51 protein-coding genes (1 of these 51 only partly in view) are annotated in these 57,169 nt (G+C 64.0%); 28 read left to right on the top strand and 23 right to left on the bottom strand.

Going from position 1 to position 57,169, the window contains the following annotated elements:
* Positions 1–35: 35 nt before the first annotated feature.
* The gene (locus tag ACFTOW_RS12300; RefSeq protein WP_379916101.1) at positions 36–815 is read right to left on the bottom strand and encodes a hydroxypyruvate isomerase family protein; all 780 of its coding nucleotides are present in this window, start codon (positions 813–815) and stop codon (positions 36–38) included.
* A gap of 99 nt (positions 816–914) precedes the next feature.
* Here ACFTOW_RS12300 and ilvD point away from each other — a divergent pair, with 99 nt between their 5' ends.
* From ilvD to ACFTOW_RS12350, 10 genes are all read left to right on the top strand, one after another.
* Positions 915–2,681, top strand: coding sequence for a dihydroxy-acid dehydratase (ilvD, locus tag ACFTOW_RS12305; RefSeq protein WP_379916103.1), 1,767 nt, complete (start codon positions 915–917; stop codon positions 2,679–2,681).
* Positions 2,678–3,565, top strand: a complete 888-nt coding sequence (locus ACFTOW_RS12310; protein ID WP_379916105.1) for an NAD(P)-dependent oxidoreductase — start codon at positions 2,678–2,680, stop codon at positions 3,563–3,565. The genes ilvD and ACFTOW_RS12310 overlap by 4 nt, the downstream gene beginning before the upstream one ends.
* Before the next feature lie 31 nt (positions 3,566–3,596).
* Entirely contained in the window at positions 3,597–4,643 is a 1,047-nt protein-coding gene (locus tag ACFTOW_RS12315; protein ID WP_379916107.1) for a TRAP transporter substrate-binding protein, read from the top strand.
* Between the two features lie 52 nt (positions 4,644–4,695).
* Positions 4,696–5,208, top strand: coding sequence for a TRAP transporter small permease (locus ACFTOW_RS12320; protein ID WP_379916109.1), 513 nt, complete (start codon positions 4,696–4,698; stop codon positions 5,206–5,208).
* A complete protein-coding gene (locus ACFTOW_RS12325; RefSeq protein ID WP_379916111.1) occupies positions 5,208–6,509 on the top strand; it encodes a TRAP transporter large permease in 1,302 nt (433 codons plus the stop codon). Before ACFTOW_RS12320 ends, ACFTOW_RS12325 begins: the two co-directional genes overlap by 1 nt.
* Positions 6,510–6,517: 8 nt before the next feature.
* Positions 6,518–7,024, top strand: a complete 507-nt coding sequence (locus ACFTOW_RS12330) for a MarR family winged helix-turn-helix transcriptional regulator (RefSeq protein WP_379916113.1) — start codon at positions 6,518–6,520, stop codon at positions 7,022–7,024.
* Between the two features lie 69 nt (positions 7,025–7,093).
* Positions 7,094–9,607 (top strand): cation:proton antiporter, encoded by a 2,514-nt coding sequence (locus ACFTOW_RS12335; RefSeq protein ID WP_379916115.1) that lies wholly within the window; start codon positions 7,094–7,096, stop codon positions 9,605–9,607.
* Between the two features lie 156 nt (positions 9,608–9,763).
* The gene (gene ubiG, locus ACFTOW_RS12340) at positions 9,764–10,477 is read left to right on the top strand and encodes a bifunctional 2-polyprenyl-6-hydroxyphenol methylase/3-demethylubiquinol 3-O-methyltransferase UbiG (RefSeq protein WP_379916117.1); all 714 of its coding nucleotides are present in this window, start codon (positions 9,764–9,766) and stop codon (positions 10,475–10,477) included.
* A complete protein-coding gene (locus ACFTOW_RS12345) occupies positions 10,477–10,998 on the top strand; it encodes a DUF427 domain-containing protein (protein WP_379916119.1) in 522 nt (173 codons plus the stop codon). Before ubiG ends, ACFTOW_RS12345 begins: the two co-directional genes overlap by 1 nt.
* A gap of 88 nt (positions 10,999–11,086) precedes the next feature.
* The gene (locus ACFTOW_RS12350) at positions 11,087–12,109 is read left to right on the top strand and encodes an ABC transporter ATP-binding protein (protein WP_379916121.1); all 1,023 of its coding nucleotides are present in this window, start codon (positions 11,087–11,089) and stop codon (positions 12,107–12,109) included.
* A 4-nt stretch (positions 12,110–12,113) separates the two neighbouring features.
* Here the strand turns inward: ACFTOW_RS12350 and ACFTOW_RS12355 are convergent, their stop codons facing one another.
* Together ACFTOW_RS12355 and ACFTOW_RS12360 are read right to left on the bottom strand one after the other, a co-directional pair.
* Positions 12,114–13,787 carry an ABC transporter permease gene (locus ACFTOW_RS12355; protein WP_379916123.1) on the bottom strand — a complete coding sequence of 558 codons (1,674 nt, stop codon included), beginning with the start codon at positions 13,785–13,787 and terminating at the stop codon, positions 12,114–12,116.
* A 42-nt stretch (positions 13,788–13,829) separates the two neighbouring features.
* The gene (locus tag ACFTOW_RS12360) at positions 13,830–14,816 is read right to left on the bottom strand and encodes an ABC transporter substrate-binding protein (protein ID WP_379916125.1); all 987 of its coding nucleotides are present in this window, start codon (positions 14,814–14,816) and stop codon (positions 13,830–13,832) included.
* A gap of 499 nt (positions 14,817–15,315) precedes the next feature.
* On the opposite strand from ACFTOW_RS12360, the gene urtA reads away from it, so the two are divergent.
* From urtA to urtE, 5 genes are all read left to right on the top strand, one after another.
* Positions 15,316–16,596, top strand: coding sequence for an urea ABC transporter substrate-binding protein (gene urtA, locus ACFTOW_RS12365; RefSeq protein WP_379916127.1), 1,281 nt, complete (start codon positions 15,316–15,318; stop codon positions 16,594–16,596).
* Positions 16,597–16,654: 58 nt separating this feature from the next.
* The gene (gene urtB / locus ACFTOW_RS12370; RefSeq protein WP_379916129.1) at positions 16,655–18,574 is read left to right on the top strand and encodes an urea ABC transporter permease subunit UrtB; all 1,920 of its coding nucleotides are present in this window, start codon (positions 16,655–16,657) and stop codon (positions 18,572–18,574) included.
* Between the two features lie 4 nt (positions 18,575–18,578).
* A complete protein-coding gene (urtC, locus tag ACFTOW_RS12375; protein WP_379916131.1) occupies positions 18,579–19,811 on the top strand; it encodes an urea ABC transporter permease subunit UrtC in 1,233 nt (410 codons plus the stop codon).
* Entirely contained in the window at positions 19,808–20,548 is a 741-nt protein-coding gene (gene urtD, locus ACFTOW_RS12380; RefSeq protein ID WP_379916133.1) for an urea ABC transporter ATP-binding protein UrtD, read from the top strand. The genes urtC and urtD overlap by 4 nt, the downstream gene beginning before the upstream one ends.
* A gap of 4 nt (positions 20,549–20,552) precedes the next feature.
* Positions 20,553–21,248 carry an urea ABC transporter ATP-binding subunit UrtE gene (gene urtE, locus ACFTOW_RS12385; RefSeq protein ID WP_379916468.1) on the top strand — a complete coding sequence of 232 codons (696 nt, stop codon included), beginning with the start codon at positions 20,553–20,555 and terminating at the stop codon, positions 21,246–21,248.
* Between the two features lie 125 nt (positions 21,249–21,373).
* On the opposite strand, the gene ACFTOW_RS12390 is transcribed toward urtE, so the two are convergent.
* The 8 genes from ACFTOW_RS12390 to ACFTOW_RS12425 form a co-directional block, all read right to left on the bottom strand.
* Entirely contained in the window at positions 21,374–23,035 is a 1,662-nt protein-coding gene (locus ACFTOW_RS12390) for an amidohydrolase (protein ID WP_379916135.1), read from the bottom strand.
* Positions 23,036–23,089: 54 nt separating this feature from the next.
* Positions 23,090–24,118 (bottom strand): extracellular solute-binding protein, encoded by a 1,029-nt coding sequence (locus tag ACFTOW_RS12395; protein ID WP_379916137.1) that lies wholly within the window; start codon positions 24,116–24,118, stop codon positions 23,090–23,092.
* Positions 24,119–24,143: 25 nt separating this feature from the next.
* Positions 24,144–24,944 (bottom strand): ABC transporter permease, encoded by an 801-nt coding sequence (locus ACFTOW_RS12400; protein WP_379916139.1) that lies wholly within the window; start codon positions 24,942–24,944, stop codon positions 24,144–24,146.
* Entirely contained in the window at positions 24,937–25,839 is a 903-nt protein-coding gene (locus tag ACFTOW_RS12405) for an ABC transporter permease (RefSeq protein WP_379916141.1), read from the bottom strand. The genes ACFTOW_RS12400 and ACFTOW_RS12405 overlap by 8 nt, the downstream gene beginning before the upstream one ends.
* A gap of 4 nt (positions 25,840–25,843) precedes the next feature.
* Positions 25,844–26,917: an ABC transporter ATP-binding protein gene (locus ACFTOW_RS12410; protein WP_379916143.1), complete on the bottom strand. Its 1,074-nt coding sequence runs from the start codon at positions 26,915–26,917 to the stop codon at positions 25,844–25,846.
* Positions 26,918–27,059: 142 nt separating this feature from the next.
* The gene (locus tag ACFTOW_RS12415) at positions 27,060–28,610 is read right to left on the bottom strand and encodes an indolepyruvate oxidoreductase subunit beta family protein (protein WP_379916145.1); all 1,551 of its coding nucleotides are present in this window, start codon (positions 28,608–28,610) and stop codon (positions 27,060–27,062) included.
* Positions 28,607–30,757 carry a thiamine pyrophosphate-dependent enzyme gene (locus ACFTOW_RS12420; RefSeq protein WP_379916147.1) on the bottom strand — a complete coding sequence of 717 codons (2,151 nt, stop codon included), beginning with the start codon at positions 30,755–30,757 and terminating at the stop codon, positions 28,607–28,609. The genes ACFTOW_RS12415 and ACFTOW_RS12420 overlap by 4 nt, the downstream gene beginning before the upstream one ends.
* A 9-nt stretch (positions 30,758–30,766) precedes the next feature.
* The gene (locus ACFTOW_RS12425) at positions 30,767–31,240 is read right to left on the bottom strand and encodes a MarR family winged helix-turn-helix transcriptional regulator (protein ID WP_379916149.1); all 474 of its coding nucleotides are present in this window, start codon (positions 31,238–31,240) and stop codon (positions 30,767–30,769) included.
* Between the two features lie 116 nt (positions 31,241–31,356).
* Between ACFTOW_RS12425 and mnmH the strand changes: the two genes are divergently transcribed.
* Entirely contained in the window at positions 31,357–32,394 is a 1,038-nt protein-coding gene (gene mnmH, locus ACFTOW_RS12430) for a tRNA 2-selenouridine(34) synthase MnmH (RefSeq protein ID WP_379916151.1), read from the top strand.
* Here mnmH and selD read toward each other — a convergent pair.
* Together selD and ACFTOW_RS12440 are read right to left on the bottom strand one after the other, a co-directional pair.
* The gene (gene selD / locus ACFTOW_RS12435) at positions 32,381–34,555 is read right to left on the bottom strand and encodes a selenide, water dikinase SelD (protein WP_379916154.1); all 2,175 of its coding nucleotides are present in this window, start codon (positions 34,553–34,555) and stop codon (positions 32,381–32,383) included. The two genes, mnmH and selD, sit on opposite strands and share 14 nt — an antisense overlap.
* A gap of 102 nt (positions 34,556–34,657) precedes the next feature.
* Positions 34,658–36,172, bottom strand: a complete 1,515-nt coding sequence (locus ACFTOW_RS12440; protein ID WP_379916156.1) for a malonate--CoA ligase — start codon at positions 36,170–36,172, stop codon at positions 34,658–34,660.
* Positions 36,173–36,255: 83 nt separating this feature from the next.
* On the opposite strand from ACFTOW_RS12440, the gene ACFTOW_RS12445 reads away from it, so the two are divergent.
* On the top strand, positions 36,256–37,179 hold the full coding sequence (locus ACFTOW_RS12445; RefSeq protein ID WP_379916158.1) for a DMT family transporter: 924 nt from the start codon (positions 36,256–36,258) through the stop codon (positions 37,177–37,179).
* Between the two features lie 67 nt (positions 37,180–37,246).
* On the opposite strand, the gene ACFTOW_RS12450 is transcribed toward ACFTOW_RS12445, so the two are convergent.
* The 5 genes from ACFTOW_RS12450 to ACFTOW_RS12470 all read right to left on the bottom strand — a co-directional run bounded on the left by ACFTOW_RS12450 (position 37,247) and on the right by ACFTOW_RS12470 (position 42,615).
* Complete coding sequence (locus ACFTOW_RS12450) at positions 37,247–38,587, bottom strand: NAD(P)/FAD-dependent oxidoreductase (protein ID WP_379916160.1); 1,341 nt, start codon at positions 38,585–38,587, stop codon at positions 37,247–37,249.
* The gene (locus tag ACFTOW_RS12455) at positions 38,584–39,402 is read right to left on the bottom strand and encodes an ABC transporter permease (RefSeq protein WP_379916162.1); all 819 of its coding nucleotides are present in this window, start codon (positions 39,400–39,402) and stop codon (positions 38,584–38,586) included. Before ACFTOW_RS12455 ends, ACFTOW_RS12450 begins: the two co-directional genes overlap by 4 nt.
* Positions 39,403–39,406: 4 nt before the next feature.
* On the bottom strand, positions 39,407–40,300 hold the full coding sequence (locus ACFTOW_RS12460) for an ABC transporter permease subunit (RefSeq protein ID WP_379916164.1): 894 nt from the start codon (positions 40,298–40,300) through the stop codon (positions 39,407–39,409).
* Between the two features lie 3 nt (positions 40,301–40,303).
* Positions 40,304–41,428, bottom strand: a complete 1,125-nt coding sequence (locus tag ACFTOW_RS12465) for an ABC transporter ATP-binding protein (RefSeq protein WP_379916166.1) — start codon at positions 41,426–41,428, stop codon at positions 40,304–40,306.
* A 101-nt stretch (positions 41,429–41,529) separates the two neighbouring features.
* The gene (locus ACFTOW_RS12470; RefSeq protein ID WP_379916168.1) at positions 41,530–42,615 is read right to left on the bottom strand and encodes a polyamine ABC transporter substrate-binding protein; all 1,086 of its coding nucleotides are present in this window, start codon (positions 42,613–42,615) and stop codon (positions 41,530–41,532) included.
* 146 nt (positions 42,616–42,761) lie between these two features.
* Between ACFTOW_RS12470 and ACFTOW_RS12475 the strand changes: the two genes are divergently transcribed.
* Together ACFTOW_RS12475 and ACFTOW_RS12480 are read left to right on the top strand one after the other, a co-directional pair.
* Complete coding sequence (locus ACFTOW_RS12475; RefSeq protein ID WP_379916171.1) at positions 42,762–43,466, top strand: GntR family transcriptional regulator; 705 nt, start codon at positions 42,762–42,764, stop codon at positions 43,464–43,466.
* Between the two features lie 79 nt (positions 43,467–43,545).
* Positions 43,546–44,943, top strand: a complete 1,398-nt coding sequence (locus ACFTOW_RS12480; RefSeq protein ID WP_379916173.1) for an aspartate aminotransferase family protein — start codon at positions 43,546–43,548, stop codon at positions 44,941–44,943.
* Between the two features lie 224 nt (positions 44,944–45,167).
* On the opposite strand, the gene ACFTOW_RS12485 is transcribed toward ACFTOW_RS12480, so the two are convergent.
* The 3 genes from ACFTOW_RS12485 to ACFTOW_RS12495 form a co-directional block, all read right to left on the bottom strand.
* On the bottom strand, positions 45,168–45,629 hold the full coding sequence (locus ACFTOW_RS12485) for a type II toxin-antitoxin system PemK/MazF family toxin (protein ID WP_379916175.1): 462 nt from the start codon (positions 45,627–45,629) through the stop codon (positions 45,168–45,170).
* Between the two features lie 109 nt (positions 45,630–45,738).
* Positions 45,739–46,731, bottom strand: coding sequence for an IS1595 family transposase (locus ACFTOW_RS12490; RefSeq protein ID WP_379916177.1), 993 nt, complete (start codon positions 46,729–46,731; stop codon positions 45,739–45,741).
* 83 nt (positions 46,732–46,814) lie between these two features.
* Complete coding sequence (locus tag ACFTOW_RS12495) at positions 46,815–47,999, bottom strand: M24 family metallopeptidase (protein ID WP_379916179.1); 1,185 nt, start codon at positions 47,997–47,999, stop codon at positions 46,815–46,817.
* Between the two features lie 336 nt (positions 48,000–48,335).
* Between ACFTOW_RS12495 and ACFTOW_RS12500 the strand changes: the two genes are divergently transcribed.
* From ACFTOW_RS12500 to cobO, 6 genes are all read left to right on the top strand, one after another.
* Positions 48,336–49,436 carry an ABC transporter ATP-binding protein gene (locus tag ACFTOW_RS12500; protein WP_379916181.1) on the top strand — a complete coding sequence of 367 codons (1,101 nt, stop codon included), beginning with the start codon at positions 48,336–48,338 and terminating at the stop codon, positions 49,434–49,436.
* A gap of 115 nt (positions 49,437–49,551) precedes the next feature.
* Positions 49,552–50,625, top strand: coding sequence for an ABC transporter substrate-binding protein (locus tag ACFTOW_RS12505; RefSeq protein WP_379916183.1), 1,074 nt, complete (start codon positions 49,552–49,554; stop codon positions 50,623–50,625).
* A gap of 131 nt (positions 50,626–50,756) precedes the next feature.
* A complete protein-coding gene (locus tag ACFTOW_RS12510; protein WP_379916185.1) occupies positions 50,757–52,076 on the top strand; it encodes an ABC transporter permease in 1,320 nt (439 codons plus the stop codon).
* Between the two features lie 3 nt (positions 52,077–52,079).
* A complete protein-coding gene (locus ACFTOW_RS12515) occupies positions 52,080–53,000 on the top strand; it encodes an ABC transporter permease (protein WP_379916187.1) in 921 nt (306 codons plus the stop codon).
* Positions 53,000–53,773: an SDR family NAD(P)-dependent oxidoreductase gene (locus ACFTOW_RS12520; RefSeq protein ID WP_379916189.1), complete on the top strand. Its 774-nt coding sequence runs from the start codon at positions 53,000–53,002 to the stop codon at positions 53,771–53,773. Before ACFTOW_RS12515 ends, ACFTOW_RS12520 begins: the two co-directional genes overlap by 1 nt.
* A gap of 4 nt (positions 53,774–53,777) precedes the next feature.
* Positions 53,778–54,377, top strand: coding sequence for a cob(I)yrinic acid a,c-diamide adenosyltransferase (cobO, locus tag ACFTOW_RS12525; protein ID WP_379916191.1), 600 nt, complete (start codon positions 53,778–53,780; stop codon positions 54,375–54,377).
* Positions 54,378–54,429: 52 nt separating this feature from the next.
* On the opposite strand, the gene ACFTOW_RS12530 is transcribed toward cobO, so the two are convergent.
* Positions 54,430–54,858 carry an organic hydroperoxide resistance protein gene (locus ACFTOW_RS12530; protein WP_379916193.1) on the bottom strand — a complete coding sequence of 143 codons (429 nt, stop codon included), beginning with the start codon at positions 54,856–54,858 and terminating at the stop codon, positions 54,430–54,432.
* 106 nt (positions 54,859–54,964) lie between these two features.
* Between ACFTOW_RS12530 and ACFTOW_RS12535 the strand changes: the two genes are divergently transcribed.
* Positions 54,965–55,393, top strand: coding sequence for a MarR family winged helix-turn-helix transcriptional regulator (locus tag ACFTOW_RS12535; protein ID WP_379916195.1), 429 nt, complete (start codon positions 54,965–54,967; stop codon positions 55,391–55,393).
* Between the two features lie 66 nt (positions 55,394–55,459).
* Here ACFTOW_RS12535 and ACFTOW_RS12540 read toward each other — a convergent pair whose 3' ends face one another.
* A complete protein-coding gene (locus ACFTOW_RS12540) occupies positions 55,460–56,326 on the bottom strand; it encodes a branched-chain amino acid aminotransferase (protein WP_379916197.1) in 867 nt (288 codons plus the stop codon).
* Between the two features lie 170 nt (positions 56,327–56,496).
* On the opposite strand from ACFTOW_RS12540, the gene ACFTOW_RS12545 reads away from it, so the two are divergent.
* Complete coding sequence (locus ACFTOW_RS12545; protein ID WP_379916199.1) at positions 56,497–56,994, top strand: MarR family winged helix-turn-helix transcriptional regulator; 498 nt, start codon at positions 56,497–56,499, stop codon at positions 56,992–56,994.
* On the top strand, positions 56,991–57,169 hold the 5' end (the start) of the coding sequence (locus ACFTOW_RS12550; RefSeq protein WP_379916201.1) for a response regulator. Its footprint extends 535 nt past the window's final position; the window shows 179 of its 714 coding nt (coding positions 1–179); it begins with the start codon at positions 56,991–56,993; its stop codon lies off the right edge, out of view. The genes ACFTOW_RS12545 and ACFTOW_RS12550 overlap by 4 nt, the downstream gene beginning before the upstream one ends.

The following is a 57,169-nucleotide window of genomic DNA, read 5'->3' on the forward strand; positions in this document are numbered from 1 at the left end:
TTCAATGATGCGTTTTGCGGTTCCGTCGTCCTGTGTCATGCGATCATCTTTCTGAAATCCGCCATCCAGCCCAGCCCGGCGGCGGTGTCCTCTGCGGGGCGGTATTCTGCCGAGACCGTCCCGTCATATCCCGTATTTTTCAGCGCATCAAAGGCGGCGGCAAAGTCGATATCGCCACTGCCCGGCTCGTTCCGGCCCTTGGTGTCTGCGAATTGCACATGGCCGATGCGCGGACCGGCCTGCGCGATGGCCGCGCAAAGATCGGGTTCGGTGATCGCCATGTGATAAAGGTCGAACTGCACGAACAGGTTGGGATGATCGGCCTCGGCCAGAATATCCAGCGCCGATTGCAGATCCGTCAGGAAGAAGCCGGGCACATCCACAGGATTGACCGGCTCGACCATCACGCGCACGCCGATATCCGCCATCACGTCGGCGGTGTGGCGCAGGTTTGCAATCAGGGTGCGGCGGCATTCGGCCCGGTCCGCGCCGGGCAGCGGGCGGCCCGACAGCACGTTGACCTTCTGCACCGACAGCGCAGCGGCGTTTTGCGCACAGGTGGCAACGGCGGCGCGGAAGTCATCCTGCCGCCCGGGCAGCGCGGCCATGCCGACCTCGTCGCCCACGCCGCGAGGCACGTTGATCAGGTCCATCGGCAGGCCGGTGGCCGCGATCGCGGCGCGCAGCGGGTGGATGTCACCGGGCTCGGGGAACTGGATTTCCGCCCCGTCAAACCCGGCGTCATGCGCCGCCGCGACACGGTCAGCGACAGGCGTTTCAGTGAAAAGCATCGAGATATTGGCGATCAGGCGCATTGGTTTACCTTGGGAAAATTTCGTTGACAGGAAACGGGATTCGGGTGTTTTGTTCAAGCACAAACATTCTTGATTGCAACTTTCTCTGAAGGGAATGCCATGTCCGGCCCGTCCGACGAAAATCAGCCTGACACGAAACGCGCCGGTAGGAAACTGCGCTCGCGGATCACCACCGACGGGATCGACCGCACGCCGCACCGCGCCTTCATGCGGGCGATGGGGCTGGACGATGCCGCGATTGCCAAGCCGATGATCGGCGTCGTCAGCCAGAAGGGCGAGACGACGCCCTGCAACATGACCCATTACGATCAGGTCGAATACGCCAAGGAAGGCGTCGCCATGGCCGGCGGCACCCCGCGCGAGTTCACCACCATCTCGGTCTCGGACGGGGTGGGGATGAACCACGAGGGTATGAAATTCAGCCTGGTCAGCCGCGAGATCATCGCCGACAGCATCGAGGCGGTGATCCACGGCCACGCCTATGACGGGCTGGTGGGCTATGGCGGCTGCGACAAGACGCTGCCGGGCGTGATCATGGGCATGGTGCGCTGCAACGTGCCGTCGGTCTTTGTCTACGGCGGCTCGGCCCTGCCGGGGCGGTTCCAGGGGCGCGACGTGTCGGTGTTGGACGCGTATGAGGCCGTGGGCGCGGTGCAGGCCGGCACGATGACCGAGGACGAGCTGACCCAGCTGGAAGAGGCCTGCAAGCCCACCATCGGGGCCTGCGCCGGGCAGTTCACCGCCAACACGATGGCGATGGTGTCCGAGGCGCTGGGGCTGACCGTGCCGAACTCGGCGATGATCCCGGGCGTCTACTCGGAACGGCGCGGTGTGGGCCAGCGGGCGGGCGCGCTGGTGATGGAAATGCTGGAACGCGGCGGGCCGCTGCCCCGTGATATCGTCACGCGCAAGGCGCTGGAAAACGCCTGCGCCATCGTGGCCGCCACCGGCGGGTCCACCAACACTGCGCTGCACATCCCGGCCATCGCGCATGAGGCGGGCATCAAGTTCACCGCCGACGACGTGGCCGAGGTGCTGCAACGCACGCCCTTCATCGGCAATCTGCGCCCGGGCGGCAAATACCACGCCAAGGATGTGTACGAGGTCGGTGGCGCCCATGTGGTGATCAAGGAACTGATCGCCCACGGCTTTATGCATGGCGACACCCTGACCGTCACGGGCCGCACCCTGGCCGAAGAGGTGGCGGATGCCCCTGCACCGGATGGCGAGGTGATCCGCCCGGTGTCGGATGCGATTATGGCCTCGGGCGGGGTTGTCGTGCTCAAGGGCAACCTGTGCCCGGATGGCGCGCTGCTGAAAGTGGCCGGGCTGAAGGAACTGGTGTTCAGCGGCATCGCGCGGGTGTTCGAATCCGAGGATGACGCGGTCGAGGCGGTGCACGCCCGCGACTACACCGAAGGTCAGGTGCTGATCGTGCGCAACGAAGGGCCGGTTGGCGGCCCGGGCATGCGCGAGATGCTGGGCCTGACGGCGCTGATCTATGGGCAGGGCATGGGTGAAAAGGTGGCCTTGCTGACCGACGGGCGTTTCTCGGGTGCGACGCGCGGCATGTGCATCGGCCACGCCGCCCCCGAGGCCGCGACGGGCGGGCCGCTGGGTCTGGTGCAGGATGGCGACCGCATCACCATCGATGGCCGGGCCGCGACGATCACGCTGGACGTGGCGCAGGACGAGATGGACCGCCGTCGCGCGGCATGGTCCGCCCCCGAAACCCGGCACAAGGGCGGGCTGCTGTCGAAATACGCGGCCACCGTTGGCCAGGCGCACGAAGGTGCCGTGACCCATGCAGGCAACGCCCAATGGCCGGAATCGCGCCGTGGCAAGACAAAGGAAGACAGTGCATGACCGAGAAACCGACACTGGGCTATATCGGCACCGGCCTGATGGGCGCGCCGATGGCGACACGGCTGATCGAGGCGGGCAATACCGTCACAGTCTGGAACCGTACCGCAGCCAAGGCGCAACCGCTGGTCGATCGTGGCGCGAAGCTGGGTGACAGCCCGGCGGATGTGGCCGTGAAATCCGACATCGTGTTCATGTGCCTGACCGACACCAAGGCCGTGCACGAGGCGGTGTTTGGCGAAAACGGCGTGGCGTCTGGCGCGCGCAAGGGCAGCGTGCTGGTCGATTTCTCGTCGATCCAGCCGGATGCCACGCGCGAGATGGCCAAACGTCTGAAGGCCGAAACCGGGATGGAGTGGATCGATGCGCCCGTGTCGGGCGGCGTGCCGGGGGCCGAGGCCGGCACGCTGGCGATCATGGCGGGCGGGTCGCAAGACAGCTTTGACCGAGTGGAACCCAGCGTGATGCAGATGGCCGCGCGTTTTACCCTGATGGGGCCGGTCGGCGCGGGCCAGACGACCAAGCTGTGCAATCAGGTGATCGTCGGCTGCACCATGGCCGTTCTGGCCGAGGCGGCAAGGCTGGCCACCAACGCGGGTGTCGATGCCGCGCGCCTGCCCGAGGCGCTGGCAGGGGGCTTTGCCGACAGCAAACCCCTGCAGCTTTTCGTGCCGCGCATGGTCAATGCGCAGCATGAACCGCCGCTTGGGCATGTCTATACGATGCTCAAGGATCTCGATTCCGTTTGCGATCTTGCGCGGTCCTGCACATCGCCGGTACCGTTCACCTCGCTGGCCGCAGAACAGTTCAGGCTGCTGACGGTTCGGGGCGGCGAGACGGCCGACGCGCTGGAGATATTCAAGCTGAGCGCGCCGACGAAATTTTAAGAAACGACAAGAAACCAACACGGAGAGAATGATGAAACACGTCAAGTCCCTGATACTGGCCACCGCCATCGGTGCGATCGGCCTGCCCGCCATGGCGCAGGATGCCACGACCCTGCGCGTCGGAAGCTGGCTGCCGCCGCATCACCTGATCGTCGCGGGCATCCTGAAACCCTGGGCCGCCGCCATCGAGGATGAAACCGGCGGATCGCTGAAGTTCGAAATCATGACCTCGCCCCTCGGCCCGCCTCCGGCGCAGTTCGACCTGCTGCTGGATCAGGCCTTCGACGTTGGGTACGGCGTCAGCGGTCACAATGCCGGGCGGTTCACCATGACGCAGGTGATGGACCTGCCGTTCATGTCGCCCGATCCCTGGGCCGGGTCGGCCGCAGCCTGGCAGACCTATGCCAAGTACGGGGCTGAATATGGCGAGCATGACGGCGCGCATGTGGTCGGGTTGTTCACCCACTCGAACCCCAACATCAACATGGCCAGTGGCCGTGTCGAAACCCTGTCGGACCTTGAAGGCAAGACCATCCGCGTCGGCGGCAACGTGACCGGGCGCATCATGTCCGAACTTGGTGCATCGCCGGTGCAGCTGCCCCCGACCGAGGCCCAGACTGCGATGTCGCGCGGCGTGGCCGACGGGATTACCTTTCCGTCGGAATCCATCGACTTCTTCGGGATCACGCCTGTCATCACCTCGATCACGCGCATCCCTGGTGGCCTGTATACCGACACTTTCTGGGTGGCCTTCAACGAAGACAGCTGGAACGGCCTGACAGATGAGCAGCGCGCTGCGGTCGACAAGCATTCGGGTATGGCCATCGCCCTGCTGGCCGGGTTTGCCTGGACCAACGGCGACACCTATGGCGAGACCAAGCTGAACGAGCAGGGGGTCGAGTTCCTGTCGCTGTCCGAAGAGGACGTGACAGCCGCGCGCGAAACCCTGTCGCCACTGGAGGCCGAATGGCTGGAACAGGCGTCGGACAAGGGTTTCGACGGCGAGGCGATCCTGGCCTATGCCCGCGACATGGTTCAGCATTACCGCGCCGACAAGGTCGTGAACGTCGCGCAATAACACCGGGTGGCACCGCGCAAGACGCGGTGCCGCACCCCGCCAAGGAGCCGTGATGCGCACCCTTCTGTCCCTTTTCGACCGGTTTTGCCTTGCGCTGGCGTGGGCCTCTGGCCTGATCGCCGCCTTCGTGATGACGGTGACATTCGTCGGCGTCGTCATGCGCTATCTGTTTCGCAAGCCGATCATGGGCGGGTTCGAGATGATCGAGATCGGCATGGGCCTGATCGTGTTCACTGCGCTGCCCTTCATGGTGCGTCAGAACGGCAATATCAGCGTGTCGATCGTGTCGGACCTGTTTCCGCCGCTCTTGTCACGCCTGACCCGGTTTGCCGGTCAGATGGTGGGCGCTGTGCTGATGGGATTCATCGCATGGCGCGTCTGGCTGCAGGGCGAACGATTGATGCGATACAACGAGGTGACAATGGAATTGCGTGTCCCAAAGGGGCTTGTCGCGCAGGGCATGTCGGTGCTTCTGGTGGTGGCGGCGCTGGCCTTTGCCATCTGCGCAATCGAGGCATTGCTGCGGTCTGACCGGGCTGCACAGGCGCGGGCAGGGCGGCTCTGATGGGAATCTGGGAAATTGCCGCGATCAGCTTTGGCGGCGTCTTCGCCCTGATGATCACCGGGATGCCGATCGCGCTGGCGATGCTGCTGATCGGCCTTGGTGGTATCTGGATCACCATTTCGGAACGCACCGCGATGGGCATGATCGGGCAGTTGCCGATCAACGCCACCATGTCCTATGAACTGTCGGTCCTGCCGATGTTCATCCTGATGGGTGTCTTTGTCACCCGCGCACGCATGTCCGAGGATCTGTATCGCCTGTGCCACGGCTTTGTCGGGCATCTGCGCGGCGGGCTGGCAGCGGCGACGATCCTGGCCTGCGGCGGGTTTTCCGCGCTCAGCGGCTCATCGCTGGCCACGGCGGCCACGATGGCCAAGGTCGCGGTGCCCGAGATGCGCCGCTATGGCTATGCCGACGGGTTTGCCGCAGCGGCCGTTGCCTCGGGCGGGACGCTGGGCATCCTGATCCCGCCGTCGGTGATCCTGGTGCTGTATGGCATCGCCACCGGCACCGATATCGGATCGCTGTTCATCGCGGGCATCCTGCCCGGCATCCTGGCCATCGTCCTGTATCTTGTGGCCATCCGCATCGCCGCGCAGATCGACCCGGCCTGCGCGCCTGCCGCCCCCCGGCAGGACTGGGCCGAGCGCCTGCACAACCTGCGCAGCGTCGGGCCGATCCTGCTGCTGTTCATCGGCATCATCGGCGGGCTGTATCAGGGCGTGTTCACCCCGACCGAGGCGGGCGGCGTTGGTGCCACCGGCGCGCTGGCCTTTGCCCTGTGGCGGCGGGCGATGACCTTTCGGGTCTTCATCGACTCGCTGATCGAGACGGTGACGACCACCGCCAGCCTGTTTCTGGTGCTGATCGGGGCGCTGGTGTTTTCCAATTTCATGAACCTTGTCGGCCTGCCGTCGGCCCTGTCGGATCTGATCACCCAGCTTGGGCTGAGCCCGATGGCGGTGATCTTCGTGATCCTGGCGATCTACCTTGTGCTGGGCATGTTCATGGAAAGCCTGTCGATGATCCTGCTGACGATCCCGATCTTCTTTCCCATCGTCACCGAACTTGGGTTCGATCCGGTCTGGTTCGGCATCTTTGCGGTGATGGTCACCGAACTGTCGCTGATCACGCCGCCCGTGGGGCTGAACCTGTTCGTGATCAAGTCGGTGATCGACGATCTGTCGATGGGGGCGGTGTATCGCGGGATCGTGCCGTTCGTTCTGGCCGATATCGTGCGGATCGCCATCATCATCGCGGTGCCCTGGATCGTCACCGTGCTGCCGACGATGGCGCAATAGGGGGCATCATGCCGGAACCAAGCCTGCGCATACTGTCCTATGATGACCAGAGCCCGCCAGAGTTCGACAAGCTGGATCATGGCGTCCTGCAGGACTTCATCGGCATGTACCTGCGCGTCGCCTACGAGGTCGCGTATGACGATTTCCGCACCCGTCTGGGCGACGAGGCGTTGAAGCCGGGCTATTTCACCATCCTGACGCTGATCGTGCTGAACCCGCGCATCACGCAGACCCAGATCGGGCAGGCCTCGCAGCGCGACAAGTCCAACGTCACCAACGCCCTGCGCTGGATGGAGGACAACGGCCTGATCCTGCGCCACATGTCGCGCCGCGACCGCCGCACGCATATGTGCGTGGCCACACAGGCCGGCATCGACATGCAGGCGCGCATGCAGGCCAAGGCCGCCGGCCATCTTGAGGCGCTGGACACTGCCATCGGGCCAAAGCGCCGGGCGGAATTTGTCAGGACGCTCAAGGATCTGATTGCCGCCCTGGAAGGCGATAGCAGCGCCTAGCGCCCGCCGATACACCGCAAAACGGGTTTTTCACCGTGCGCGTGTGTGGGCGTGTGCTATTTCTCTGATATGGACATCGTACTTGTAACCACCGTCATTTCCGCGTTTTTCCTTGTCATCGGCGTGGCCGAGCCGCTGGCCGAGCGATTGCGCCTGCCCTACAGCGTGATCCTTGCCATGCTTGGTGTGCTGATCGCGGTCACGGCGACGTTTTTCCTGCGCACCACCCTGACCGATGCGCTGAATCCCGTGGCCGAGGCGATCCTGGGCTTTCCGATCCGGTCAAACGTCTTTCTATACGTGTTTCTGCCGACGCTGCTGTTTCAGGCGACGCTCGACATGAACCTGCGCCGGATGCTGGACGACTGGGTGCCGATCCTGATGCTGGCGGTCGTGGCGGTTGTGGTGGCGACGTTCAGCGTCGGATACGCGCTGTCCTGGGCCAGTGCGCTGCCGCTGGCGGCCTGTCTGCTGATCGGGGCCATCGTATCCACCACGGACCCGTCGGCGGTGGTGTCGATCTTTCGCTCGATCTCGGCACCGCGCAGGCTGGCGCGGATCATCGAGGGCGAAAGCCTGCTGAACGATGCCGCCGCCATCGCGCTGTTCGGCCTGTTCATGGGGTTCGTGATGCTGGGCGTGCCCGACCCCAGCCTTGGCGATGCGCTGACCCGGTTTCCGGTGCTGATCGCGGGGGGTGCCCTGACGGGTTGGGTGGCGGCGCGGGTGGCGGTCTGGATCATGGCGCTGTTCAACCGCTTTGAACTGGCGCAAGTGTCGATCTCGATCGCCTTGCCCTATCTGGCCTATATCGGTGCGGAACAAAGCATCGGGGCCTCGGGGGTGATCGCGGTGGTCGCGGCGGGGCTGACCCTGAACCTGACCGGGCCGGGCCGCTTGCCGCCGCAGACCTGGGCCTATCTGCGCGAGGTCTGGAAGCTGCTGGCACATTGGGCGGGGGCGCTGATCTTCATCCTTGCGGCCCTCCTGATCCCGCGCCTGCTGGAAGAGGTCCGGTTGGGCGACTTCGTTCTGATCGGGGTCGTGATCGTAGCCGCCATCGCGGCGCGGGTGGTGATCCTGTTCGGGCTTTTGCCCCTGCTGACCCTGATGCGCCTGTCGCCGGCGGTGGAACGGCCCTATCGCGTCGCGATCCTGTGGGGCGGGCTGCGCGGCGCGGTCACGCTGGCGCTGGCGCTGGCCGTCACCGAAAGCCTGCGGGTGCCGGTCGAGGTCAAGCGCGTGGTCGGCATTCTGGCCACCGGCTTTACCCTGTTCACGCTGATCGTGCAGGGCACGACCCTGCGGTCCGTCATCGGCTGGCTGGGCCTTGACCGCCTGTCGCCCATCGATCAGGCGCTGTCGCGGCAGGTCGTGGCCGTGGCCCTGCAAACCGTTCGCGCGGATGTGGCGCGCACCACCGAGAATTACGAGCTGACCCACGACATCGTGCGATCCGAGGCCAAACGCTTTGGCGACAAGCTGGAAAAGGCGGTGAAAGCAGCCGAGGACAGCGCCGATATCCTGGATCGCGACCGCATCACGCTGGGCCTGATCGCGCTGGCCGGGCACGAGCGCGACACGATTCTGGCGCGGGTGCGCGAACGCACGATCTCGGCGCGCATGGCAGATCAGGTGCTGTCGGATGCCGACCGGCTGATCGAAAGCGCGCGCTCCGGCGGGCGCAGTGGCTACCAGCGGGCCGCCCGGCAAAGCGTCGCCTATGGCCGTCTCTTCCGGGCTGTTGTCATCCTCAACAACAGGCTGGGTCTGTCCAGACCCTTGGCGCGGATGACCGCGGACCGGTTCGAACGCCTGTTGTCCCAACGCCTGATCCTGCGCGATCTTGGCGTGTTCATCGATGGGCGCATCCGCCGCATCCACGGCAGACGGGTGGCCGATCTGCTGACCGAGCTTCTGTCGCGCCGGGTCGAGATGGTGGAAACCGCGCTGGAAGGGTTGCGCCTGCAATACCCCGGTTATGCCGAGGTGCTGGAGCGTCGTTTCATCCGACGCACAGCGCTGCGGCTGGAAGAACGCGAATACATGGCCATGCGCGAGGACGGGTTGATCGGGGCCGAGGTCCATGCCTCGCTGATGCGCGATCTTGGCGCCCGCCGGGCCGCCGCTGACCAGCGTCCACGTCTTGATATCGCACCGCAGCGCACCGTTCTGGTGCGGCAGCTTCCGCTGTTCGCCGACCTGGACGATGCCGCGCTGAAACGGTTGGGCCGCGCGTTTCAGACCCGCTATGCCAATGCGGGCGATATCCTTATCCAGAAGGACAGCGCGGCCAAGCGCGTGTTTTTCATCGCCTCGGGTGCGGTCGAGGTGCAAAGCGCTGGCCAGACCTGGCGTCTGGGCAGGGGCGAGATGTTCGGTCAGATGGCGATCCTGATGCAGACGCCGCGCCGGGCCGAGGTTCGGGCAATCTCTCCGTCCACGCTGCTGGTGCTGGAGGAAGACAGGTTCCGGCGTCTGCTGAGGCGGAGCGAGGCGTTGCAGCAGGCCGTCCGCGCCAGTGCAGAAAAGCGCGGGATCGAACCCGAGGCCCTGCTGTCTGGCACGCGCGATCCGGCGTGATCCCTTGTGCATCGGCCCGGCACCGCGCGGGGGCCGGCACGCGACACCATATCGTTTGAGATTGCGCGCCCGTGAATTACCTCGCCCTGACGAGGGCTGAGCACAGGGCGGCCCAAGCGGTCGCGCCCGGTGCGCAGTGACGAGGGAGACGCCGCGATGCGCAACGATCTGACGATCTATGACACGATGGCCGACCATTGGTGGTCGGACGACATCCGCTGGGTGAGAACCTTGAAGAACCTCGTGCCGGGGCGGCTGGGTTGGATGGACCGGCAGATCGACTGGCATGGCAAGGCGGTGCTGGATCTCGGCTGCGCAGGCGGCTTCATGGCCGAGGCACTGGATGATCGCGGCGCCCGCGTCATCGGCATAGACCCGGCAAAGGATGCGATTGCAGCGGCCCGCAATCATGCAGCGCAGACGGGGCGCGCCATCACCTATGATGTCGGCGTGGGCGAGGATTTGCCCTATGACGCCAGCCAGTTCGATGCCGTCATCTGTGTCGATGTGCTGGAGCATGTCAGCGACCTGACGCAGGTTCTGGCCCAGGTCGCCCGCGTGCTGCGCCCCGGCGGGCTGTTCCTGTTCGACACGATCAACCGCAATCCGCTGGCGCGGCTGGCGACGATCACCGTGGCCGAAGACCTGCTGCGCCTTTTGCCGCGCGGCACGCATGATCCGGCCCTGTTCATCACCCCGTCCGAATTGCGCGCCGCGCTGACCGATGCGGGGCTGGTGCCCGGCCCGTTCACCGGGCTTGGCCCGCGCGCGCTGAACCGGCGCGGCGATCTGACCTTCGGGCGGCTGCCGCTGAAGACCGTGCTGTACATGGGGACCGCCCGCAAACCCGCAATTGAAGCAGCGGCTTGATGCTGGCCCTGCGCAACACCGCCGCACTCAACGAACGAGGTGCCTGCATGACCGACCTGCCGCCCGAGAACGTACAGTCCTACCCGCGCCCGCCCGCGCTGGAGCCGGTGCCGCAGCGCATCACCATACGGCTTGGCGGCGATCTGGTGGCCGAAACGACGCGCGCCTTGCGTGTTCTGGAAACCCATCATGCGCCCACCTACTACCTGCCGCCCGAGGACGTGCGCGCCATCCTGCGCCCTGCACAGGGCCGCAGTTTCTGCGAATGGAAAGGCGTGGCACGGTACTTTGACGTGGTTCTTGGCGACGCCACGGCCCCGCGCGCCGCATGGAGTTATGACCGGCCCACCGCGCGGTTTGCGCCGCTGGCGGGGTATCTGGCATTCTACGCCGGGCAGATGGAGGCGATATGGGTCGGCGAGGCCCGCGTCATCCCGCAGCCGGGCGATTTCTATGGTGGCTGGGTCACCCCGAACCTTGAAGGGCGCATCAAGGGTGCGCCGGGAACACGGCACTGGTAAGGGTATGCTGTCAGGTTTCCCTCTGTCACGGAACCGACAAGAACCCCCGTTACACCGCACCGATACTTGCGAAAGGCCCTGCCAGCCGATGTCCATCACCCTGCGCGACCTTCAGAAATCCTTTGCCGGCAAGCCCGCCGTGGACGGGATCACGATCGAGATCGGCAAGGGCGAGTTCTTTGCCATCGTCGGCGCGTCGGGCTGCGGAAAATCGACGCTGCTGCGCCTGATCGCAGGGCTTGAGGCGGCGGATGCGGGCGAGGTGCGGCTTGGCGACAGGGCGGTGGCCGGTCCCGGCCTGCACCTGCCGCCCGAACAGCGCGGGGTGGGCTTTGTGTTCCAGTCCTATGCGCTGTGGCCGCATCTGGACGTGCGCGGCAACGTGGCCTTTCCAGCCGAGGCGGCAGGGCTTGGCCGGGCCGAGGCCGCGCGCCGGGCAGACCGGAACCTGGCCACCGTGGCGCTGGACGGCTTTGCAACGCGCAAGCCGTCCGAGCTGTCGGGTGGGCAGCGGCAGCGCGTGGCGCTGGCGCGCTGTCTGGCGCAGGACGCCGACATCATCCTGATGGACGAGCCGCTGGCCAATCTGGACCCGCATCTGCGCGCCACGATGGAGGAAGAGCTGGTGGGCTTTCACCGCGCCTCGGGGGCCACGACGGTCTACATCACCCATGACCAGCGCGAGGCGATGGCAGTGGCCGACCGCATGGCCGTGATGGCGGCGGGTCGGTTCCTGCAAGTGGGCACGCCTGCGGAAATCTACGCGCGCCCCGCCTCGGCGGAGGTGGCGCGGTTCATCGGGCAAGGGGCGGTTCTGCCGGTGAAGATTGCAGACGGTCAAGCCACGCTGGCCGGGCATCCGGTGGCCCTGCGCGGCATGGGCGGCGCCAGCGGCGCGCGGCAGGCGTTGTTCCGCCCCGCCGATCTGGCGGTGTCGGACGAGGGTCTGGACGGGCGGGTGACAGCCGCGCTCTATCGTGGTGGCCAGTGGGAGGCGAAGGTCAAGGTTGCAGGCCTGCCGCAGCCCTTTGCCGTGCATCTGCCCCATCCGGTGCGTGAGGGGGATCGCATGGGCCTGCGGCTTCTTGGCGGGTGGTTGCTGCCGCAGTGACGCTTCACAACCGCCAGGGCACGACGCCCGGTGGCAGGTGCCGCCCCAGCCGATCCAGCAGCGCCATAAGTCCGATGGTCGCCAGCACGGTGACACCGGCCATGGCGGCGGCCAGCGTGGTGTATCCGCCGTTTTCATAGTTGTAGATCACGGTGCCGATCGTCTCGGTCCCGGTTGACCACAGCAGGGCGGACACCGTCACCTCGTTATAGGCGGTCAGGAACACCAGGATCGCGCCCGACCCCGCCGCCGGGGCCACCAGCGGCAGGAATATCCGCCGCATCCGCCGACCCCAGCCCGCGCCTGCGGTGCGCGCGGCCTCGTCCAGCGCGGGGTCCAGTTGCAGGCAGGCCGCCGCGACGGGTTTCAGCGCCACCGCGAAAAAGGCGCACAGATAGGCCAGCACGATGATCCAGACCGTGTTGTAAAGCGACACGCCAAGGATCGGCAGCGGGCGCAGAAAGGTCAGGATGAAGGCAATCGAGATGACGATGCCCGGGATGGCATAGGTGGTTTCGGCCAGCCCCGTCAGGCCGATGCCCAGCCGCTTGCGCGCGCCGCGCGGCCCGGTGGCAAAGCGCGCCACAAAAGCTGCGAACCCGGCCAGCAGCAGCGCGGCCAGTCCCGCCGCCAGCGTGGAATTGCCGAACGCCCGCAGGGTGACCGATTGCCGGAACAGCACCTGCTCGAAATTCGCCAGCGTCATGGTGTCAAAGGTCAGCGGCAGGCCATAGGTGATCACCAGCGCGGTGCCGAACAATGCTGCCATCGGCAGGGCCAGCGTGACCGCCACCAGCCCCACCATTGCGGCCTGCGCGGCCCATTGCGCCCGGCCCAGTTGCAGGTGCAGCGGCGGCTGCGGTGGTCCGATCAATGCCGCGCGGCTGCGGGCGGACAGGATCATCTGCACCGCCACGACGACGATGGCGATCAGCGCCATCAGCGCCGACAGCACCGCCACATCGGCCAGCATCGACGGACCGAAGCTGGACAGCCGTTGCCAGATCAGCACCGGCAGCGTGGTGTAGCGACCGGGAATGCCCAACAGCGCCGGGATGCCGAAATTGCCAAGCGCCGAGACAAAGGCCAGCGCAAAGGCGGCCAGCAGGCTGGGGGCGAGAAGCGGCAGGATCACGCGACGCAGCAGCCGCGCAGGCCCGGCACCCGCCACCCGCGCGGCCTCGGCCATTTCGCGCGGCAGGGTGCGCAGCGCGGCCAGCACCACCAGAAACACCAGCGGCATGTGCTGCACCGCCAGCAGCGCGATCACCCCGTTGCGCCCATAAAGCGGATGCGGCGTGCCGGGCGGCGGGGCCAGCCCAAGCGTGCCCAGCAGGGGCGAGGACGGACCCAGCGCCTGCATCCAGGCGATCGCCGTGACATGCGGCGGGATCATCATCGGGATCAGCACCAGAAAGGTGAACACCGCCTTGCCGCGCAGGCTGGTCAGCCCCACAAGCAGCGCCACGCCCGTGCCCACGATCAGCGCCAGCGCGGCCGAGACCGTGGCGCTTTGCAGCGAGTTCAGCAACGCGCGGAGCACCGACCGGCTGCCAAGCGCCTCGCGGATCGGGTCCAGCGACGGCACCCCATCGGCCAGCAGCCCGGTCTGCAACAACAGCGCCAGCGGCGTCACCATCAGCGCCGCCGCAAAGACGATGAGGGCGGCAAGGGTCATCCCCTCGCCGCCCCCCGCGATATTGAACGTGCGTCGCAGGGCTTAGCCGCCGAACATCTCGACAAAGCGCAGACGGTCAGAGTCGGTGCTTTGCAGGGCCTTGGCCGGGTCGAAATCCAGCAGCTTGATGTCATCCAGCGCCGGGAAGCCTTCGGGCGGGGTGATCGCCGGATGCGCCGGCAGATAGCCCATGTCGGCGGCCAGTTGCTGGCCCTCGGGCGAGATCAGGAAATCGACAAAGGCCTGCGCTGCGGGCACGTTCTGCGCGGTCGACAGGATCGCCGCAGGTTCGGTCACGGCGGACACGCCTTCCTGAGGAAAGACGAACCCGACCGGCGCGCCATTCGGGATCTCGCGGATCGGCAGGAAATCAACCACCATGCCGAACATCTGCTCGCCACCGGCCACGGCGCGGTAGACACCGCCATTGCCGCCCTGCGGGTTGGTGCCCTGTTCCGCCAGCCCCTCGTAATACTCCCATCCCAGATCAGGATGCGAGGTCAGCGACACCATGTGGATCGTGGCCGCCCCGCTGGTCAGCGGTGAGGGCATGGCGATCTGGCCTTCGGCCTCGGGGCGCAGCAGGTCGGCCCAGGACGTGGGCACAAAGGGCGCCGAGGTGTTGTAGACGATCCCGGTGGTGATCAGCTTGGTCGAGAAGTAATACCCCTCGGGGTCCATGATCGACGGATCATAGGCGGACACATCCGCCTCGGGGTAGGCCAGCAGACGGCCCTGCGCCTCAAGCCCCTCCATCGTGACCATGTCGGCGATCAGCAGAACGTCGGGCTGCGGATTGCCCGCGGCGAATTCGGCCTCGAGCCGGGCCATGACCTGCGTGGTGCCGTCGCGGATCCACTCGACCTCGACATTGGGGTAGGCGGCGTTGAACGCATCCACCGTGCGCTGCGCATCCTCGTTGGGCTGCGAGGTGTAGACGACCAGACGGCCAGAGACGTCGTCGGACTGCGCGATGGCGGGGCCGGACAGGCTGAGAGCCGCAAGCGCGGCGATAAATGTGCGGTGCATTGGTATCCCCTGAATTGCCGGGCGCGGGGCCCGGGTGCATTGGTCTGTTGCGGATACCGCCCACGTGTAACGAAGGCATGACCCTCGCAAGGCAGGTGCGGGTCGCGTTGGCTGTGTACGGAACACCATCCAGAGTAGGATAACGCAACCTTGGCGATGGCATCCGTCAAACCCCGCTCGTTGCGACGATATGGTGATTCTGCAGCCCATGCTGCACTGCAGCGACTAAGAAACAGGCGCAGCAACATTAATCTGCCCGAAAAACCAGCGATTCTTGCCGCCCTGCCCTGAAACACCAGCATTTCATTGCCTTGCTTTACGCCGCGGCAAATCGTTCTGAGGCCCGCCGTCACATTGCCGTGACCAGCGCGGGTGTGTGACGGCCGAACGAATTGCCACTCGGCCCGACCGCCACACGGGTGCAACACGAAGTCACCGGGGGACCGTGCCGAAAACTGCCCGATGGGGCAAGCGGCCAGCCCCGATGCGGGAGAAGACGATGAAATCATTGAAACACATACTTGCTGGTACCGTGGCCTTTGCCGCGTTGACCACAGCCGCAGCCGCCGACTGCCCGATCAAGGTGGGCGTCCTGCATTCGCTGTCGGGCACGATGGCGATCTCGGAAACCACGCTGAAAGACACCATGCTGATGCTGGTGGACGCCCAGAACAAGAAGGGTGGTCTGCTGGGTTGCGAGCTTGAGGCCGTCGTGACCGACCCGGCCTCGGATTGGCCGCTGTTCGCCGAAAAGGCGCGCGAACTGCTGACCGTCCAGAACGTCGATGTGATCTTTGGCAGCTGGACCAGCGTCAGCCGCAAGTCGGCCCTGCCCGTGCTGGAGGAACTGAACGGGCTGATGTTCTATCCGGTGCAATACGAGGGCGAGGAATCGTCGAAGAACGTCTTTTACACCGGCGCAGCCCCGAACCAGCAGGCCATTCCGGCGGTGGACTACTTCCTCGAGGAACTGGGCGTCGAGAAATTCGCGCTGCTGGGCACCGATTACGTCTATCCGCGCACGACGAACAACATCCTTGATTCCTACCTGAAATCCAAAGGCATCCCCGAGTCCGACATCTTTGTGAACTACACGCCTTTCGGCCACTCCGACTGGTCCAAGATCGTGTCGGACGTCGTCGCGCTGGCGGCGGATGGCAAGAAGGTCGGCGTCGTGTCCACCATCAACGGTGACGCCAACATCGGCTTTTACAAGGAACTGGCCGCAGCGGGCATTTCGGCCGATGACATCCCGGTCGTTGCCTTCTCGGTCGGTGAAGAAGAGCTTTCGGGTCTGGATACCAGCAACCTGGTGGGGCATCTGGCCGCCTGGAACTATTTCATGTCCGCCGACACCCCCGAAAACGCCGAGTTCATCGAAGCCTGGCACGCCTTCATCGGCGACGAGTCCCGCGTGACCAACGACCCGATGGAGGCGCATTACATCGGCTTCAACATGTGGGTGAACGCGGTCACGCAGGCCGACACCACCGATGTGGACGCCGTGCGCGAGGCGATGTGGGGACAGGAATTTCCTAACCTGACCGGCGGGACCGCCGTGATGGGGGTGAACCACCACCTGTCCAAGCCGGTGCTGATCGGCGAGATCCTGGCCGACGGCCAGTTTGACATCATCTCGGAAACCGACCCCGTGCCGGGCGACGCCTGGACCGATTTCCTGCCGGAATCCGCAGTTCTGATGTCGGATTGGAAGGATCTGGAATGCGGTATGTACAACACCGAAACCAAGACCTGCGTTCAGATCAAGTCGAACTATTAAGACCAGTCGCGGCGGCGGGGATTGGCCCGCCGCCNTCGCGGCATTGGCGGTGCTGCTGATGACCTGCAGTGCGCGCACCCAGGGTGGCGCGGGCCCGATGCAGGCCGTTCTGCAAAAGCATGCCGAGATCATCGCCCAAAGCTCGCGTCGCACGATCCAGCCCGCGATTGATGCCGTGGCGGGATCCGGCCTGCCGCAGGCGCAGGTGGTGTTGCAGACATGGCAGGCGCGCGAGATGTGGCAGCGCACGTCGGATGGTCTGTTCTTTCGGGTGCAGGAAGACGGCGCCACCCTGCGCCTGTTCGATTTCGACACCGGGGCCGAAATTGGCACCGCGTCCAAGGCGGACATGGACCAGATCAAACCCAATTCCGGTATCCAGTCGATCATCGGCACGGCGCTTGTCACCTTTCAACTCAGCGACCCTGATCCGGCCCGTCGTGCCGATGCGGTGGCCTCGCTGCAACGCAATGCCAGTGCCGAATTGCTTGCCCCCTTGCGCGCGTCCATTCCGCCGGAAACCGATCCGGCGCTCAAGACCCGCAAGGAGCGGCTGGAACGCTTGCTGACGATTTCATTCGACCCTGACCGCGCCGCCCGCATCGAGGCGATAAATGATGTGTCCGGTGATATCGGCGTGGACGTGCGCGCCACGCTGAACCCGCTGGTCGCGACCCGGTTGCAGGTATTCGAGGGCGCACCGCCCGATACATTGAACGTGGCCCGCCTGCTGGACCCCGGCAGTGATGCTCTCCCGCGCGAGGAGGCCTATCGCCTGCTGTCCGATGCCGGGCTGGCCCCGCCGCGCATCACGCAAGCCGCCCTGCGCGAGGCGCTGACCGCCAACATCACCGAAGGCAGCGTGGGCGGCATACCCGTCCACACCCTGTCGGACCCCGCCAGCCGGATTGCCGCCTATACCGCGCTGGCCGATGCCGGGTTGGTGCCGCCCTACCTGACCGATGTGGCGATGGATGCCGCGCTGGCCGCCCATTCCTTTGCGGATGTATATGCCGAGCCCGACGCCACGATCACCACGGCGGCGGCAGAGGCGCTGACCCGTATCAACACCATGGTCGGCGTCAATCAGGCGTTCGATCTGGGTCTGGATGCGATCTCGCTTGCTTCGATCTATTTTCTGGCGGCGATCGGTCTTGCCATCACCTTTGGCGTGATGGGTGTAATCAACATGGCGCATGGCGAGTTCATCATGATGGGGGCCTACACCGGCTACGTGGTGCAACTGTTCATCCCCAACCACACCGCGTCGATCATCGTTGCGATTCCGCTCGCCTTTGCGGTGACATTCGCCGCCGGTGTCGCGCTGGAGCGTCTGGTGATCCGCTGGCTTTACAACCGCCCGTTGGAAACCCTGCTGGCCACGTTCGGCGTGTCCATTGCCCTGCAGCAACTGTTCAAGAACATCTTTGGCACGCAGGCCCGCCCGCTTACCGCACCCGCATGGCTGGACGGGTCGCTGGTGTTCAACGATGTGGTGGCGATCTCGTATATCCGCATCGCGATCTTCGTGCTGGCGATGGTGTTTCTGACGATCTTTCTGTTCATCATGAAACGCACGCGGCTGGGTCTGGAAACCCGTGCGGTCACGCAAAACCCCGGCATGGCGGCGGCCATGGGGATCAACCCGGGCCGGGTGAACATGCTGACCTTCGGCCTTGGATCTGGCATCGCCGGCGTTGCCGGTGTGGCCATCGGGCTGTTTGCCAAGGTCACGTCGGAACTGGGGCAGGATTACATCGTGCAAAGTTTCATGACCGTCGTGGTGGGCGGTGTCGGCAACATCTGGGGCACGCTGCTGGGGGCCGCGATGATCGGCGGCCTGCAAAAGGGGATCGAGTTCTTCAACCCGTCCAACACGCTGGCGGCGCAGACCTACATGATCCTGTTCATCATCCTGTTCATCCAGTTCCGGCCGCGCGGCATCATCGCGCTGCGCGGACGCGCGGCGGGGGATTAAGGCCATGCAACGCAGCCTTGTCGCGCGAAACCCGTCGATCCTGATTTTTCTGGCCGTTCTGGCGTTGTTCACACTCGGCGTGACCATCCTGTCCGAAGGGTTCGGGATCGGGCTGATCTCGACCAGTTTCGTCAAGACGCTGGGCAAGACGCTGGCGCTGGCGCTGGTCGCCGTGGCGATGGACCTGATCTGGGGCTATTGCGGCATCCTGAGCCTGGGGCATTTCGCGTTCTTCGGGCTGGGCGGCTACATGATCGGCATGTGGCTGATGTATGAACGCACCCGGCTGATCGTGGCCGAGTCGCTGGCCAACGCGCCCCTTCCGCCCACCCCGGCCGAGGTCGAGGCCGCCATCGGCCAGCAGATATTCGGCGTCGTGGGGTCATCGGAGTTCCCGACGATCTGGGTCTTTGCGCACAGCCTGCCGCTGCAACTGATGCTGGTGGTGGCGGTGCCCGGCCTGCTGGCGCTGGTGTTCGGCTGGCTGGCGTTCCGCAGCCGTGTGACGGGCGTCTACCTGTCGATCCTGACGCAGGCGATGACCCTGGCGCTGGCGCTGTACCTGTTCCAGAACGACAGCGGGCTGCGCGGCAACAACGGGCTCTCGGGATTGCAGAACATCCCGCATCTGGACAGCGTACCGCAATCGGTGCTGTCGGTCTGGTTGTTCTGGGCCTCTGCGCTGGCGCTGGCGCTGGGCTATGTCTTTGCCGCATGGATCGTGTCGGGCAAGTTCGGCAGCGTGATCCGCGGCATCCGCGACAACGAAGCGCGCGTGCGGTTCCTTGGCTACTCGGTCGAAGGCTACAAGCTGGCGCTGTTCACCGTCACTGCGATGATGGCGGGCATCGCGGGCGCGCTGTACTATCCGCAGGCGGGCATCATCAACCCGGCCGAGGTGGCACCCATCGCGTCGATCTACCTTGCGGTCTGGGTTGCCATCGGCGGGCGCGGGCGGCTCTATGGCGCGGTGATCGGTGCGGTGTTCGTCAGCCTTGTCTCGACATGGTTCACCGGCGGGCAGGCGCCTGACATCAACCTTGGGTTCTACACGATCTCATGGGTGGACTGGTGGACGATCCTGCTGGGCCTGTCCTTTGTGGCCGTCACGCTGTTCGCGCCCAAGGGCATCGGCGGGCTGTTCGATCTGCTGGCCGGGCTGCGCGGGCCGGATCGTCACGGCGCAGACCTTGGCCCCGATCAGGGCTCGCTGCGCGAGAAGGAGGCGCAGGAATGACCCGGCTTCTGGAGGTTTCGGGCGTATCGGTCACGTTCGACGGATTCCGCGCCATCAACAACCTGTCCTTTGCCATCGGCCCGGCAGAGCTGCGCGCGATCATCGGCCCCAACGGCGCGGGCAAGACCACCTTCATGGACATCATTACCGGCAAGACCAAGCCCGATACGGGCCATGTTCTGTGGGGCGAGAAATCGCAGTCCCTGCTGCGCATGAACGAGGCGCAGATCGCGCGCCAGGGCATCGGGCGCAAGTTCCAGAAACCCACCGTATTCGAGGATCAGACCGTGCAGGAAAACCTGCTGATGGCCCAGAACAACAATCGCGGGCCGTTTGCGGTGCTGGTCTGGCGACCAAGGTCCGAGCATCTGGACCGGGTTGAAACCCTGGCCGGGGAAATCGGGCTGCGCGATGCCCTGCTGCGCCGCGCCGGAGAATTGTCGCACGGGCAAAAGCAATGGCTGGAAATCGGCATGCTGCTTGCTCAGGAACCCCGGCTGCTGCTGGTCGATGAACCCGCTGCCGGCATGACCCCGGCGGAACGCGAACACACCACCGATCTGCTGGTCGAGGCCGCGAAAACCCGCGCTGTCGTGGTTGTGGAGCATGACATGGAGTTCATCCGGCGGCTGGGCTGCCGGGTGACCGTGCTGCACGAAGGGTCGGTTCTGGCCGAAGGGTCGCTGGATCACGTCACCGCAAACCAGGAGGTGATCGATGTCTACCTCGGACGCTGACACCATGTTGCAGGTGCACGGCCTGACCCTGCATTACGGCCACTCGCAAATCCTTAACGGCATCGACCTGACCGCGCAAAAGGGGCAGGTGACCTGCGTGATGGGGCCGAACGGGGTGGGCAAGACATCGCTGATCCGCGCCATCTCGGGGCGGCACAACCGCTCGGGCGGGCAAGTCACGCTGGACGGCGAGGCGCTGGGCGTTCTGCCCGCGCATCAACTGGCGCGCAAGGGCATTGCGCTGGTCCCGCAGGGACGCGAGATTTTTCCCCTGCTGACCGTGCGCGAGAACCTTGAAACAGGACTGTCCGCCCTGCCGAAATCAGACCGGGGCGATCTGGATGAAATGTTCGACCTGTTCCCGGTGCTGCGCGACATGCAGGGCCGCCGGGGCGGCGATCTGTCGGGCGGGCAGCAGCAGCAACTGGCCATCGCGCGCGCGCTGCTGACCCGGCCCAGGCTGTTGCTGATGGACGAACCGACCGAGGGGATTCAACCCAACATCATCCAGATGATCGGGCAGGTCATCGCCCGCCTGCGCGACGAGGGGCGCATGGCCATCGTTCTGGTCGAGCAATATTTCGATTTCGCCTACGATCTGGGCGATTGTTTTGCCGTCCTGCGCCGGGGCGAGGTGGTCATATCCGGCACTAAGTCCGAGCTGACCCGCGACAGGTTGTTGAAATCGGTGTCAGTCTGAACAGTGGGGCCTGCGTTCACCATCGCCTTGCCGACAATGGCACTGAACGTGACAGGTTTCCTCTCTCCCCAAATATCCCGGGGGGGAGTCCCCTGAAAGGGGACGGGGGCAGCGCCCCCCGCGCGCTACCCCTCGTAGGTCACGCGTCCGCCTGCGATCGTCACCTGCGCGCGGGCCTGATCCAGCGTTTCGGGCTCCATCGCCTGCAGATCGTGGCTCATCACCACCACATCGGCCATCATGCCAGGCATCAACCGGCCCTTGCGGTCCTCGTTGAATTCGACCCAGGCATTGTCGGCGGTATAGGATTGCAGCGTGTCCAGCAGGCTCTGGCTCTGGTCGCGCCAGGGCGCGGGCATCTTGCGCGGGGCGACGGCGGATTTGATGTTGGGCATCACATCCACCGGGATCACCGGCCAGTCGGTGGAGAACACCACGCGCGCGCCGCTGTTGCGGATGTCCTGCCAGGCAAAGGCCAGGGGGATCTGGTGGTCGTGCAACATCTTGCCCACGCCGTCGGGCGGGAAATAGACGCCAAAGGGCGCGTGCCCCGGCTGGATCGACGCCACCACATCCAGTTGTGCGAACCGTGGCAGATCATCAGGGTGCAGCACCTCGATATGTTCGATCCGGTGGCGGCTGTCGCGGCGGCCGTTGGCCTTGATCGCCGCCTCGTAGGCATCCAGCGTCCAGCGGATGCCCTGATCGCCGATGGCATGCACGGCGATCTGCAGCCCCATCGCATCGGCCTTGATGCAGGCCGCTTCGAACAGGTCATAGTCGAACACCGCGTCGCCCACGGTCTCAAGCCCCGGATAGGGCTCCAGCATCAGCGCGGTCGAACTGTCGACCACCCCGTCGATGAACATCTTGACCCGGTTGCACCAGACCCAGTCGCCCTTGTACCGGGTGCGCATCTCTTCGGCCTCGACGAAGCGATCAAGACTGTCGTGGCTTTTGAAATGAAACGGCACCTCGACCCGGGCCAGCAGATCGCCATCGGCCTCGATCTCGGACAGCAGTTCGAGGTTGTAGAAATTGCCATCCATGTTGTGCAGGCTGGTGATGCCGTGGCTGGCACAGTGTTTCAGCCCCTGCACGATGGCGGCCTTGTCCAGCGCACGTTGTTCCGGGGTGGCGGGCGGCACCGGATCAGCCCCGGTGACAAGGCCCAGCATGTCGCGCCCGCCGTGCTTTGTCAGCCGCAGCACCGGCGCATAGGCGCCCGGTTCGCGCAATTCGCCGGTGGCGGTGCCATCGGGGGCCATCACGATTTCGGCGCCCATGTCCACCTCTCCGCCATGCAGCAGCCCGGCCAGTTCCAGCGCCCTGGTATTGGCCCAGACCGTGTGATGATCGGGGGCGAACATGGCAAAGGGCCGGTCTGGCAGCACCTTGTCCAGATCCTGCCGGGTGGTGTGCTGACCCGGCCCCATGATCGCGTAATCCGCCTGCACCGCAAATATCAGCGTGTCATCAGGGTTGTTTGCCGCCCAGTCGCGCACGGCGGCGGTCAGCCGGTCCAGGCCCTGAATGCCATACAGGTCCAGCATGCCCAGTTCCGCCGAGCCGCCGAACAGGTGCACGTGGCTGTCGATGAACCCCGGCAGCACCGACGCCCCGCCCGCGTCGATCACCCGCGTGCCCGGCCCGGCCAGGCTGCGCATCTCGTCCGTGTCGCCGACGGCGGCAATGGTGCCGCCCGAGATGGCAAGCGCGGTCGCGGTGGGACGTGCATGATCAAAGGTGATCAGGCGGCCATTCAGGATAACGATGTCGGGGGTCATTTCTGGTCTTTCACAATTGGAAAGGGCGGGCCGCGATGGCCCGCCCCGATCGGTTTACTTTTGCAGCTCGGTCCAGATCGCGGTGTAGATCTTTTGCGCTTCTGGCGGGCAGGTCATCGACAGGACGCCCGCCGCCTTCACCTCGTCGCTCGGGTTCACCTCGGGCGCGGATTGCAGGTCTTCTGTCATGAATTCCGCCGACCCCATGATGCCGTTCGAATACTTGGCAAAATTCGACAGCATCGCCGCGTTTTCCGGGTGCATGATGAAGTTCAGGAACAGCTTGGCGTTCTCGACATTCTGCGCATCGGCCAGGATTGCCGCGTTGTCCATCCAGACCGGATAGCCGGTCATCGGCAGACCATAGGCGATATCCTCGTTCTGAAGTCGCGAGCGCATCGAGGCGCCGTTCCAGTTCAGGCCCGCCGACAGGTCGCCCTTGGCGAATTTCTCGATGTTGCCGTAATCCATCGACAGCCAGTCAGCCTTGGCCGCGACCAGCATGTCGCGCACCTCTTTCAGAACCTCGCGGTCCGTGGTGCACTGCTCGCCACCCTTGTAGTAGATGGCAGTCGACATGACGTCCATCATCTCGGGGATGATGTTGATCTTGCCCTTCAGTTCCTCGGGCGGTTCGAACAGCAGCGCTGCAGAGTTGATGTCGCCTTCGTACACGCTGGTGTTGACGGTCACGCCCACGGTGCCCCACTGCCACGGCACGGTGTAGTTGCGGCCGGGGTCGAAATCGACATCCACCCAGACCGGGTCCATGTGCTGGAAATTCTCCATCTCGTTGGGCTTGGATTCCATCAGAAGCCCTTCGGAAATGAAAATCGGAACGTAGGTGCCCGACGGCACGACGATGTCAAAGCCATGCCCGCCAGCCTGGATCTTGGCCAGCGCGGTGTCGTTGCTGTCGTAGTCGGTGATCGTCACGTCGATCCCGTATTCCTCTTCGAACTTTTCGATCATCTCGGGGCTGGTGTAGTTGCCCCAGTTGTAGATGTTCAGCTCGCCTTCGGCCTGTGCGGCCCCCGCGACGGCCATGGCGGCCAGTGCGGCGAAAGATGTCTTAAGTTTCATTGCAAACTCTCCTGTCGGTTGGTTGTTATTTTCGCGTGCGGCTGAGGAAAAAGAACCCCATCACCATCACCACCGAAATGGCCAGAAGCGCCGTTGAGATGGCGTTGACTTCGGGGGTGACGACTCGGCGCAATTGCCCCAGCATGTAGGTGGGCAGTGTATCCTGCCCGGCGGATTTTACGAACTCTGTAATCACCACGTCATCCAGCGAGATGACAAAGGCCAGCATCGCACCCGCCAGAATGCCGGGCCAAAGCTGCGGCAGGGTGATGCGGCGAAACACCCGCCAGGGCGTGCCGTACAGATCCATTCCCGCCTGCTCCAGGCTCAGGTCCATGCCCTGCAATCGCGCCCGGATCGGCATGTAGGCAAAGGGCAGGCAGAACGCGGAATGCGCGATGATCAGGTAGAACAGCCCGGTATAGCCGGTGGCGACCTTGATCATCGCGAAGAAGATCAGCAGCGCCACGGCGGTCACGATTTCCGGCACCATCAGCGGTTGGTTGATCATGGCGAAAACCATCGTATAGCCCCGGAACGTGCCTTGCCGCGTCGTGGCCAGCGCCGCCAGCACCGCGCAGGTCGTGGCGATGGCCGAGGCCCACAGCGCGATGATCAGCGAGCGCACGGTGGCGGCCTGAACCTCGCGGTTGTCCCAGGCACTGACATACCAGCGCCAGCTGAACCCCTCCCATATCGCAATCGAGGTGCCCGCGTTGAAGGAATAGACCACCAGCAGGATGATCGGCAGATACAGGATCACGAAACAGGACATCGCGATGGTGGCAAAGCCGGTCTGCCGGCGGACATCGAACCCCTTAGCCATGCCGCACCTCCTCGTTCCCGGCGGCGCGGACATAGAGGATCAGCGCCACCATCACGATCGCCAGCAGGGTCAGCGACAGCGCCGCGCCCAGGGGCCAGTTTCGCCCTGCGCCGAACTGCAATTCGATCAGGTTGCCCAGCATCAGCTGCTTGCCCCCGCCCAGAACGCGCGGGGTGACATAGGCGCCCAGCGACGGCACGAACACCAGGATCGACCCGGCAATGACGCCCGGTTTGGCCAGCGGGAATATCACCCGCTTGAGCACGCGCCAGCGCGTCGCGTACAGATCGTATCCTGCCTCGACCAGCGTGAAATCGAACCGCTCAAGCGAGGCATAGATCGGCAGCACCATCAGCGGCAGATAGACATAGGCCATGCCCAGCAGGATCGCGAATTCGGTGAACAGCATCTGGATCGGCGCGTCGATGATCCCGGCCCACATCAGCAGCGTGTTCACCGTGCCCTCGGCCCGGATCAGTTCCATGATGGCAAAGGTGCGGATCAGAAGGTTGGTCCAGAACGGGATGATGATCAGCAGCATCCAGATGTCGCGCTTTTCCTTGGGGCGCGTGGCGATGAAATAGGCGGTGGGAAAACCAAAGATGAAGGTCAGCAGCGCTGTCATCAGCGACAGCTTGATCGACCGCCAGAAGATCGACAGATGCGCGTCGGCCCAGCCCAGTTCTTCGGTAAAGAAATCGACCTCGGCCACGACGTTGAACCAGGCGTCGGTCGAAAACTGCCACACGACCCCGCCGTAATCGCCGGGCGTCAGAAAGGAATAGACCAGCACGATCAGCAGCGGGCCGGAGGCGGCAAAGATCAGCACCGCCAGCGCCGGGGCCAACAAGAGCCAACGGGTGCGGGTGGCGCGGTCGGCGATGGCGTCGCTCATGGCCTCAATCCCTCAGAACCTGGCCCACGCCGGGGGCCAGCGTGACGGTCACCGCGTCGCCGGCGTTGAACACCTGCGTCTGCCCGTGCTGGTTCTGCTGGCGCAGCACGAACCGCGCGCCGCCGTCCAGATCGACGTGAAAATGCGTGTCGGTGCCAAAGTAGACCACGTTGGCCAGCGTGCCGGGCAGGGTCGCGCCCTCGCCGCCCAGCAGGGTGGCATGTTCGGGCCGCACCGCCAGAGTGACCGGGCCGGGGGCGATGGTTTCATCGGGCGCGCGCACCTGTGTTTCCACGCCCGAGGGCAGGCGGATCTGCGCAACCTCGCCCTTGGTTTCCAGCAACTCGACCGACAGGAAATTCGTATCCCCGATGAAATCCGCCACAAAGCGTTCTGCCGGATGGTCGTAGATGTCGCGTGGCCCGCCGATCTGCCGGATGTCGCCATCGTGCATCACCGCGATCCGGTCGGACATGGTCAGGGCCTCTTCCTGATCGTGGGTGACAAAGATGAAGGTGATGCCGGTTTCCGACTGCAGGCGCTTCAGTTCAAGCTGCATGTCCTTGCGCAGCTTGAAGTCCAGCGCCGACAGCGGCTCGTCCAGAAGCAGAACCTTGGGCCGGGGGGCCAGCGCGCGGGCCAGCGCCACGCGCTGTTGCTGCCCGCCGCTGATTTCGGAGGTCTTGCGGTCGGCCATTTCGGTCATGCGCACCAGCGCCAGCATTTCGTCCACCGTCGCCTTGACCTCGGCGCGGGGCTTGTCCTGCATTTCCAGACCGAATGCGATGTTTTGCGCCACGGTCATATGCGGAAACAGCGCGTAGGACTGAAACACCGTGTTCACCGGGCGGCGATAGGGCGGCAGGCTGACCAGATCCTGCCCGTCCAGCGTGACCGAGCCCTTGGTCGGGTCGATGAACCCCGCAATCACCCGCAGCAGCGTGGTCTTGCCGCACCCCGATGGGCCCAGAAGTGTAAAGAATTCGTTCTCCCGGATCGTCACGGACACATCGTCAAGCGCGGTAAAGGGCGCACCCCTGCCAGTGAATATCTTGGTGACATTGGTTATTTCGATCATGGCCTCGCCCTTAGCTCAACAATTTGATCAAAACTTATCGGATTTCATAAATCAAATCCTTTATCCCGGTGACACGGCGTGAAAAGCGGCAAGCCGCCAGTTTTTGGGCAGTTTTTCCGATCCTGAGCCGGGGGCTGCCCTGTCACGCAAAGGATCGGACGGTCTGCAACGCGCCGTCAAGGGCCTTGCCGTCCTCGTCCTGCAAACCCGCCTCGCGCAGGCGGGCGACCCAGTCGGGGCCATCGGCACGATGCGCCACCAGCGCCGCCCCCGTCAGCACGCGGTCGAACTTGGCACAGCCGCGCGCGTGCGTGTCGGAATATCCCTTGATCAGCCGCCGACAGCGGATGATTTCGACTGCCATGCCATAATGATCGGGCAGGTGTGCCATGGCGGTATCAAGCCATCGCTGCAAATGCGCCATCTCCTGCCGGTGTCGCAATGTGCGCAACCGCCAGCCGCGCAAGCCCCCAACCAGATACAGCATGGTGAACCCGCGCAAACTGTCGCTGCGCAGACGCCGCCCCTTGTTGAACAGCCGGTCGATCCGCGCCATCCAGGTCGGGCTGCCCTCGATCCGCGCGCCGAGACGGGCGGGCAGCAGGCTGACGATTTCCTCGGCCCTTGGGTGCAGGAACTCGGTCACCTGAATCAGATGCGCCGCGCCTGCGCCCATTTCGTCCCTGATGCGCCCCGAGCGTCTGGCCCGGGTCTTGAGGTCGGCCACGCGGATGATGTCGTCATAGGCCATGGCGTTGGCGATGTATTTCGCCGCTTCGCGGGTCAGTTCGAACGCATGTTCATCGGTGTCTTGGGCCAGAATAATGTCTAGTCTGTCCAGATAGGCGGCACCATAAGCCACATCCTGAAAATCCACCACCTTGCGCAGGCCGGGCAGGGCCATTTCGGCCACTGGTGCGGGCATCGCCTCGACCCGCGCCAACAGCGCCGCCCACGCGTGCCGTGCCTTGGCCGGTCCGGTGATTTCCGCCGGAACGGTGACGGATTCGACCGCAGGGGCCACCACGTCCCCGCCCTGTGCCGCGTCAATTCCGGCGGCAAAGGCGCGCAAGCTGGCCTCGACCCCCTTGCCGCTGGCGCGAATGGCATCCTCGAACGCCGAACGATCAAACGGCAGCGCGCCAGACCCTGCCAGCGCCCCGAAGAGCGACGCGGAAATGACCGATCCCGCACCGGCCGCCGCCGCCTCCATATCCGCCATGATCAGGCGATGTGCTGCAATCTCGGCGGCGGCGCGCACTTCGTCGGCATCGGCAATGCCGTCGCCGGGTGTCATCTTTTCGCTGACGGCCAGCGCGCGATGGGTCGATGCGATCAGCGTCGTGCGGTCCGGGGTGACAAAGCCGCGGATGATGGCGCGTCCGGCCTCCATCATTTCCGCCGCGATCAGGATATCGACATCGCCCGACGCAGGCGCAAGCGAGAAAACAGGATCTGCCGCGCCCGGATGGCGTGGGGCCATTTCGATGTAATAGATCGTGGCCCCGGTGCGTTGCGCCACGCCTGCCACGCTGGTGGCCTGCACGGCATAGCCCTGCGCGCGGGCCAGCGATTCGATCCAGCCGGTCAGAACGCCGCCGCCCTGACCCCCCACTGCCATCACCGCAAGCTTGATGATCTGATCCAGCCGCGCATCGGGCTGACGCTGGTGCAGTTCGGTTGCCAAATTCATCTTGCCGCCCCCGTCACATCCAGCCGCCGCGCCGCGCGGCGCGATTGCAGCCAATCAATCACGCGGGCCTGGCGCTCGGCCCACCACCGCTCGATCCGGCCCGGGTTGTGCACCACGTCGGCGCGGTAGAAGCTGGGGCACAGGATGGCGGCATCCGCCACCTCGCCGCAGTTGCCACAGCCCACGCAGGTCTGATCGATGCTGGCCACAGGATCGTCGCGCAGCGGATCGTCCAGCCGTTTGAGCGACAGCGATGGACAGCCCGACAGCCGGATGCAGGCGTGATCGCCGGTGCAGATATCCTCGTCCACGCCGAAACGCGGGGCTTCGATGCGCCGACCCTCGGCTATCGCCTGCTTGCGCTGGGGTTTTTCCCGCCGCTGGCGGTTCAGCATGCATTCGGAACTGGCAACGATCACCTTTGGACCGGCGTAATCGGTGGTCAGCGCCTCGTGAATCACCGCGCGCATCTTCGGCACATCATAGGTGCGGTCGATCTGCCTGATCCATTCGACGCCGACACCTTTCAGCGCCTTGGCAATCGGGTTGTTGGTCGCCTTGGTCGGATTTTCCGCACGCGATGACATCACGTCCTGCCCGCCCGTCGCGGCGGAATAGTAGTTGTCGACGATGATCGCCACGCTGTCAGATCGGTTGAACACCATGTTCCCGATCGAGGATGACAGCCCGTTGTGCCAGAATCCACCATCCCCCAGGATCGAGATCGCCCGCCGTTCCCCGCCCCCGTCAAAGGCGGCGTTCGACGCAGGCCCCAGACCATATCCCATGGTCTGTCCGCCGATTTCGAACGGCGGTAGGGCGGCGAACAGGTGGCACCCGATATCGCCCGAGATCTGGTGCTGTCCCAACTCCTGCTGCACCAGCTTGATCGCGGCAAAGATCGGCCGCTCGGGGCAGCCGGTGCAAAACCCCGGCGGACGGACCGGCACGGTGGTCGACAGGTCGGGTATTTCCGGCACGGGCGCGTTGGGGGCCAGAACGGCACCGGGCAGCATGTCGGGCGCGTGACGGCGCAAAAACGCGGTCACACCGTCCAGCATCACCTGTCCGGTATATTCGCCCGCCATCGGCAGCATGTCCTTGCCATGCAGCTGCACCGACGAGCCCGCCCGATACAGCATCGCGCCAAGCTGTTGTTCGATGAACTCGGGCTGGCCCTCCTCGATCACCAGCACCGAGTCCTTGCCCTGCGTGAACCCCAGAAACTCATCGCGCAGCAGCGGATAGGTCACATTCAGGCAATAGATCGGCACCTGCGTCTGGCCATACAGGTCGGCCAGCCCCAGCCGCTGCAACGCGCGGATCACGCCGTTGTACATCCCGCCCTGACAGACGATGCCGATGCCGGACTGTTCCGGCCCGAACCGCTCGTTCAGGCCGTGTTCGGTGATGAACTTCTCGGCGGCGGGCCAACGTTTGGTCACCTTGTCCTGTTCGTGGATATAGGACATCGGCGGCAGCACCACGCGGCTGAAATCCTTTTGCGGGTTCGACAGCGCATCGCGCACCGACAGCGCGGGGCGCAGGTTGTCGCGGCAGTCAAACGTGCCGGTCACGTGGCACGACCGGATGCGCACCATCAGCATCACCGGGGTATTGCTGGCCTCGGACAACTCAAAACCGTCGCCCACCGCCTTGACGATGGCGGGCAGGTTCGGGCGCGGGTCCAGCAGCCAGAACTGCGATTTCATCGCAAAGGCATGCGTGCGCTCCTGCATGATGGAACTGCCCTCGCCGTAATCCTCGCCGACGATCACCAGCGCGCCGCCTGTCACCCCGGACGAGGCCAGGTTGGCCAGCGCATCCGATGCCACGTTGACGCCCACCGATCCCTTGAAGGTCACAGCCCCGCGGATCGGGTAATGCACCGATGCGGCCAGCATCGCCGCCGCGGCGGCTTCGGATGCGTTCGCCTCGTATCGCACATCAAGCTCGGTCAGCAACTCCTCGGCATCGGCCAGCACGTCCATCAGGTGGCTGATCGGCGCACCTTGATAGCCGCCGACATAGCCCACGCCGTTTTCCAGCAGCGCCTTGGTGATGGCCAATATGCCCTCGCCGGTGAATGTGTCGCCGCTGCCTTTGCGCAGATGCGCGACCTCGGCCTTGAAGGATCGTTCTGCCATGTCAGCCTCTCAGAAATCGTGGACGCGCACGTTGCGCAGGATCTTTTGCAGGGTGGCGACGAATGCGCGCTGATCGGCGGCATCAATGCCCGCAAACATCTGACCCACGGCGTCGGCCATATGCGGCCACATCCGCGCATATGCCGCGCGCCCCGCGTCGGTCAGGAAAATGCGGGTGGCACGACTGTCGTCGGCATCGGTCTCGCGCCGCACCAGCCCGTCCTGCGCCAGCTTGTCCAATGCGCGCGACAGGGTCGATTGCTCGACCACGGCATACACCGCCAGTTCGCGGATCAGGATGCCGTCATGCACCGACAGAACCGCCAGCGACCGCATCTGCGGCGTGGTCAGGCCAAGCGCGGCCATTTCCGTGCGCAAGCTGGCATTGTAGCGCCCCATGATGCGGTTCATCAGGTAGGGGGCGAATTGCTCAAGCCCCGTTTCATCCAGCCGGGGGGCGGTGGTCGTGTCCTGCGCTTTCATCTGTCCCTGACCTACTTGTTGGTGCAATCTTACCGGATTTATATGCGTTTGCAAATAAATTGCCGCGCGCTTGCGCCCACTGGTCAAGCCAGGGCCGCTGTGGCATCTGATGCGCCATGCCCGTCACCCTGACATCCCTGCAAGACCTGACCGATCTGCCGTTTGATGAGATCATCGACGTGCGGTCCCCGGCTGAATTTGCCGAGGATCACGTGCCCGGTGCCATCAACCTGCCCGCGCTGAACAATGACGAGCGGGCGGTGGTCGGCACGATGTACACGCAAGACAGCCCGTTCAAGGCGCGCAAGCTGGGCGCGGCGCTGGTGGCGCAGAACGCCGCGCTGCATTTGCAGGGGCCGTTGGCGGATCGCGACGGGGCGTGGCGGCCGTTGGTCTATTGCTGGCGGGGCGGGCAGCGGTCGGGGTCTTTCACCTCGATCCTGCAACAGATCGGCTGGCGGGCCGACATTGTGCAGGGTGGCTACAAATCCTACCGGCGGCTGGTCGTTCAGGCGCTTTATGCCGAAACAGTGCCGCATCGTGTGGCTCTGATCGACGGCGGCACCGGCACAGCCAAGACCCGCGTGCTGGACCTGCTGGCCGAGGCGGGGGCGCAGGTGATCGACCTGGAAGGTCTGGCAAATCATCGCGGATCGCTGTTCGGCGGCATGGGCGCGCAGCCATCACAAAAGATGTTCGAATCCCGCATCGCCATGGCGCTGGTGCAGGCCGATCCGGCGCGGCCGGTTTTTCTGGAGGCCGAAAGCAACAAGGTGGGCGAGTTGCTGATACCCCCGACCCTGTGGAAGGCGATGCAGACCGCCCCGCGCATCACGCTGACCGCCCCGTTGCAGGCGCGCGCCGCCTATACCGCGCGCGCCTATGCGGATGTGACCCGCGATAGCGCGCGTTTGGCCGACACGCTGGATGCATTGCGACCCTATCACAGCGCAAAACAGATCGAGGCATGGCAGGAGATGGCTGCGCAAGGCGCGTTTCAAGCGCTGGCCGCCGATCTGATCGCACTGCATTATGACCCGCGCTATCAGAAAAAGGCGGCTGCCCGCGCTGGGGACATCGAAGTGCAACTGGATGCGCTGGACGATGACAGCCTGCGGGCAGTGATTCCGCAAATCGTCTCTAACACAGGGTGATCTGCGCAGGGCCTTCGCCCAGCGTGCCGATGATCGCGGCGTCATGGCCTTGCGTCAGCAAGTCGGCCAGCATCGCTTGTGCCTGACCGGCGGGAACGACGGCCAGCAATCCGCCCGCCGTCTGCGGATCGTGCAGCAGTTGCGCGCGCGGGCTGTCAGGGCCGAAGACCGGCGCGGCATCGCGATTGGGCTGGAACAGGGTCGAATGATGGCCCTGCTCGGCCAGTCCTTCGGCTCCGGCATAAACCGGGATCGCCGCCAGATCGAGTGTCGCAGACACGCCCGATGCACGACAGATCGTCATCAGGTGCCCGGCCAGCCCAAAGCCGGTCACATCCGTCATCGCATGCGCGTTGCGCAGGGTGTGCGCCGCATCGCCCTGCGGCTGCGCCATCCGGTCCAGCATCGCGACCACATGGCGCCCTTTTGCGGCCCGTGCCATGTCAGCGGCCAGGATCACGCCCGTCCCGATCGGCCGCGTCAGGATCAACACGTCACCGGGCCGCGCGCCGCTGGTCAGAACAGGCTCTGTTTCGGCCAGACCCGTGACGGTGAACCCGATGGTCAATTCAGCTCCCATGCTGGAATGTCCGCCTGCAATCGCCGCGCCTGCCGCGCCGAACACGTCGGTTGCCGCCGCCATCACCTCGTCCAGCGTGCGGGCCTGCAAGGCGGGTGACATGCGGGGCAGGATGATCTGCGCCAATGCCACTTGCGGGCGCGCGCCCATCGCCCAGATGTCGCCCAAGGCATGCACCGCCGCGATGCGCGCCATCAGGTAGGGGTCATCGACAAAGCCGCGCAGGTGGTCGGTGGTGATCACCTGCCGCTGTCCGCCGATGTCCAGGACCGCGGCATCATCCCCCGCCCCGGTCAGCAGATCTGGCCGGGCAAGGGGTTTCAGCCGTGACAGAGACTGCTGCAGCACATCGCTGCCCACCTTGGCCCCGCAGCCGCCACACAGCGGCTTGTCGTCCAGCATCTGCGTCACGCCCTGTGCCATCACCGCCGGGCGGTCAGGGGCGGGCATGTCGGGCAACTCTTCAAGGCTGCGCATGAACTTTGTGTCGATCCGGTTTTTCAAGCGCCACAGCAGCTTGCCGGATACCGCGAGCCCCAGCTTTTCGGCCAGCGCCACCTTGCCGCCCAGCGAGATCAGCTTGAGGTAGTCACGCTGCGGTTTGAAGGTGCGCAAAGGCGCGCCTGCGGCCGCAGCGCGCAGGTTGTCGAACAGCACGGGCGCTGCGCGCACGGCAAAGACGCCCGCCTTGGGCCGGGGATGCGCGGCCATATGGGCGCAGTCGCCACAGGCAAACAGCGCGGGATCGTCCTGCACCTGCAATGTGTCACTGATATTGATGAATCCGTCGGTCAGCGGCAAATCTGTCATGGCCAGCCAGCCATGCGGATAGGCCCCCGCCGCACCCACAACCAACGCCGCCTGCACCGAACTGCCACCCTCAAGCACGACGCCCTGCGACGTCACCTCCTGCGCACGGGTGTTGGTCAGAAAGGTCACGCCCTGATCCGCCATCGCCCGGGTCAGCCTTCGCCCGGTCGCCGGGGGCACGCCGCCAATACCCTCCGACCCTTCGATCACCGTGATCTGTGGCGTGGCCCCGTCGGCACGCAGGGCATGGGCCATCGCCATCGACAGTTCCACCCCGGCCACGCCGCCGCCGATCACAGCCACGCTTGGCGGGGCCTGCCCGGCGGCCACCTGTGCGCGGAACTGCTGCCAGCGCTCGGAATAGGCGTCCAGCGGCTTGGCCCCGACGGCGTGCTTGGCAAAACCGGGCAGGCGCTCCATCTGCGCGGTGATGCCGATATCAAAGGATGCAAGGTCATAGGCCACGGGCGGGCGCGCATTCAGGTGAATCAGACCCTGTTTCCGGTCAATCCCAACAGCATGATCCACGATCATCCGCGCCCCGGCAAAGCGGCACAGGCGGATCAGGTCGATGTCCAACTCGTCCCGCGTGTAGTGTCCGGCGATATGGCCGGGCAGCATGCCGGAATAGGGCGCGGTCGGGCCAGGGTTTATCAGCGTCAGCCGCGCGCCGGGCAGCGGGGCCATGCCCCATTTGCGCAACACCAGCGCATGAGTATGACCACCACCGATCAGAACGATGTCGCGGGTCAGGGGCAGGGGGGCATGCATGGGCGGACCTTTGGCTTGGATGCTTGGGGTCTGTCATGCCAGTACCCGCCCCCGCAAGGCGCCGCGATGTCACAAGCGCGGCATGGGGCTGGCGCTCAGGCTCTAACCCTTGGCAAAAAGCCCCTGGTACTCGTCGCGCAGCACGTTTTTCTGCACCTTGCCCATGGTGTTGCGCGGCAGCGCGTCGACCACCAGCAGCTTGCGGGGGTGCTTGAACCGCGCAAGGCTGTCGCCAAGGCTGGCCATGATCGCATCCGTGTCCGGCGTCTCGCCCGAACGGCGGACCAGAATGCCAACCGGGCTTTCGCCGAAATCCGGATGCGGCACGCCGATCACTGCGGATTCCTGCACGCCGGGGGCCTGATCCAGCACCAGTTCGACTTCCTTGGGATAGATGTTGTAGCCGCCGGAAATGATCAGATCCTTGCCGCGTCCGACGATGGTGACATAGCCATCGGCATCAATCAGACCCAGATCGCCGGTGATGAAAAAGGCGTTGTCGCGCAGTTCCTCGGCGGTCTTTTCGGGCATCTGCCAGTAACCCTTGAACACGTTGGGGCCGCGCACCTCGATCGTGCCGATCTCGCCTTGCGGCAGCTCTGTGCCCTGATTGTCGCAGACGCGCAGGTCGATGCCCGGCAGGGCAAAGCCCACGGTGCCCGCCCGGCGTTCCCCGTCATAGGGGTTCGAGGTGTTCATGTTGGTCTCTGTCATGCCATAGCGTTCAAGAATGCGGTGGCCGGTGCGGCCCTCGAACTCGCGATGCGTTTCGGCCAGCAGAGGGGCCGAGCCGGAAATGAACAGCCGCATGTTGCGCGCATGATCGGCGGTGAAATCATCGCGCTCCAGCAGGCGGGTGTAGAATGTTGGCACCCCCATCATCGTGGTGGCGCGGGGCATGTCGCGGATGATCGCCTGCACGTCGAAACCGGGGTAGAACACCATCTGCGCGCCGGACAGCAGGCAGATGTTGGTCGCCACGAACAGCCCGTGGGTGTGAAAGATCGGCAGCGCGTGCAGCAGCACGTCGTCAGAGGTAAAGCGCCAGACATCCGTCAGGACCTGCGCGTTGGATAGCAGGTTGCCCTGAGTCAGCATCGCGCCCTTGGAGCGCCCGGTGGTGCCCGAGGTATACAAAAAAGCGGCCAGATCGTTGTTTTCCCGTTCAACAGTGTCGAACTGATCGGGATTTCCCGCCACCATCTCGGCAAAGCTGCCCGTGCCATCGGCGTTCAGGGTTTCCTGACGCGCGCCTGAATTGGCGGACACAGGGGCGAGCCCATCGGCGTTCTTTCCATCGCACAGGAAAAGTTTTGCACCGCTGTTTTCCTGGAAATACGCCACCTCGGCCGGGGTGTAGGCGGTATTGAGCGGCAGAAAGATCACCCCGGTCTGCGCGCATGCGGCATAGACCGCCAGCGCCTGCGGGGATTTGGCGATCTGCACCGCCAGCCGGTCGCCCGCTTTCAGACCACAATGCACGATCTGATGCGCATATTGCGCAGCCATGCGCAAAAAGGCGTCATGGGTGAGCGTGCTGCCGTCCGGCAGATGCAGGAACACCGTGTCCTGCCCCGCGTGACGGCCAAAAAGTGTGTCGTAAAGCGGATTGCCCATCTGGTCCCCCCCAAGCGTTTGATGTTTAGTGCCACAGGGGCGCAGGCTGGTCCAGCGGTGCGACCCGGGCAAGGAAATCCGCAATGCAGCCGATCAAGGGCATATTCTTCAAACTGGCGTCCGTGACGCTGTTCATCACCATGGCCTCGCTGATCAAGGCCACGGCGGATCACGTGCCACCGGGGCAGGCGGTTTTTTTCCGGTCGTTTTTTGCCATCCCGGTGATCTTTGTCTGGCTGGCGATGCGGGGCGACCTGCGCACGGGGCTGAGGGTGACATCAAGGCTGGCGCATTTCTGGCGCGGCTTCGTGGGCACGATGGCGATGGGGCTGATGTTTGCCGGGCTGGGCCTGTTGCCCCTGCCCGAGGTGACGGCCATCGGCTACGCCGCGCCGCTTTTGACGGTGGTGTTTGCCGCGATGTTCCTGAACGAAGAGGTGCGCGCCTTTCGTCTGGCCGCTGTCGGGCTGGGTCTGGCGGGGGTGCTGATCGTGCTTAGCCCGCGCATGACGGTGTTTTCCGGCGAAGAGGTGGCGCGGGCCGAGGCGCTGGGCGCGATGCTGGTGCTGATGGGCGCGGTCTGTGCCGCACTGGCGCAGATCTATGTGCGCAAGCTGGTCCAGACCGAGCAGACATCGGCCATCGTGTTCTATTTCTCGCTGACGTCCACGGTTCTGTCGTTGCTGACCCTGCCCTTTGGCTGGGTCGTCCCCACGGGGACCGAGGCGGTCTTGCTGGTGCTGGCCGGTCTGCTGGGCGGGATGGGGCAGATTTTCCTGACTTCGGCCTATCGCTATGCCGATGCCAGCGTGGTGGCACCGTTCGACTATGCCTCGATGCTTATGGCGATCGCGATCGGGTATTTCGTATTCTCCGAGGTGCCGAATGTGCAGATGCTGATCGGGGCGGGTCTGGTGATCCTGGCCGGGGTGACGATCATCTGGCGCGAGCATGCGCTGGGGCTGAAGCGCGAAAAGGCGCGGCAGGGGATGACCCCACAGGGGTAGGCGGGGGGCGCTGCCCCCGTCCGCGCCTGCGCGCGGACTCCCCCGGAGTTTTCGGGCAAGATGAAGGTCAGGACAGGCGGTCGCGGATACCGGCCATCGCGTAGATTGCGGGCATGAGCGCGCGCCGGAACCGGCCCAGCGGAAAGCGTGTGGCGGGGGCCTGCATGAGCGTCGGATAACGCCGGTCCGGTGCGCGCCCCAGCGCCAGATCGGCCAGCAACGCGCCGGTGTAGCTGCCCATGGCGACGCCGTTGCCATGATAGGCAAACCCGGCAAAGGCACCCGGCATGCCCGGGATCGGACCGCAATAGGGCACCAGCCCGGCGGACAGGCAGACCATGCCCGACCAGTTGTGCGGGGTTTCGACGTGGTGCCACGCCGGGAACATCGCGTCGAAATGCGCGCGAGTGGTGCGGATCGCAGCTCGGTCGGCAGCGGGCGACGAGGTCAACCCGCCGCGCCTGCCAAACAGAAAACGATTGTCGGGCATCAGCCGAAAGTAATGCAACAAGAAGCGCGAGTCGAAGGCCATCTGCGCGCTGGTCCAGCCGGCGGCCTGTTTCTCGGTCTCGGTCAGCGGGCGAGTGACCAGCACGTTGGATTGCGCGGGCATGTAGCGCGCGGCCATCCAGGGCGGCACATCCTCGGAACTGTAGCCATTGGTGGCCAGGATCAGGCGACGGGCGGTGATGCGGCCCTGCGGCAGAGTCAGTTGGTGATGATCGCCATTGCGGGCGATGCCGGTGACCGGGCTTTGGCCGTGGATGCGCGCGCCTGCGTTCCCTGCTGCGCGCAGCAGGCCAGCCAGGTACTTGCGCGGGTTCAGGGCAAAACCGATGGGCACGGTCACCCCGCCGTGAAACGGGCCGGACAGGCCCAGCCGGTCCAGATCGGCGGCGTCATGCAGGGTCGGGGTGACGCCGTAGTCGCGGGTTGCGTCACCGGCATGGGCGGCCATGGCGCGCATTGCGGCGGGGGAATGGGCCAGCAGGGTTTCGCCCTGCGAATGGGTGTCGGCGTCGATCCCGTGACGGTCCAGCAGGTCGGCGACCAGTGCTATGGCATCCGCCTCGGTCCGGCGCCAGTCGGCGCGGGCGGGTTCGCCATGCTGGTGGCGGATCATCGCGTCATCGGCCTTGGCCCCGCCCAGGCAGCAGAACCCGCCATTGCGCCCCGAGGCCCCCCAGCCGGGGTGCTGCGCATCGACCACCACCACATCGGCCCCTGCCTGCGCCAGATGCAGCGCGGCTGACAGGCCTGTGAACCCGGCCCCGATCACCGTCACATCGGCGCGGATGTCGCCCGTTACAGGGGCACGCGACAACGCCGCATCGGGCACGGTGGTGGCCCAGTAATTGCCCTTCACCGGGTCGGGACCATAGGCATGAGGGCCAAAGATGTGTTTCATGCGGTGCGGGCGGCGGCCTGTTCGTCGCGTTGTTGCGCCAGCGAGGCGCGCTTCGAGATCAGCGAGGCGGCGATCACCCCGACCGTGACGATGGCGATCATGATGGTGGACAGCGCGTTGATTTCAGGCGACACGCCCAGCCGCACCGCCGAGAATATCTTGATCGGCAGGGTGGTGGCCGATGGCCCGGCGGTAAAGGAGGCTATCACCAGATCATCCAGCGACAGCGTGAACGCCAACAGCCAGCCCGAGATGACCGCAGGCGCGATGATCGGCAGGGTGACAAGGCGGAAACTGTCAAAGGGTGTGCAGCCCAGATCCAGTGCGGCCTCTTCCAGCGACTTGTCGAAACTGACCAGCCGCGAGGAGACGACGACCGAGACAAAGCACATCGAGAACGTCGTATGCGCCAGGATGATGGTGAAGATCCCCCGGTCCAGACCGATGCCGATGAACAGAAGCAGCAGCGACAGGCCGGTGATCACCTCTGGCATCACCAGCGGCGCATAGATCATGCCGGAAAACAGCGTGCGCCCATAGAACCGCCCGGCGCGCACCAGAACGATGGCCGCCATCGTGCCCAGGACCGTGGCGATGGTCGAGGACGCGACCGCCACCTGCACCGTGACCCAGGCGGCATCGAGAAAGGCGTCGTTCTGGAACAGCTCGCCATACCAGCGGGTGCTGAACCCGGCCCAGACCGTGACAAGCTTGGATGCATTGAAGCTGTAGATCACGAGAATGATCATCGGCAGGTACAGAAAGGCAAAACCCAAGGTCAGGGCGGTCGCGTTGAACCATGTGAAACGCCGCATGGCCTTATCCCCCCTCGCGTTCGCGCTGGATCTGTTCGTTGCGCTGGAACAGGATGATCGGGATGATCAGGATCAGCAGCAGGATCACCGCCACGGCGCTGGCCACGGGCCAGTCGCGGTTGTTGAAGAACTCCTCCCACAGCACCTTGCCGATCATCAGCGTTTGCGAGCCGCCCAGCAGCGAGGGGATGACGAATTCGCCCAGCGTCGGGATGAAGACCAGAAAACAGCCCGCGATGATGCCGCTTTTGGACAGCGGGATGGTGATCAGCCAGAAGGCGGTAAAGCGCGAGCAGCCCAGATCCTCGGCTGCTTCGAGCAGGGCGCCATCCATCTTTTCCAGCGTGGCATAGATTGGCAGGATCATGAACGGCAAGTAGGTATAGACGATCCCGATATAGACGGCGGTGTTGGTGTTAAGGATGACCAGCGGCGTGTCGATCAGGCCCAGCCAGAACAGGAACTGGTTGAGGATGCCGTCATTCGACAGGATGCCCATCCATGAGTAGACCCGGATCAGAAAGCTGGTCCAGAACGGCAGGATCACCAGCAGCATCAGCGTGGGCCGCCATTCATCGGGGGCCATCGCCATGCCATAGGCGATGGGATAGCCGACAAGCAGGGTCAGAAACGTGGCCAGCGCCGCGATCTGCAGGCTGGACAGGTAGGCCCGCCAGTACAGGTCATCCTGCGTCAGGAAGATGAAATTGTCGAAGTCGAGTTCTGAAAAGAACGCCTTGATGCCTGTCCAGCCCTCGGTCAGGTCCAGCGTGGGCAGATAAGGCGGAATGGCCAGCGCGGTGTCTGACAGGCTGATCTTGATAACGATCAGGAACGGGATCAGGAACAGCGCCAGCAGCCAGATGTAGGGCACCGCGATCAGGGCAAGGCGGCGCATCTCTCAGGCCTCCAGCAGGACGGGGGCGGTGTCTGTCCAGCTCAGCCAGACGCGATCCTCCCATGTCAGGCTTCGGCGCGACAGGCGGCGGGTGTTGGCAAGCTGCGCCTTCATCATCGTGCCGTCGGCCAGTTTGACATGATAGGTCGACAGGTTGCCCAGATAGGCGATGTCGATGATCTGGCCCCGCACCTTGTTGGCGACATCCTGCGGCTCGTCCGCCGAGATCGCCACCTTTTCCGGCCGCATCGCCAGAAAGCACTTCTGCCCCTTCGAAAACGACTTGTCGGTCTTCACATGCAGGCTGGGCTGGCCTTCGGCCCAGTCCACGTCATAGCCGTCGTTGGCGGGGGTGGCGGCACCGGCGATGATGTTCACATCGCCGATGAAGTCGGCGACATAGACCGAGTTGGGCAGCTCATAGATCACCGGTGGGGTGGCGACCTGAATGATCCGCCCCTCGTCCATCACCGCCACGCGGCTGGCCACGGTCATCGCCTCTTCCTGGTCGTGGGTGACGATGACAAAGGTCGTGCCGGTCTTTTCCTGGATATCCATCAGCTCGAACTGCGTGTCCTGTCGCAGCTTGGCGTCCAGCGCGCCCAGCGGTTCGTCCAGCAGCAGCAGCTTGGGCGCCTTGGCCAGCGAGCGCGCCAGCGCCACGCGCTGCCGCTGACCGCCGGAGATCTGATGCGGTTTGCGCTGGGCGAAACGGTCCAGCCGGGTCAGGCGCAGCATTTCCGATACGCGCGCCTCGATCTGGTCCTTGGGCTTGCCTTCGCGTTTCAGGCCAAAGGCGATGTTTTCCCAGACCGACAGGTGCGGGAACAGCGCGTAGGACTGGAACATCATGTTCACCGGGCGCTTGTTGGGTGCGATGCCCGTCATGTCCTGACCGCCGATCAGGATCTTGCCCTCGGTCGGGGTTTCAAACCCAGCCAGCATGCGCATCATCGTGGTCTTGCCGCAGCCCGACGGGCCCAGCAGGGCAAAGAACTCCTTGGCAAAGATGTCCTGTGTCAGATTGTCGATGGCGACGAAATCGCCGAACCGCTTGGTCACGTTCACGAACTGGATCAGCGGCTTTTCGTTTGGATCTTCCCAAGGGGCAAAGACGGTATCGGCCATATCTGTGGTTTCCCGAAGCCCGTCCCGGGCCTGACCCGGGATCTGGTGGTAAAACACCCCGGCACAGCATGGCCGGGGTGCATGGTTCATTTTTGCAGGGATCAGATACCCGATTTCACCTTGGTCCACATGCGGGTCAGCGTGCGCTGATCGCGGACACCAAAGGGCGTGACGGTGTACAGTTGTTCAAGCGCCGCCTCGTCAGGATAGATCGCCGGATCGTTGATCACGTCGTCGTTCAGGAACTCCTGCGACGCCAGGTTGCCATTGGCGAAATACACATAGTTGGTGGCCGCCGCCATGTTCTGCGCGTCCATGATGAAGTTCAGGAAGGTGTGCGCCGCCTCGGGGTTGGGGGCATCGACCGGAATGGCCATCTGGTCGAACCACATCAACGCGCCCTCGGTCGGGGCGTTGTAGACGATTTCCACACCGTTGTCGGCCTCGTCCGCGCGGTCACGGGCCTGCAGGATGTCACCCGACCAACCAAAGGCCACGCAGATGTCGCCGTTGGCCAGCGCGTTGATATACTCGCTGCTGTGGAACTTGCGCACATGCGGGCGCACGGCCAGCAGCACCTCTTCGGCCTTGGCCATCGACTCGTCGTCCTTGCCGTCCGGGTCCATGCCGGAGTAGGCCAGTGCGGCCGGGATCATCTCGGTCGGGGCGTCCAGGAAATAGACGCCGCATGCCGCCAGCTTTTCCATGTTCGCCGGATCGAAGATCAGGTCGAGGCTGTCGAGCGGGGCGTCCTCGCCCAGCACTTCGCGCACCTTCTCGACATTGGCGCCGATGCCGGTGGTGCCCCACATGTAGTTGATGGAATAGGCGTTGTCGGGGTCGTAGGTGGCGGTGCGCTCTGAAATCACGTCCCACATGTTTTCCAGGTTGGGCAGTTTCGACTTGTCCAGTTGCTGAAAGGCCCCCGCGGTGATCTGGCGCTGCAGGAAGGTGCCGGTGGGCACAACCACGTCATAGCCCGATCCGCCCGCCAGCATCTTGGTTTCAAGCACCTCGTTGCTGTCGAACACGTCATAGATCAGGTCGATGCCGGTTTCGTCCTCGAATTTCTTCAGCAGCGATTCGTCGATGTAGTCGGACCAGTTGTAAACGCGGACCTCGTCGGCGGCCACGGCACCTGCGAGCAGGGCAAAGGCGGCGGTCATGGTAACCAGGCGTTCTGTCATTTTGTTTCTCCCGTCGGTTCAGGGTCTTTCGCCCTGAACCAAAAATTTGATCATATTTTGCCGCACGCGACAATATGGAAACTTTTCCATGACAGCGTTAAAGTAACAAGAGACGGTTCAGGCCAGACAAAGGAAATGCCCTTCAAATGAATGATTTGGCCCAGAAAACAGGCGGATCCGATGGCTTGGGTGCCGGTCTGCCTGCGCACCAGGTGATCTATGGCAAGCTGCGGGAATTGATCCTTTTTGGCGAGATTGCCCCGGGCGAGGCGGTGACGATTCAAGGTCTCTGCGCCCGTCTGGGGGCCGGCATGACCCCGGTGCGCGAGGCGATCCGCCGCCTGATTTCCGAAGGCGCGCTGGAGTTTCAGGGCAATCGGCGGGTCTGCGTGCCGCAACTGACAGCCGCCAACGTGGCCGAGATCATCTTTGCCCGGCAGTGGCTGGAATCGCATCTGGCCCTGCGCGCCACCCAGCGCGCCAAAGCCGATGATCTGGCCGGGTTGGCGCGTATCGATGCAGCCCTGGATCGCGCGATCGAGCGCGGGGAACTGCACGCCTATCTGCAGCAGAACTACTTGTTCCACCAAAGAATTTACCAGATCGCGGATGCGCCGATACTGGCCGAGATGGCCGAGCGTCTGTGGCTGCGCTTCGGCCCTGCGCTGCGGGTGATGATCGGGCGGGTGGGCACGCAGAACCTGCCCGACAAGCATCGCGCCTTGATGGAATGCATGCGCACCGGCGATCCCGAAGGGGCGGCCCGCGCCGTGCGCGAGGACATGCTGCAAGGCATGGAACAGGTGCGTGCTATGCTGGAACGCGCCCAGAACGCCCAGCCGGGCGGGTGATTCGATTGACAGCACGGAATTTGATCATATTTTGGGGGTAGAGGGCGTGCCGCGCCCATTTGTCATTCAAGAGGCCCCCATGACCCAGATCACCAACCACATGCCCACCGCCGAATTGCAGGCGCTGGATGCTGCCCATCACATGCACCCGTTCTCGACCCAGGACGCATTCACCAGGAATGGCGCACGGGTGATCACCCGGGCCGAGGGCGTGTGGATTCATGACAGCGAGGGCAACAAGATCCTCGATGGCATGGCCGGGCTGTGGTGCGTGAACGTGGGCTATGGACGCGACCGTCTGGCCGATGTGGCGGCGCGGCAGATGCGCGAGCTGCCCTATTACAACACGTTTTTCATGACGACCCACGTGCCCGCCATCGCGCTGTCGCAGAAACTGGCCGAAATCGCCCCCGGCGACCTGAACCACGTGTTCTATGCCGGGTCCGGGTCCGAGGCGAATGACACCAACATCCGCATGGTGCGCACCTACTGGGCCGAGCTGGGCAAACCCGAGAAAGCGGTGATCATCAGCCGCAAGAACGCCTATCACGGCTCGTCCGTGGGCAGCGGCAGCCTTGGCGGGATGACGGGCATGCACGCGCAGGGCGGCATGCCCATCCCCGGCATCCACCACATCGACCAGCCGAACTGGTGGGCCGAAGGCGGCAGCACCAGCCCCGAGGAGTTCGGGCTGGAACGTGCGCGGCAACTGGAAAAGGCGATTCATGACATCGGCGTCGACAAGGTTGCGGCCTTTATCGCGGAACCCGTGCAGGGGGCCGGCGGCGTGATCGTTCCGCCCGACAGCTATTGGCCGGAAATCCAGCGTATCTGCAAGGAATACAACATCCTTCTGATCGCGGACGAGGTGATCTGCGGGTTCGGTCGTACCGGCAACTGGTTCGGCTCGCAGACCGTCGGCTGGCAGCCCGACATCATGACCATCGCCAAGGGCCTGTCCTCGGGCTATCAGCCCATCGGCGGCTCGATCGTGTCCGACAAGGTCGCGGCGGTGATCGGCCAGTGCGAATTCAACCACGGCTACACCTATTCCTCGCACCCCGTCGCAGCGGCCGTGGCGCTGGAAAACATCAACATCATCGAAGAGGAAAACCTTGTCGGTCATGTCCGCGACGTGATCGGCCCGCATATGGCCGCGAAGTGGCAGGGGCTGACAGATCACCCTATGGTGGGAGAGGCCAAGATCGTGGGCATGATGGGCTCGATCGCGCTGACCCCGCACAAGGAAAGCCGCGCAAGGTTTGCCGCCGATCCGGGCACCGTGGGCTACATCACGCGCGAGCGGTGCTTTGCCAACAATCTGGTCATGCGCCACGTCGGTGACCGGATGATCATCAGCCCGCCGCTGGTGATGCAGCCCGAGGAAGCCGACATCCTGATCGAACGCGCGTGGAAGTCGCTGGACGAGGCGATGGTGCAGGTCAAGGAGCAGGGGTTGTGGGTGGCCGCCAGCTAAGGCGGGCCTTTATTCTTTATTCTTTGGGGGTGTCCGCAAACCGTGTTGGTTCACGCAAATGACATTCGATCGAAGATGTTGGGAAGGGCGATAGGGGAGCACGAGGCTCCCCTTCGCAAGTAGTTTCCCCTCTCGGGGAGGCGGTCGTCTGTCTCCAGCGCCGCAGTTGCTGAGTATCAAATAGGATCGATAAGCGCGATCCAAAAATCCAACTGGCAGAAAACCTACCGAGGTTGGGGCAACCGCAGATGTATCTTGGTGACAATCCGGTTGATTTCTTCGGGGCCAAGCCGGGGAGTCAATAATTCGGGGGCCTTCAAGCGACTTACTGCCAGGGTGAGGAGTTGATCGCAGATTGCATAGGATGTCTCGCCGTCAATCGATGTCTCAAGTAGCTCTGCCCACTTGTTGTTGCCTTGGTCGACCGTGCTGGTCGGAATCAAAGTGGCAGATCCCGAGAGGGTATTGGCGGGTGAGATGATGACCACCGGGCGTGTCTTCCACATTTCTGGCAGTTCGGCGTCCTTGGGCAATCGACACCAATACAACTCTCCGATTCGAGGAGCTCGCCGAAGCTCCGGAAGGACGCGGGGCGGCACGGTCTCGGCCACGTGACCGCGTTCTGGAGGTGGTGCTCCCACCGACAGGATTCCCTTGATGCGACGCTGAGGCTGCCCGCCATCCATTACTAATCTCCGTTCGAGCCTCCGCTTGAGGCGATTGGGATGGAGATCGGACCGTTTGTCTTCTTTCAGAAACTGGTGGGAAGCCAGTTTGCAGCCACTATTCAGTTGCCTATGAAGCCCTGACTACGTCCGCGGGCCGCAGCCCAGCCAACCGCACCTCAAGCCACCGAATGTAGCCGTTGAGGTTCTTCGTGGCTGGTCCGCAAAAGGGCTCGATGAACCTGCCATAGCGGGCGTGGAGCGAGTTCACGTTCTGGATATGATAGCAGCCCGCCGTGACACGGGTTCCGGGCTTGCTGCCTACCACGAAGTGCTCAAGGCCGCTCGCCGCAGCAAGGTTCTTGTAACCATTGCCGCCGTCCGAGCAGAGCACGGCATCGCCCGGCACCAAGGGCTTCATCGCGCGCTCCACGGTCGCGCCTTTGCGGTCCGTTAGTCGCCGGAAGAGGCAAGAGCCGCCGCGGTCAGCGACAGTCAGAATGGGGAGCTGCCACTTCGACAGTCCGCGCATCATCTTGAGGCCCTGCGTCGTGAAGTCTTCCCACCGTGGGCGCGGTGGCTGGGGGACATTCTGCGGATCGGCGAAGTGCCGAACCCATTCGCGCGATCCCTTCCGGGACTCCCGTTGATAGGTCTCATCCGCCTCGATGATCCCCGAGAAGGTCGCCGCCACGCCGCTGTTTCCGATGACCGAGAACACAAGCATCCGCCAGCGCCATATCGTGTATTTGTTGAGGTCGAGCTGCTTGGCCAGCTTGCGCACCGATTGCGGCGCGGGGCTGCCCAGCATATCCCTCAACACCTCCATGAGCAGGTCGGGGCGATGGATGCGGCCGATGGCGCTCCCGGTTCGTCCTGAATAGGTCTTTTCGCAACCGGTGCATCGGTAGCGTTGGACCCTGGTCCGAGTGCGGCCCCACTTCTGGCGTCGTTCATCGCCGCAGAAGGGGCACTTGTGTTCTTGGTTTGTCCGTGCTTCGATCTCGGAAATCGCCTCCGTCTTTCGTCGGAGATCTTGGATCTTCGTCTGGGCGTCCTCGATCTGGGCCGGGTTCAGTTTGTCGAGAGCATTGAGAAAACGGCGAAAGTCGTGGTGTAGCAAGGGCATCCTCCGCGGGAAAAGCGGAGTAAGATAGGCTCTTTCGAATTAAGACGAAGCGAACCAACACAGTTTGTGGACACCCCCTATTCTTTCACGAACAACTGCCGGGGCCGGTTGCAAAAGGTCTCGGCAGGGCCATCCTCGGTGATCAGGATGGATTCGGTGATCTCCAGACCCCAGTCGGCCATCCACAGGCCGGGCATGAAGTGGAATGTCATGCCCGGTTCCAGCACGTTTTCATCCTCGGACCGCAGGCTGATCGTGCGCTCGCCCCAGTCGGGCGGATAGGACAGCCCGATGGGATAGCCGCAGCGCGCGCCGCGCTCGATCCCGGCGCGGGTCAACGCACCGCCCAATGCCTCGGCGATGTCGCAGGCGCGGTTCCCGGCGCGGGCGGCGTCCAGCCCGGCCTCCAGCCCCTCGATCAGCGCCTCTTCGGCATGGCGCACCGCATCGGGTGGCGTGCCCAGCCAGATCGTGCGGCAGAACGGGATGTGATAGCGGCGGTAGACCCCTGCCAGTTCAAAGAACGTGCATTCGTCATGCTGCATCTGCGCGCCGTTCCAGGTGATGTGCGGCGCGCTGGCATCCGCGCCCGAGGGGCACATCGGCACGATGGCCGGGTAATCGCCCCAGTCATCGCCCACCCCGGTCAGCGCGTCGTTGTATATCGCCGCGACCAGTTCGTTCTTGCGCAGGCCGGGACGGGCGCGGGCGATGGCCCCGTCGATCATCGTCTCGGCCACCCGCGCGGCGCGACGCATGAACCCGATTTCCTCGTCCGATTTCACCGTGCGCTGCCAGTTCACCAGCCCGGTGGCATCCACCAGCGTGGCATTGGGCAGGGTTTCGGCCAGCATCGCATGCGCCTTGGCCGAGTAGTAATAATTCTCCATCTCGACGCCGACGCGGGCACGCTCGCCGCCCAGTTCGGCCAGCAGCGCCCCCAGATGCTGCATCGCGTGGCGTTCGGTGGATTGCACGTAATTGTCGGGATAGGGACGAATGTGGTCGTCATTCATCCAGACCGTGCGCCGCGCGCCATTGCCGTCCATGCCGCGGCCCCACCAGATCGGATCGCCCTCGGGGCGCAGGATAACCCCCTGATGCACATAGAATGACCACCCGTCATAGGCCGTCAGCCATGCGATGTTGGACGGGTCGGTGACGAACAGGATATCAACTCCCGCCTGATCCATCGCCCGGCGGGTCTTGGCGATGCGGCGGGCATATTCCGTCTGGCTGAAGGGGATATCCTTGTCCGTCATATAATCCTCGTCTCTTTGGGTCGCGACATGGTCGTTTTTGGCAAAAACAGCCGCACGATTCTGGACCAGATGCGACCATGCACAGCCCTTTGCACCACTACCACGGGGAAATGCCAAGCCCAGTGCGCGTTCGCCAAAAGGCCAGACGCCTTTGCGGCCCGGCCGCCGCGGTGCGATGCGCCTGAAAAACATGCCGGTTTGGACCAAATGCCTGAAAATCGCGCAACAAAGGGGGAAAAAAGCGTAAGCATGTTGCAAGGAGGGGCAAGAGACGCTTTAGTCAGTGACGGAAAAACAAGCAGGTCCACCTGCGAAAAGCAACAACGGGGAGCCGCCTTGGCTGACGCAACGAGTGATGACACGTTCGTGGTCTTTGACCGCGTGCAAAAGAGTTATGATGGCGAAACGCTGGTCGTCAAAGATCTGAACCTGTCCCTGCCGCGGGGCGAATTCCTGACGATGCTGGGGCCGTCGGGGTCAGGCAAGACCACCTGCCTGATGATGCTGGCCGGGTTCGAGACCGCGACCCACGGCGAGATCCTGCTGGGCGGCAAGCCGATCAACAACATCCCGCCGCACAAGCGCGGGATCGGCATGGTTTTCCAGAACTACGCCCTGTTTCCGCACATGACCGTGGGTGAGAACCTGTCCTTTCCGCTGGAAGTGCGCGGCATCGACAAAACCACCCGCGAGGCCAAGATCAAGCGCGCGCTGGACATGGTGCAGATGGGGGCCTTCATGAACCGCCGTCCTGCCCAGTTGTCGGGCGGTCAGCAGCAGCGCATCGCGCTGGCCCGCGCGCTGGTGTTCGAGCCTGAACTGGTGCTTATGGACGAACCTTTGGGCGCGCTGGACAAACAGCTTCGCGAACAGATGCAGTTCGAAATCACCCGCCTGGCGCATGATCTGGGGATCACGACCGTCTATGTGACCCACGACCAGACCGAGGCGCTGACCATGTCGGACCGCGTGGCGGTGTTCGACGATGGCCGCATTCAGCAGTTGGACGCGCCCGACACGTTGTACGAAGAGCCCAAGAACAGTTTCGTTGCGCAGTTCATCGGCGAAAACAACACGCTGGAAGGCGTGGTGACAAAGATCAACGGCACAAAGTGCGAAGTGCGGCTGGACGATGGCGAGATCATCGACGCGATGCCGGTCAATGTTGAATCCATTGGTGACCGCACCCGCGTCTCCATCCGGCCCGAGCGGGTCGAGGTGAACAAGTCCCGCCTTCAGGAAGGCGCGCATACGCTCAAGGCCGAGGTGCTGGAGTTCGTCTACATGGGCGACATCTTCCGCACGCGCCTGCGGGTTGCCGGGAATGACGACTTCGTGGTCAAGACCCGCAACGCCCCCGATCAGGCGCGGATGACGCCCGGCCAGCAGATCGAAATCGGCTGGCTGCCACAGGATTGCCGCGCGCTGGATGCGTAAGCGGTAGCGCGTTTCGCGCCCGACATACGGGCGCGATCGCCATGGGGGGCGGATGGTCAACCCGTCACACCGTCCCCGACACCAAACAAAACGGGTAACTATTGGGAGTTATGACATGAAACTGAAAACTGCACTTATGGCGACAGCCCTGACCAGTGCGGCCTATGCCGCGCAGGCGCAGGAAGTCACCGTGATGTCCTGGGGCGGGGCCTATACCAAGTCTCAGGTCGAAGCGTATCACAAGCCCTTCACCGCCGAGACCGGCATCCGTGTGAACTCGGTCGATGCCGACAACCCCGCCACGCCGATCAAGGCGCAGGTCGAGGCCGGCAACGTGTCGATCGACGTGGCCGACGTGGAATTCTCGGATGCCGTGCGCCTGTGTGACGAAGGCCTGCTGGAGCCGATCGACGTGTCGATGCTGCCCGACGCGCCCGACGGCACCCCGGCGACCGAGGACTTCATCGAAGGCGCGTTGCAGGATTGCGCCGTGGCCAGCATCGTCTGGTCCACGGTCTATGCCTACAACAGCAGCAATGTTGATGGCACGCCCACGACCATCGCTGATTTCTTTGACACCGAGAAGTTCCCCGGCAAGCGCGGCGTGCGCAAATCCGCCAAGGCAACGCTGGAAATGGCGCTGATGGCCGATGGCGTGCCTGCGGGCGAAGTGTACGAAGTGCTGGAAACCGACGAAGGCATCGACCGCGCCTTTGCCGTTCTGGACACCATCAAGGACGATATCGTCTGGTGGGAAGCCGGCGCACAGCCGCCGCAGCTTCTGGCTGATGGCGAGGTGGTGATGTCGACCGCCTACAACGGGCGTATCTTCAACGCCGCCGTGGCCGAGGGCCAGCCGCTGGAAATCGTCTGGGATGGTCAGATCCTCGATTTCGACCTGTTCGTGGTGCCCAAGGGCGCGCCAAACAAGGATGCCGCGATGCAGTTCATCGCGTTCTCGACCGACACGCAGCGCCTGGCGGATCAGGCAAGCTGGATCAGCTATGGCCCGGCGCGCATGTCCTCGGGCGAGCTGGTCGGCACGTTCATGGACGGCGAGACGGAAATGGCGACGCACATGCCCACCGCCGAAGCCAACATGGGCAACGCGCTGGTCAACAACTTCGAGTTCTGGGTCGACATGGATGCCGAGCTGAACGAGCGGTTCAACTCCTGGCTGGCGCAGTAACCCGGCCTTTGCCCCGGCCAGGCGTGCCGGGGCGATGACACAATGGGCGGGCCGTGAATGGCCCGTCCAACCATGATCCGGGACAAAGATCCGGGCCAGAGTTCAAGGCCAACGGGACGGGGTAGACAAGCATGGCTGATGCAACAGCAAACATGACCGGCGCAACCAAACAGGGCAAACCCGCCTTGTTGAAAACGGCCGATGGCAAGCCGCTCAAGGCCGCGCTGATCAGTGCGCAGGCCGCCGCCCGACGCCGGGCCTTTCTGCTGGTGCTGCCGTTGCTCGCCTTCGTGCTGATCACTTTCGTGATGCCGATTGGCCAGATGCTGCACCAGTCGTTCTACAACAGCGGATTCACGATCCACGAAGATATCGGCACCCGCACCGAAACGCCGATCATGCAGAATATCTCGGCGTGGTTTGACGAAAACCCGGCCGGCACCGAACCGGACGAGGCCGCTTTTGCCGCGCTGCATCACGATTTCCTGCTGCTGCGCGAACTGCGCGCCCCCGGTCAGGTCGGCACCCGCATCAACTACGAGCGCAGTGGATCGCGCTCGCTGTTCACCAAGACGGCGCGTGGCGCCGAGCGGATGGAGCCCCCCTACAGGGAGGCGTTCATAGACGTTGACGAGGACTGGACCGATCCCGAGCTGTGGCGCGTGATGCGCGACGCGTCCTCGGCCTATACGATCAATTTCTATCTTGCCGCGCTGGATTTTTCAAAGAACGCCGATGGCGAGATCGTCAGCGTGAATGAAAACCGCCAGATTTATATCACGCTGTTTCAGCGCACGCTGTTCCTGTCGGTCCTGATCACGTTCCTGACCTTCGTGCTGGGCTATCCCGTCGCGCATCTGCTGGCCACGCTGCCGCTGCGTTATTCCAACCTGCTGATGATCTTCGTGCTGCTGCCGTTCTGGACATCGCTGCTGGTGCGCACGACCAGCTGGATGGTGCTGCTGCAAGGGCAGGGTGTGGTGAACAACACTCTGGTGGCCGCAGGTATCGTGGGCGACAACAGCCGACTGGAAATGATGTACAACCAGACCGGCACGGTGGTGGCGATGACGCATATCCTGCTGCCGTTCATGATCCTGCCGCTGTATTCCGTGATGCGCCCGATCAACCCGTCCTATGTGCGCGCCGCGCGCAGCCTGGGCGCGACAAGCTGGACCGCGTTCCGCCGCATCTATTTCCCGCAGACCGTGCCGGGCATCGGCGCCGGGGCGTTGTTGGTGTTCATCCTGTCGGTGGGTTATTACATCACGCCCGCGCTGGTGGGTGGCGCAAGCGGGCAGTTGATTTCCAACCTGATCGCGTTCCACATGCAAAATTCGCTGAACTGGTCACTGGCCGCGGCGCTGGCGGCGCTGCTGCTGGCGGGCATCCTGATCCTGTATTGGCTCTATGATCGCCTGATCGGCATCGACAATCTGAAGCTGGGGTAAGCCATGGCACTTCCGAACCACGCCTCGACACTCGAACGGGTCTGGCACTATGTCTACCTGGTGATCTGCGGGCTGATCTTTCTGTTCCTGATCGCGCCGATCCTTGTGATCATTCCGCTGTCGTTCAACATCGAGCCTTATTTCACCTTCACCGAAAAGATGCTCAAGCTTGATCCGACGGGCTATTCCATGCGCTGGTATGACCTGCTGCTGACCTTTGGCATGCAGGACCCCGATGCGCCGCGAAATGCAAGCTGGTGGGCCGATGCGTGGTCCAACGCCGCCTGGATCAACGCGGCCAAGAACTCGATCATCGTGGGGTTCTTTGCCACCATACTGGCCACGACACTGGGCACGATCGCGGCTCTGGGCCTGTCACGCCCGGAAATGCCCTATCGCCGGCTGATCATGGCGATGCTGATCTCGCCGATGATCGTGCCGATCATCATCGTGGCGACGGGGCTGTTCTTTTTCTACTCCAGCATCGGTATCCATAATTGGGGCATCCCCTATCTCGGGGTCATTCTGGCCCATGCCACGCTGGGCATTCCCTTTGTAATCATCACGGTGACGGCGACGCTGGTGGGGTTTGACCATTCGCTGACCCGCGCGGCGGCCAATCTGGGCGCGGACCCTTTGACGACGTTCCGGCGGGTGCAGATGCCTCTGATCCTGCCCGGTGTGGTGTCGGGCGGGCTGTTCGCCTTTGTCACCTCGTTCGACGAGGTGGTGGTGGTGCTGTTCGTCGGCGGTCTGGATGAACAGACCATCCCGCGCCAGATGTGGAACGGCATTCGCGAACAGATCAGCCCGGCGATCCTGTCGGTGGCGACGATCCTTGTGATCATCTCGATCGCGCTGTTGACCACGGTTGAAATCCTGCGCCGCCGGTCCGAACGGCTGCGCGGCATGAGCCCGTCCTGATGCAGATCGCGGGAACGGTTGTCATCGTCACGGGCGGCGCGCAGGGGATCGGTGCGGCATTGGTGCGCGCGATCAAGGATGCAGGGGCCACGGCCGTGATCAGCGCGGATCTGAAGCCGCATCAGGTGGATGGCGCGGATGAATGCGTCGTCTGTGACGTGTCGCGGCAGGATCAGATCGAAGCCATGATCGACCATGTCGAGGCCACGCATGGCCCCGTCGGTCTGATGTGCTCGAACGCCGGTATCCTGACCGGCAAGGACACCACCTTTGACAATATCGCCTTTGCCGATGCGGATGTCTGGAACACCGCCTGGGCGATCAACGTCATGGCGCATGTGCACGCGGCCCGGCATCTGATCCCACGGATGAAATCACGCGGGGGCGGGTATTTCCTGCACACGGCCTCGGCTGCCGGTCTGCTGAACCAGGTGGGCAGCGCGGTTTATGGCGTGACGAAACACGCCGCTGTCGGGTTTGCCGAGGCGCTGGCCTTTGGCCATCGCGACGACGGGATCGGGGTCAGCGTGCTGTGCCCGCAAGGCGTGGATACCGCCATGGTGCGCGACGCGGGCAACAACCCGGCGGTTCTGGACGGTGTGCTGCCGCCCGAACAGGTGGCGGCCGAGTGCATTCAGGCCATCGAGGCGCGGCGCTTTCTTGTCCTTCCCCATCCCGAGGTTGCAGACTACATGAAGGTCAAGGCCGAGACATATGACCGCTGGATCGGCGGCATGGCCAAACTGCAACGCGCTATGAAAGAGGCAAACTGACCTGATGGCGGAACCCGAGGCGTACAAGGAAAAGATGCAGGCGGTGCAAAAGGCGCATCGTCAGAAACAGCAGGAACTGCGCGACCCTGACAAGGGGCTGGTGCTGGTCAACACCGGGAACGGCAAGGGCAAATCCTCGTCCGCCTTTGGCGTGGCGATCCGTGCCCTGGGCTGGAAACAGCGCGTGGGCGTGGTGCAGTTCGTCAAAGGCACGTGGATCACCGGCGAGCGGCAGTTCTTTGAACGGCTGGGCGGTGTCGATTGGCACATGATGGGCGAGGGATTCACATGGGATACGCAGGATAAAGAGCGGGATCGCATGGCTGCCGAGGCTGCGTTGGTGCAGGCCGCCACGATGCTGGCAAGTGGCGACTATCATCTGGTCATTCTGGACGAGATCAACATTTCCTTGCGCTACCACCAGATCACGCCGCAGGCCGTGATCGACGCGCTGGAAGCGCGTGACGCCAGAACCGGCGTGATCCTGACCGGCCGGGATGCACCGCCCGAAATCTGCGACTATGCCGATCTGGTTTCGGTCATTGACGAGGTAAAGCACCCCTACAAGGCCGGGATCAAGGCGCAGCGCGGGGTCGATTTCTAGGGTTTAGCGGTTGCGCAGGCCGGGAACGGCCTGCGCCAGAGAATGCCGCGTATCAGGCCAGCGTGACCTCGACCTCGATATTGCCCTGCGTGGCGTTCGAGTACGGGCAGACAAAATGTCCGCGATCGACCATCTTCTGCGCCATGTCCCGCTCGACGCCCGGCAGGGTGACCACCAGCTTGACCGCCAGACCGAATCCCCCGTCCGAGCGTGGGCCGATGCCGACATGCGCGTCAACCGTCGCATCATCGGGCACGGTGCCCAGCTTTTCCTTTTGCGCGGCGGCCCGCATGGCCCCCAGGAAACAGGCCGCATAGCCCATCGCAAACAGCTCTTCGGGGTTGTGGCCTGCACCGGATCCGCCCAGCTCCTTGGGTGGCGCCATTGTGACGGTCAGCATGCCCGAGGCCAGCCGCGCCAGCCCGTCACGGCCGCCGCCGGTTGCCTTGGCTTCGGTCCAGTATTTGGGATCGGTTGTCATGGGATTCCTTTCGCTAACGATTGTATCGTGTGCGATTTAAAGTGAACTCGTGATACCATGATGTCAAGACTTGCGATCATATCGCGCGCGATGTAAATATCCGTGGATGACACTCTCTCCTCCAGATATGCTGTGTTTTGCGCTGTATTCCGCCACCCATGCCATGCAACAGGTGTACAAACCGCTGCTGGACCAGTTGGGCCTGACCTATCCGCAATACCTGCTGATGTCGGCTTTGTGGACGCAGGACGCCCGGACGGTCGGCGCATTGGGGCGCGATCTGGCGCTGGAATCCAACACGCTGACACCCCTGATCAAACGGCTTGAGGTGCGCGGACTTGTATCGCGACAGCGCGACCGCGCCGACGAGCGGCGCGTGATCGTGCGCCTGACGGATAAGGGGCACGAGATGCAGGCGCAGGCGCGGCACATCGCGGCCTGCGTTCTGGATCAGACGGGCCTGACGGCGGAACAGGCCCAGGCCCTGCGCGATCAGATCAACGACCTGAGTCACCGCCTGCGCGATGCCGGGTAGCGCCGCAGCGCCAATCCTGTCGCGTCAAGGCAAAGGCTGGGTGGGCAATACCGCCCATCCCAAGGATCAGCGGCGCACCAGTTTCTCGTAATCCTCGGCCACTTCGCGGGTCAGCGCGCCGACCTCGAAATTGTAGTCGCCGATCTGGCCCACCGGGGTCACTTCGGCGGCGGTGCCGGTCAGCCAGCACTGCTCGAACCCTTCCAGTTCGTCGGGCATGATGTGACGCTCGATCACCTCGACGCCCTTGTCCTTCAGCATCGCGATCACCGACTGGCGGGTGATCCCGTTCAGGAACGCGTCGGGCGTGGGCGTGTGCACCGCGCCGTCCTTGACGAAAAAGATGTTGGCCCCCGTCGCCTCGGCCACGTAGCCGCGATAGTCCATCATCATCGCGTCCGAGCATCCCTTGGCCTCGGCCGCGTGCTTGGACATCGTTGCAATCATATACAAACCCGCCGCCTTGGCCTGGCTGGGCGCGGTGGCCGGGTCGGGGCGGCGCCACTTGGCGATGTCCAGCTTGGCACCCTTCATCTTGGCATCGCCATAGTAATTGCCCCAGGACCACACCGCCACGGCCATACGCACCGGGTTGCGGGCGCTGGCCACGCCCATATCCTCGCCCGCGCCGCGCCAGGCAAAGGCGCGCACATAGGCGTCGGTCAGGTTGTTGGCCTTCAGCGTCGCCTCTTTCGCGGCCTCGATCTCATCCACCGTATAGGGGATCTCGAAATCGATCAGGCGGCCCGATTTCAGAAGGCGTTCGGAATGTTCGCGGCTTTTGAAGATCTTGCCGCCATAGCACCGCTCGCCCTCGAACACCGAGCTGGCATAATGCAGCGCGTGGCTGAGTACATGCACCTGCGCGTCACGCCATTCTACCAGTTGACCATCCAGCCAGATCTTGCCGTCCCGATCATCATAGCCCGCCATTCGTCGTCTCCCGCGCTTGTGCTTTGCATTTGTTGCGCATTATACGTCCGGTTCGGACATAAAGTTACGCAAAAACTGCGATTCGCTACCAGTTGCTTGTTGGAATGTCAACAAGGCTGACGTAAGCTGCCCGGCAAACAGGCAGATGGCGAAAGGCCGAAGGGGGGCAAATGGCGGACCCGACCAGTGGCGAGAACCTGCTGTATCTGACGGACGAACAGTTGCGTCAGGGGATCGAGGCGATGTTCTTTGCCTATCGCGGCTTTACCGCCGACCCCGACCGGATACTGGCCGATCTGGCCTATGGCCGCGCGCATCACCGTGCGGTGCATTTCATCAACCGCGCGCCGGGCACCACGGTCAACAACCTGCTTGCCATTCTGGGTGTCACCAAGCAATCGCTGAACCGTGTCTTGCGCAGCCTGATCGAGGATGGCCTTGTACAAAGCAGGGTCGGCAGTTCGGACAAGCGCGAGCGGCATCTGTATCTGACTGATGCGGGACGGGCGCTGGAACAACGCCTGTCAGATGCGCAGCGCGCCCGGATGCGCACGGCCTATCGCGCTGCGGGTCCGCAGGCGGTGGCGGGATTCCGGCAGGTGCTTGAGGCGATGATGGACGCGGACATGAGACGGCGATACCAGGCCTTGAAGGAGAGCGGCGCATGAGCGACGTGGACGCCCATCTGCTGATCGTTGACGATGACGAGCGTATCCGCAGCCTGCTGGCGCGGTTCCTGGTCAAGCACGGGTTTCTGGTGTCCACCGCCCGCGATGCTGCCCATGCGCGGCGTCTGCTGTCGGGGTTGGCGTTCGATCTGATCGTGATGGACGTGATGATGCC

The sequence above is a fragment of the Lacimonas salitolerans genome (assembly GCF_042677865.1).
Classification (GTDB): Bacteria; Pseudomonadota; Alphaproteobacteria; order Rhodobacterales; family Rhodobacteraceae; genus Lutimaribacter; species Lutimaribacter salitolerans.

Coding starts and splice junctions, on each gene's coding strand:
- ACFTOW_RS12300 (WP_379916101.1), bottom strand. CDS start 815: ATGCGCCTGATCGCCAATATCTCGATGCTTTTCACTGAAACGCCTGTC.
- ilvD (WP_379916103.1), top strand. CDS start 915: ATGTCCGGCCCGTCCGACGAAAATCAGCCTGACACGAAACGCGCCGGT.
- ACFTOW_RS12310 (WP_379916105.1), top strand. CDS start 2,678: ATGACCGAGAAACCGACACTGGGCTATATCGGCACCGGCCTGATGGGC.
- ACFTOW_RS12315 (WP_379916107.1), top strand. CDS start 3,597: ATGAAACACGTCAAGTCCCTGATACTGGCCACCGCCATCGGTGCGATC.
- ACFTOW_RS12320 (WP_379916109.1), top strand. CDS start 4,696: ATGCGCACCCTTCTGTCCCTTTTCGACCGGTTTTGCCTTGCGCTGGCG.
- ACFTOW_RS12325 (WP_379916111.1), top strand. CDS start 5,208: ATGGGAATCTGGGAAATTGCCGCGATCAGCTTTGGCGGCGTCTTCGCC.
- ACFTOW_RS12330 (WP_379916113.1), top strand. CDS start 6,518: ATGCCGGAACCAAGCCTGCGCATACTGTCCTATGATGACCAGAGCCCG.
- ACFTOW_RS12335 (WP_379916115.1), top strand. CDS start 7,094: ATGGACATCGTACTTGTAACCACCGTCATTTCCGCGTTTTTCCTTGTC.
- ubiG (WP_379916117.1), top strand. CDS start 9,764: ATGCGCAACGATCTGACGATCTATGACACGATGGCCGACCATTGGTGG.
- ACFTOW_RS12345 (WP_379916119.1), top strand. CDS start 10,477: ATGCTGGCCCTGCGCAACACCGCCGCACTCAACGAACGAGGTGCCTGC.
- ACFTOW_RS12350 (WP_379916121.1), top strand. CDS start 11,087: ATGTCCATCACCCTGCGCGACCTTCAGAAATCCTTTGCCGGCAAGCCC.
- ACFTOW_RS12355 (WP_379916123.1), bottom strand. CDS start 13,787: ATGACCCTTGCCGCCCTCATCGTCTTTGCGGCGGCGCTGATGGTGACG.
- ACFTOW_RS12360 (WP_379916125.1), bottom strand. CDS start 14,816: ATGCACCGCACATTTATCGCCGCGCTTGCGGCTCTCAGCCTGTCCGGC.
- urtA (WP_379916127.1), top strand. CDS start 15,316: ATGAAATCATTGAAACACATACTTGCTGGTACCGTGGCCTTTGCCGCG.
- urtB (WP_379916129.1), top strand. CDS start 16,655: ATGACCTGCAGTGCGCGCACCCAGGGTGGCGCGGGCCCGATGCAGGCC.
- urtC (WP_379916131.1), top strand. CDS start 18,579: ATGCAACGCAGCCTTGTCGCGCGAAACCCGTCGATCCTGATTTTTCTG.
- urtD (WP_379916133.1), top strand. CDS start 19,808: ATGACCCGGCTTCTGGAGGTTTCGGGCGTATCGGTCACGTTCGACGGA.
- urtE (WP_379916468.1), top strand. CDS start 20,553: ATGTTGCAGGTGCACGGCCTGACCCTGCATTACGGCCACTCGCAAATC.
- ACFTOW_RS12390 (WP_379916135.1), bottom strand. CDS start 23,035: ATGACCCCCGACATCGTTATCCTGAATGGCCGCCTGATCACCTTTGAT.
- ACFTOW_RS12395 (WP_379916137.1), bottom strand. CDS start 24,118: ATGAAACTTAAGACATCTTTCGCCGCACTGGCCGCCATGGCCGTCGCG.
- ACFTOW_RS12400 (WP_379916139.1), bottom strand. CDS start 24,944: ATGGCTAAGGGGTTCGATGTCCGCCGGCAGACCGGCTTTGCCACCATC.
- ACFTOW_RS12405 (WP_379916141.1), bottom strand. CDS start 25,839: ATGAGCGACGCCATCGCCGACCGCGCCACCCGCACCCGTTGGCTCTTG.
- ACFTOW_RS12410 (WP_379916143.1), bottom strand. CDS start 26,917: ATGATCGAAATAACCAATGTCACCAAGATATTCACTGGCAGGGGTGCG.
- ACFTOW_RS12415 (WP_379916145.1), bottom strand. CDS start 28,610: ATGAATTTGGCAACCGAACTGCACCAGCGTCAGCCCGATGCGCGGCTG.
- ACFTOW_RS12420 (WP_379916147.1), bottom strand. CDS start 30,757: ATGGCAGAACGATCCTTCAAGGCCGAGGTCGCGCATCTGCGCAAAGGC.
- ACFTOW_RS12425 (WP_379916149.1), bottom strand. CDS start 31,240: ATGAAAGCGCAGGACACGACCACCGCCCCCCGGCTGGATGAAACGGGG.
- mnmH (WP_379916151.1), top strand. CDS start 31,357: ATGCCCGTCACCCTGACATCCCTGCAAGACCTGACCGATCTGCCGTTT.
- selD (WP_379916154.1), bottom strand. CDS start 34,555: ATGCATGCCCCCCTGCCCCTGACCCGCGACATCGTTCTGATCGGTGGT.
- ACFTOW_RS12440 (WP_379916156.1), bottom strand. CDS start 36,172: ATGGGCAATCCGCTTTACGACACACTTTTTGGCCGTCACGCGGGGCAG.
- ACFTOW_RS12445 (WP_379916158.1), top strand. CDS start 36,256: ATGCAGCCGATCAAGGGCATATTCTTCAAACTGGCGTCCGTGACGCTG.
- ACFTOW_RS12450 (WP_379916160.1), bottom strand. CDS start 38,587: ATGAAACACATCTTTGGCCCTCATGCCTATGGTCCCGACCCGGTGAAG.
- ACFTOW_RS12455 (WP_379916162.1), bottom strand. CDS start 39,402: ATGCGGCGTTTCACATGGTTCAACGCGACCGCCCTGACCTTGGGTTTT.
- ACFTOW_RS12460 (WP_379916164.1), bottom strand. CDS start 40,300: ATGCGCCGCCTTGCCCTGATCGCGGTGCCCTACATCTGGCTGCTGGCG.
- ACFTOW_RS12465 (WP_379916166.1), bottom strand. CDS start 41,428: ATGGCCGATACCGTCTTTGCCCCTTGGGAAGATCCAAACGAAAAGCCG.
- ACFTOW_RS12470 (WP_379916168.1), bottom strand. CDS start 42,615: ATGACAGAACGCCTGGTTACCATGACCGCCGCCTTTGCCCTGCTCGCA.
- ACFTOW_RS12475 (WP_379916171.1), top strand. CDS start 42,762: ATGAATGATTTGGCCCAGAAAACAGGCGGATCCGATGGCTTGGGTGCC.
- ACFTOW_RS12480 (WP_379916173.1), top strand. CDS start 43,546: ATGACCCAGATCACCAACCACATGCCCACCGCCGAATTGCAGGCGCTG.
- ACFTOW_RS12485 (WP_379916175.1), bottom strand. CDS start 45,629: ATGGATGGCGGGCAGCCTCAGCGTCGCATCAAGGGAATCCTGTCGGTG.
- ACFTOW_RS12495 (WP_379916179.1), bottom strand. CDS start 47,999: ATGACGGACAAGGATATCCCCTTCAGCCAGACGGAATATGCCCGCCGC.
- ACFTOW_RS12505 (WP_379916183.1), top strand. CDS start 49,552: ATGAAACTGAAAACTGCACTTATGGCGACAGCCCTGACCAGTGCGGCC.
- ACFTOW_RS12510 (WP_379916185.1), top strand. CDS start 50,757: ATGGCTGATGCAACAGCAAACATGACCGGCGCAACCAAACAGGGCAAA.
- ACFTOW_RS12515 (WP_379916187.1), top strand. CDS start 52,080: ATGGCACTTCCGAACCACGCCTCGACACTCGAACGGGTCTGGCACTAT.
- ACFTOW_RS12520 (WP_379916189.1), top strand. CDS start 53,000: ATGCAGATCGCGGGAACGGTTGTCATCGTCACGGGCGGCGCGCAGGGG.
- cobO (WP_379916191.1), top strand. CDS start 53,778: ATGGCGGAACCCGAGGCGTACAAGGAAAAGATGCAGGCGGTGCAAAAG.
- ACFTOW_RS12530 (WP_379916193.1), bottom strand. CDS start 54,858: ATGACAACCGATCCCAAATACTGGACCGAAGCCAAGGCAACCGGCGGC.
- ACFTOW_RS12535 (WP_379916195.1), top strand. CDS start 54,965: ATGACACTCTCTCCTCCAGATATGCTGTGTTTTGCGCTGTATTCCGCC.
- ACFTOW_RS12540 (WP_379916197.1), bottom strand. CDS start 56,326: ATGGCGGGCTATGATGATCGGGACGGCAAGATCTGGCTGGATGGTCAA.
- ACFTOW_RS12545 (WP_379916199.1), top strand. CDS start 56,497: ATGGCGGACCCGACCAGTGGCGAGAACCTGCTGTATCTGACGGACGAA.